The 46,944-nt window shown below is 71.8% G+C and carries 43 protein-coding genes and 1 pseudogene (1 of these 44 cut by a window edge); 23 read left to right on the top strand and 21 right to left on the bottom strand.

Features of this window, described 5'->3' with window-relative positions; all coding sequences use genetic code 11:
* Nucleotides 1-873: 873 nt before the first annotated feature.
* Nucleotides 874-1,836 carry a DeoR/GlpR family DNA-binding transcription regulator gene (locus tag ACWD0J_RS05985; protein WP_451494525.1) on the bottom strand — a complete coding sequence of 321 codons (963 nt, stop codon included), beginning with the start codon at nt 1,834-1,836 and terminating at the stop codon, nt 874-876.
* A gap of 188 nt (nt 1,837-2,024) precedes the next feature.
* Entirely contained in the window at nt 2,025-3,473 is a 1,449-nt protein-coding gene (locus tag ACWD0J_RS05980) for an NAD(P)H-quinone dehydrogenase (RefSeq protein WP_451494524.1), read from the bottom strand.
* 106 nt (nt 3,474-3,579) lie between these two features.
* Here ACWD0J_RS05980 and ACWD0J_RS05975 point away from each other — a divergent pair, with 106 nt between their 5' ends.
* The 3 genes from ACWD0J_RS05975 (at nt 3,580) to ACWD0J_RS05965 (ending at nt 7,352) form a co-directional block, all read left to right on the top strand.
* Complete coding sequence (locus ACWD0J_RS05975) at nt 3,580-4,017, top strand: gamma-glutamylcyclotransferase (RefSeq protein ID WP_451494523.1); 438 nt, start codon at nt 3,580-3,582, stop codon at nt 4,015-4,017.
* A 103-nt stretch (nt 4,018-4,120) separates the two neighbouring features.
* Entirely contained in the window at nt 4,121-4,945 is an 825-nt protein-coding gene (locus ACWD0J_RS05970) for a purine-nucleoside phosphorylase (RefSeq protein WP_451494522.1), read from the top strand.
* Between the two features lie 739 nt (nt 4,946-5,684).
* Complete coding sequence (locus tag ACWD0J_RS05965) at nt 5,685-7,352, top strand: phospho-sugar mutase (RefSeq protein ID WP_451494521.1); 1,668 nt, start codon at nt 5,685-5,687, stop codon at nt 7,350-7,352.
* Nucleotides 7,353-7,501: 149 nt separating this feature from the next.
* Here ACWD0J_RS05965 and ACWD0J_RS05960 read toward each other — a convergent pair whose 3' ends face one another.
* The gene (locus ACWD0J_RS05960; RefSeq protein ID WP_451494520.1) at nt 7,502-8,218 is read right to left on the bottom strand and encodes a PH domain-containing protein; all 717 of its coding nucleotides are present in this window, start codon (nt 8,216-8,218) and stop codon (nt 7,502-7,504) included.
* 134 nt (nt 8,219-8,352) lie between these two features.
* On the opposite strand from ACWD0J_RS05960, the gene deoC reads away from it, so the two are divergent.
* Genes deoC through ACWD0J_RS05945 form a run of 3 tightly spaced genes read left to right on the top strand, consistent with a single transcriptional unit; the run spans nt 8,353 to nt 11,694 of the window.
* Nucleotides 8,353-9,336, top strand: coding sequence for a deoxyribose-phosphate aldolase (deoC, locus tag ACWD0J_RS05955; RefSeq protein WP_451494534.1), 984 nt, complete (start codon nt 8,353-8,355; stop codon nt 9,334-9,336).
* A gap of 20 nt (nt 9,337-9,356) precedes the next feature.
* A complete protein-coding gene (locus ACWD0J_RS05950) occupies nt 9,357-10,805 on the top strand; it encodes an aldehyde dehydrogenase family protein (RefSeq protein ID WP_451494533.1) in 1,449 nt (482 codons plus the stop codon).
* Nucleotides 10,795-11,694 carry an aldehyde dehydrogenase family protein gene (locus ACWD0J_RS05945; protein WP_451494519.1) on the top strand — a complete coding sequence of 300 codons (900 nt, stop codon included), beginning with the start codon at nt 10,795-10,797 and terminating at the stop codon, nt 11,692-11,694. The genes ACWD0J_RS05950 and ACWD0J_RS05945 overlap by 11 nt, the downstream gene beginning before the upstream one ends.
* A gap of 75 nt (nt 11,695-11,769) precedes the next feature.
* Here ACWD0J_RS05945 and ACWD0J_RS05940 read toward each other — a convergent pair whose 3' ends face one another.
* Complete coding sequence (locus ACWD0J_RS05940) at nt 11,770-12,174, bottom strand: hypothetical protein (RefSeq protein ID WP_451494518.1); 405 nt, start codon at nt 12,172-12,174, stop codon at nt 11,770-11,772.
* A gap of 127 nt (nt 12,175-12,301) precedes the next feature.
* Here ACWD0J_RS05940 and ACWD0J_RS05935 point away from each other — a divergent pair, with 127 nt between their 5' ends.
* Both ACWD0J_RS05935 and ACWD0J_RS05930 read left to right on the top strand, forming a co-directional pair.
* Nucleotides 12,302-12,937, top strand: a complete 636-nt coding sequence (locus tag ACWD0J_RS05935) for a uridine kinase family protein (protein ID WP_451494517.1) — start codon at nt 12,302-12,304, stop codon at nt 12,935-12,937.
* Nucleotides 12,938-12,970: 33 nt separating this feature from the next.
* Nucleotides 12,971-13,144, top strand: a pseudogene (locus ACWD0J_RS05930) (DUF6281 family protein); the annotation flags it as partial.
* Between the two features lie 231 nt (nt 13,145-13,375).
* On the opposite strand, the gene ACWD0J_RS05925 reads toward ACWD0J_RS05930, so the two are convergent.
* On the bottom strand, nt 13,376-14,179 hold the full coding sequence (locus ACWD0J_RS05925) for a SigE family RNA polymerase sigma factor (RefSeq protein WP_451494516.1): 804 nt from the start codon (nt 14,177-14,179) through the stop codon (nt 13,376-13,378).
* A 254-nt stretch (nt 14,180-14,433) separates the two neighbouring features.
* Between ACWD0J_RS05925 and afsQ1 the strand changes: the two genes are divergently transcribed.
* The 5 genes from afsQ1 (at nt 14,434) to ACWD0J_RS05900 (ending at nt 18,203) form a co-directional block, all read left to right on the top strand.
* The gene (gene afsQ1 / locus ACWD0J_RS05920) at nt 14,434-15,111 is read left to right on the top strand and encodes a two-component system response regulator AfsQ1 (protein ID WP_055611283.1); all 678 of its coding nucleotides are present in this window, start codon (nt 14,434-14,436) and stop codon (nt 15,109-15,111) included.
* On the top strand, nt 15,108-16,670 hold the full coding sequence (locus ACWD0J_RS05915) for an ATP-binding protein (protein ID WP_451494515.1): 1,563 nt from the start codon (nt 15,108-15,110) through the stop codon (nt 16,668-16,670). Before afsQ1 ends, ACWD0J_RS05915 begins: the two co-directional genes overlap by 4 nt.
* Entirely contained in the window at nt 16,670-17,272 is a 603-nt protein-coding gene (locus ACWD0J_RS05910; RefSeq protein ID WP_451494514.1) for a hypothetical protein, read from the top strand. Before ACWD0J_RS05915 ends, ACWD0J_RS05910 begins: the two co-directional genes overlap by 1 nt.
* Nucleotides 17,273-17,354: 82 nt before the next feature.
* Nucleotides 17,355-17,906 carry a VanZ family protein gene (locus tag ACWD0J_RS05905; protein WP_451494513.1) on the top strand — a complete coding sequence of 184 codons (552 nt, stop codon included), beginning with the start codon at nt 17,355-17,357 and terminating at the stop codon, nt 17,904-17,906.
* 93 nt (nt 17,907-17,999) lie between these two features.
* Nucleotides 18,000-18,203, top strand: a complete 204-nt coding sequence (locus ACWD0J_RS05900) for a PspC domain-containing protein (protein WP_067438441.1) — start codon at nt 18,000-18,002, stop codon at nt 18,201-18,203.
* Nucleotides 18,204-18,281: 78 nt separating this feature from the next.
* Here ACWD0J_RS05900 and ACWD0J_RS05895 read toward each other — a convergent pair whose 3' ends face one another.
* Nucleotides 18,282-18,638, bottom strand: a complete 357-nt coding sequence (locus tag ACWD0J_RS05895) for an ATP-binding protein (protein WP_451494512.1) — start codon at nt 18,636-18,638, stop codon at nt 18,282-18,284.
* Nucleotides 18,639-18,777: 139 nt separating this feature from the next.
* Nucleotides 18,778-19,941 (bottom strand): adenosine deaminase, encoded by a 1,164-nt coding sequence (locus ACWD0J_RS05890; RefSeq protein ID WP_451494511.1) that lies wholly within the window; start codon nt 19,939-19,941, stop codon nt 18,778-18,780.
* 113 nt (nt 19,942-20,054) lie between these two features.
* Here ACWD0J_RS05890 and ACWD0J_RS05885 point away from each other — a divergent pair, with 113 nt between their 5' ends.
* Nucleotides 20,055-20,816, top strand: coding sequence for a prolyl oligopeptidase family serine peptidase (locus ACWD0J_RS05885; protein WP_451494510.1), 762 nt, complete (start codon nt 20,055-20,057; stop codon nt 20,814-20,816).
* 120 nt (nt 20,817-20,936) lie between these two features.
* On the opposite strand, the gene ACWD0J_RS05880 is transcribed toward ACWD0J_RS05885, so the two are convergent.
* A complete protein-coding gene (locus tag ACWD0J_RS05880) occupies nt 20,937-21,911 on the bottom strand; it encodes a LysR substrate-binding domain-containing protein (protein WP_451494509.1) in 975 nt (324 codons plus the stop codon).
* A 63-nt stretch (nt 21,912-21,974) separates the two neighbouring features.
* On the opposite strand from ACWD0J_RS05880, the gene ACWD0J_RS05875 reads away from it, so the two are divergent.
* Nucleotides 21,975-23,255 carry an MFS transporter gene (locus ACWD0J_RS05875; protein ID WP_451494508.1) on the top strand — a complete coding sequence of 427 codons (1,281 nt, stop codon included), beginning with the start codon at nt 21,975-21,977 and terminating at the stop codon, nt 23,253-23,255.
* 242 nt (nt 23,256-23,497) lie between these two features.
* Nucleotides 23,498-24,514 (top strand): sigma-70 family RNA polymerase sigma factor, encoded by a 1,017-nt coding sequence (locus ACWD0J_RS05870; RefSeq protein WP_451494507.1) that lies wholly within the window; start codon nt 23,498-23,500, stop codon nt 24,512-24,514.
* On the opposite strand, the gene ACWD0J_RS05865 is transcribed toward ACWD0J_RS05870, so the two are convergent.
* On the bottom strand, nt 24,398-24,784 hold the full coding sequence (locus ACWD0J_RS05865) for an STAS domain-containing protein (RefSeq protein WP_451494506.1): 387 nt from the start codon (nt 24,782-24,784) through the stop codon (nt 24,398-24,400). The two genes, ACWD0J_RS05870 and ACWD0J_RS05865, sit on opposite strands and share 117 nt — an antisense overlap.
* 162 nt (nt 24,785-24,946) lie before the next feature.
* Here ACWD0J_RS05865 and ACWD0J_RS05860 point away from each other — a divergent pair, with 162 nt between their 5' ends.
* On the top strand, nt 24,947-25,870 hold the full coding sequence (locus tag ACWD0J_RS05860; protein ID WP_451494505.1) for an AEC family transporter: 924 nt from the start codon (nt 24,947-24,949) through the stop codon (nt 25,868-25,870).
* Nucleotides 25,871-26,019: 149 nt separating this feature from the next.
* Here the strand turns inward: ACWD0J_RS05860 and ACWD0J_RS05855 are convergent, their stop codons facing one another.
* The 12 genes from ACWD0J_RS05855 to ACWD0J_RS05800 form a co-directional block, all read right to left on the bottom strand.
* Complete coding sequence (locus ACWD0J_RS05855) at nt 26,020-27,297, bottom strand: thymidine phosphorylase (protein WP_451494532.1); 1,278 nt, start codon at nt 27,295-27,297, stop codon at nt 26,020-26,022.
* Nucleotides 27,298-27,390: 93 nt separating this feature from the next.
* Nucleotides 27,391-27,798 carry a cytidine deaminase gene (locus tag ACWD0J_RS05850; protein ID WP_451494504.1) on the bottom strand — a complete coding sequence of 136 codons (408 nt, stop codon included), beginning with the start codon at nt 27,796-27,798 and terminating at the stop codon, nt 27,391-27,393.
* Nucleotides 27,795-29,060: an ABC transporter permease gene (locus ACWD0J_RS05845; protein WP_451494503.1), complete on the bottom strand. Its 1,266-nt coding sequence runs from the start codon at nt 29,058-29,060 to the stop codon at nt 27,795-27,797. Before ACWD0J_RS05845 ends, ACWD0J_RS05850 begins: the two co-directional genes overlap by 4 nt.
* A complete protein-coding gene (locus ACWD0J_RS05840) occupies nt 29,057-30,181 on the bottom strand; it encodes an ABC transporter permease (RefSeq protein ID WP_451494502.1) in 1,125 nt (374 codons plus the stop codon). The genes ACWD0J_RS05845 and ACWD0J_RS05840 overlap by 4 nt, the downstream gene beginning before the upstream one ends.
* Entirely contained in the window at nt 30,181-31,818 is a 1,638-nt protein-coding gene (locus ACWD0J_RS05835) for an ABC transporter ATP-binding protein (RefSeq protein ID WP_451494501.1), read from the bottom strand. Before ACWD0J_RS05835 ends, ACWD0J_RS05840 begins: the two co-directional genes overlap by 1 nt.
* 151 nt (nt 31,819-31,969) lie before the next feature.
* Nucleotides 31,970-33,016, bottom strand: a complete 1,047-nt coding sequence (locus ACWD0J_RS05830) for a BMP family lipoprotein (RefSeq protein ID WP_451494500.1) — start codon at nt 33,014-33,016, stop codon at nt 31,970-31,972.
* Between the two features lie 353 nt (nt 33,017-33,369).
* Nucleotides 33,370-34,422, bottom strand: coding sequence for a BMP family lipoprotein (locus tag ACWD0J_RS05825; RefSeq protein WP_451494499.1), 1,053 nt, complete (start codon nt 34,420-34,422; stop codon nt 33,370-33,372).
* 366 nt (nt 34,423-34,788) lie between these two features.
* Nucleotides 34,789-36,036 carry a M20 family metallopeptidase gene (locus tag ACWD0J_RS05820; RefSeq protein WP_451494498.1) on the bottom strand — a complete coding sequence of 416 codons (1,248 nt, stop codon included), beginning with the start codon at nt 36,034-36,036 and terminating at the stop codon, nt 34,789-34,791.
* 567 nt (nt 36,037-36,603) lie between these two features.
* Nucleotides 36,604-37,692 carry a hypothetical protein gene (locus ACWD0J_RS05815; RefSeq protein ID WP_451494497.1) on the bottom strand — a complete coding sequence of 363 codons (1,089 nt, stop codon included), beginning with the start codon at nt 37,690-37,692 and terminating at the stop codon, nt 36,604-36,606.
* Nucleotides 37,693-37,740: 48 nt separating this feature from the next.
* On the bottom strand, nt 37,741-38,679 hold the full coding sequence (locus tag ACWD0J_RS05810) for an N-acetylneuraminate synthase family protein (protein WP_451494496.1): 939 nt from the start codon (nt 38,677-38,679) through the stop codon (nt 37,741-37,743).
* Between the two features lie 14 nt (nt 38,680-38,693).
* Nucleotides 38,694-39,938 carry a cytidylyltransferase domain-containing protein gene (locus ACWD0J_RS05805; protein ID WP_451494495.1) on the bottom strand — a complete coding sequence of 415 codons (1,245 nt, stop codon included), beginning with the start codon at nt 39,936-39,938 and terminating at the stop codon, nt 38,694-38,696.
* 32 nt (nt 39,939-39,970) lie between these two features.
* Entirely contained in the window at nt 39,971-41,335 is a 1,365-nt protein-coding gene (locus ACWD0J_RS05800) for a DUF6716 putative glycosyltransferase (RefSeq protein WP_451494494.1), read from the bottom strand.
* Nucleotides 41,336-41,533: 198 nt separating this feature from the next.
* Between ACWD0J_RS05800 and ACWD0J_RS05795 the strand changes: the two genes are divergently transcribed.
* From ACWD0J_RS05795 to ACWD0J_RS05770, 6 genes are all read left to right on the top strand, one after another.
* Nucleotides 41,534-42,520, top strand: coding sequence for a glycosyltransferase family 2 protein (locus ACWD0J_RS05795; protein WP_451494493.1), 987 nt, complete (start codon nt 41,534-41,536; stop codon nt 42,518-42,520).
* On the top strand, nt 42,520-43,887 hold the full coding sequence (locus ACWD0J_RS05790) for an alpha-2,8-polysialyltransferase family protein (RefSeq protein WP_451494492.1): 1,368 nt from the start codon (nt 42,520-42,522) through the stop codon (nt 43,885-43,887). The genes ACWD0J_RS05795 and ACWD0J_RS05790 overlap by 1 nt, the downstream gene beginning before the upstream one ends.
* A 144-nt stretch (nt 43,888-44,031) precedes the next feature.
* Nucleotides 44,032-44,874: an FkbM family methyltransferase gene (locus tag ACWD0J_RS05785; protein WP_451494491.1), complete on the top strand. Its 843-nt coding sequence runs from the start codon at nt 44,032-44,034 to the stop codon at nt 44,872-44,874.
* A gap of 153 nt (nt 44,875-45,027) precedes the next feature.
* Nucleotides 45,028-46,071 (top strand): glycosyltransferase family 2 protein, encoded by a 1,044-nt coding sequence (locus ACWD0J_RS05780; RefSeq protein WP_451494490.1) that lies wholly within the window; start codon nt 45,028-45,030, stop codon nt 46,069-46,071.
* Entirely contained in the window at nt 46,061-46,474 is a 414-nt protein-coding gene (locus ACWD0J_RS05775; protein ID WP_451494489.1) for a GtrA family protein, read from the top strand. Before ACWD0J_RS05780 ends, ACWD0J_RS05775 begins: the two co-directional genes overlap by 11 nt.
* Nucleotides 46,471-46,944: the 5' portion of an NAD(P)/FAD-dependent oxidoreductase gene (locus ACWD0J_RS05770; protein ID WP_451494488.1), read on the top strand. 795 nt of this gene lie beyond the right edge of the window; only the first 474 of its 1,269 coding nucleotides appear in the window; its start codon is at nt 46,471-46,473; the stop codon falls past the right edge of the window. Before ACWD0J_RS05775 ends, ACWD0J_RS05770 begins: the two co-directional genes overlap by 4 nt.

Raw genomic sequence — 46,944 nt, 5'->3', positions numbered from 1 at the left:
AACGCCCACAAGTCCGGCACCATCAAGGGCCTCACCGCCGACGTCGGCGCCTCCCTCACCTCCGGCGCCCCCATCTGCGAAATCAAGGACTGAGCAGGGCCTTCCCCGGTACGGCATCCAGGTACGGCATCCCGAGGCGCCCGGCGGACTGAACCCCAGTCCGCCGGGCGCCGAACATGACGGCGGGCAGGGTCGTCGAGAGGGCAGCCGACAGGGCGAGCAGGACGCTCCCGACCCTGGCTCCGGGATGTCTTCCGGCCCCGGGACGCGGGGCTCCCTGTGCCAGTGCAGCGGTCCGGCCCGGGGGAGGCCATCCGTCAGTTCTGACGGGGCGCGACATGACGCGGTGCGTCCACCGGGGGAGGTCAGTCCACGAGAAGCCCGGGGTCGCGTCCCCGGCGGCGCGGCAGGGCCGCGGTGTGACCGCGTCCGGTTTGCGGTGCAGGGAGGCGATGTGGCCGCGCCCGGTCGCGAGCGAGAGCCCCATCCGGCGGACGGCCTCGGCGGACGTACGGCCTCGGGCAGCCTCGGCAGACGTACGACCGCAGGTGGCTCGGCAGGCATACGACCGCGGACGGCCTCGGCGGACGTACGGTCGTGCGGTCGCTGGGGAGCTGGCGGAGCGTGCGGTGTTCCTGGTCCGTCACGCCGGGCAGGCGGGCGACAGCGCGGGCGTGGGAGAGGTCGCGGAGCAGGAGCCTCCCGGGTCAGCCCCAGCACCCGCCGCGCGTCCGCGCCGCTGATCCCCGTCCGCCCTCCCCCGACGCCCCTGCGGAGACGGCACGGCGCCACTTTCGCGCGGGGCAGTCCCCCGACGGAGGGAACGGGGAGGCCGCCGGCGCACCGCCGGACACGCGGAGCGCAGCCGTCCCGTCAGCGCCGGCGGAGGTCCGCGACCCGGGTCCGTTCCGTACCGGGAGCCTGCTCACCGTGGACCGTGGCGGTGCGCAACCCCGGCCCTCCGCCGGGGACCTGGCCGCGGCGCGGGCTCGGCAGAGGCACGTCCCGGCGCTGTTGCCGGCGCGCCGGGACCTGATCACCCCCCGGGCTCTCCGACGCCCCGGCCACGGCGATCTGCACCCCCTGGTCGGCGAGGGCCTGCAGCTCGGTGGCGGCACGATCGTCGTGCACGGGCGGCTCGTCCGTCACCAGACGGGTGATCAGGTCGGTCGGCACGGTCTGGAACATGGTGTCGGTGCCGAGCTTGGTGTGGTCGGCGAGGACGACGACCTCGGCTGCGGCCTGCACCAGCGCCCGGTCCACGGACGCCGACAGCATGTTGGACGTGGACAGGCCGCGCTCCGCGGTCAGCCCGCTCCCGGACAGGAAGGCCCGGGAGACCCGCAGCCCTTGCAGGGACTGCTCGGCCCCGCTGCCGACGAGGGCGTAGTTGGAGCCGCGCAGGGTACCGCCGGTCATCACGACCTCCACCCGGTTGGCGTGGGCCAGCGCCTGGGCCACCAGCAGGGAGTTGGTGACGACGGTCAGCCCGGGAACCCGCGCGAGCCGGCGGGCCAGCTCCTGCGTGGTGGTCCCCGCCCCGACCACGATGGCCTCGCCCTCTTCGACGAAGCTCGCGGCGAGATCGGCGATGGCCGTCTTCTCGGCGGTCGCGAGATGGGATTTCTGCGGAAAACCGGACTCTCGCGTAAACCCGCCCGGCAATACCGCACCGCCATGCCGGCGGTCGAGGAGTCCTTCTGCCTCCAGTGCGCGCACGTCCCGCCGTACGGTCACTTCGGAGGTCTGGACGACGCGGGCGAGCTCACGGAGCGACACGGCCCCGTTCGCTCGCACCATTTCGAGGATCAATTGGCGACGTTCTGCAGCGAACACGAAACTGACAGTAACCCCAACGACCGTCTGGTTTCAGCAGTTTGCGCCGAATAACAGAAGATGTTCGCACAGTAGGTCGCGAAGTGGTATAGAGCCAATTCCCCCCGCCTATGCCGCACGCATGCTCGACAACTCCCTGTGACCAGCGGGGAATCGCTTTCGGCCGCCGCGCCGGTCCGCGGACGGCCTCAGCCCCCGTCCTCCGTCTTACGCGTGTGCAGCTGTCGCGCCACCTCGGCGATCGACCCCGAAAGAGAGGGGTAAACGGTGAAAGCGTTCGCGATCTGTTCGACCGTCAGATTGTTGTCGACCGCGATCGAGATGGGGTGGATCAGTTCCGAGGCCTTCGGGGCCACGACGACACCGCCCACCACGATCCCGGTGCCCGGCCGGCAGAAGATCTTGACGAAGCCGTCCCGGATGCCCTGCATCTTGGCGCGCGGATTGCGCAGCAGCGGCAGCTTCACCACCCGGGCGTCGATCTTGCCGCCGTCGACGTCGGACTGGCTGTAGCCGACGGTGGCGATCTCTGGGTCGGTGAAGACGTTGGAGGAGACGGTCTTCAGGTTCAGCGGAGCGACCGCGTCGCCCAGGAAGTGGTACATCGCGATACGTCCCTGCATGGCCGCCACCGAGGCGAGCGCGAAGACGCCGGTCACGTCACCGGCGGCGTACACACCGGGAGCGGTGGTCCGCGACACCTTGTCGGTCCAGATGTGCCCCGACTCCCGCAGCCTGACCCCGGCCTCCTCCAGCCCCATCCCGGCGCTGTTCGGGATGGCGCCGACGGCCATCAGACAGTGCGAGCCGGTGATGACCCGCCCGTCGGCCAGCGTCACCTCGACCCGGTCCCCGACCCGCTTGGCGGACTGGGCCCGGGAACGCGCCATGACGTTCATGCCGCGCCGCCGGAAGACCTCCTCCAGCACGGCGGCCGCGTCCGGGTCCTCACCCGGCAGCACCCGGTCCCGCGACGACACCAGCGTGACCTTCGACCCGAGCGCCTGGTAGGCGCCGGCGAACTCGGCCCCGGTGACACCGGACCCGACCACGATCAGCTCGTCCGGGAGCTCGGTCAGGTCGTACACCTGCGTCCAGTTCAGGATCCGCTCGCCGTCGGGCTGCGCGTCGGGCAGCTCACGGGGGTGCCCGCCGGTGGCGACGAGCACCGCGTCCGCGGTGAGGGTCTCCTCGGTGCCGTCGGCGGCCCGCACCACGACCTTGCGCGACCCGTCGAGCGCCTGCATGCCCTCCAGCCGCCCGCGCCCGCGCAGCACCCGGGCGCCGGCCCGCGTCACGGACGCCGTGATGTCGTGCGACTGCGCCAGCGCCAGCCGCTTCACCCGGCGGTTCACCTTGCCGAGGTCGACCCCCACCACCCGGGCGGCCTGCTCCATCGGCGGGGTGTCGTCGGCGACGATGATCCCCAGTTCCTCGTACGACGAGTCGAAGGTGGTCATCACCTCGGCCGTGGCGATCAGGGTCTTCGACGGCACGCAGTCGGTCAGGACCGACGCACCGCCCAGACCGTCGCAGTCGACGACGGTCACCTCCGCGCCGAGTTGGGCGGCCACCAGGGCCGCCTCGTATCCGCCGGGTCCGCCACCGATGATCACGATCCGAGTCACGTACTCCATTGTCCCGCACGCCTCACCGTGTCACCGCCCCGGGGCCCCACCCGGGCCGCCACGGGTACGTACGGGACCACGGAGGCACCGGGCCCGGCTGCCGTACCCTCGACGCATGTCGCTCTACGCCGCGTACGCCGGCAACCTCGACGCGCGGCTGATGAGCCGCCGCGCCCCGCACTCGCCGCTGCGTTCGACGGGCTGGCTGAGCGGCTGGCGGCTGACCTTCGGCGGCGAGCACATGGGCTGGGAGGGCGCCCTGGCGACGGTCGTGGAGGACCCCGGCGCCCAGGTCTTCGTCGCGCTGTACGACCTCGCGCCCCCGGACGAGGACGCGATGGACCGCTGGGAGGGCGTGGGCCTGGACATCTACCGCCGCACCCGCGTGCACATCCAGACCCTGGAGGGCCAGGAGACGGCCTGGACCTACGTGCTCAACGGGTACGAGGGCGGCCTCCCCTCGGCCCGCTACCTGGGCGAGGTCGCCGACGCGGCCGAGTCCGCGGGCGCGCCGCACGACTACGTCATGGAACTCCGCAAGCGCCCCTGCTGAGGTCCTCCTCCGCCGCCTTGGTCGGAAACGACAAGACAACGATCCCCATCCGGTCAGCTCTGCCATCTACGCGCGTAGGCACTGAGCGGCTACCCTCGTCCGCGTGAACGCATCTCTTCTTCCGGACGACATCCAGGGCGATCCCCACGCCGCCGCCGACGCCGCCGCCGCGCGCCTGCGCGAACTCACCGGCGCCGAGACCCACGACGTCGCGCTCGTGATGGGCTCCGGCTGGGCACCCGCCGTGGACGCCCTGGGCGCTCCCGACGCCGAGCTCCAGGTCACCGACCTGCCCGGTTTCCCGCCGCCGGCGGTGGAGGGCCACGGAGGCAAGATCCGCTCGTACACCATCGGCGACAAGCGCGCCCTGGTCTTCCTGGGCCGCACGCACTATTACGAGGGCCGGGGCGTGGCCGCCGTGGCCCACGGAGTACGCACCGCCGTGGCCGCCGGCTGCAAGACGATCATCCTCACCAACGGCTGCGGCGGCCTGCGCGAGGGCATGCGCCCCGGCCAGCCGGTCCTGATCAGCGACCACATCAACCTGACGGCGACCAGCCCCATCGTCGGGGCCAACTTCGTCGACCTCACCGACCTCTACTCGCCGCGCCTGCGCGCCCTGTGCAAGGAGGTCGACCCGACGATGGAGGAGGGCGTCTACGCCCAGTTCCCCGGCCCGCACTACGAGACGCCGGCCGAGGTCCGCATGGCCCGCGTCATCGGCGCGGATCTCGTGGGCATGTCGACGGTCCTGGAGGCCATCGCCGCACGCGAGGCGGGCGCCGAGGTCCTCGGCATCTCCCTGGTGACGAACCTGGCCGCGGGCATGACGGGCGAGCCCCTCAACCACGAGGAGGTCCTCCAGGCGGGCCGCGACAGCGCCACCCGCATGGGCTCCCTGCTGGCCCAGGTCCTGAACCGCCTGTAACCCCCGCGCCCGCCCCTTCCTGACCCGGTGGGACAAGGGCTGACCGCCACGACCTGACTGCGCCGACGCCGACGCCCGTCACCACCCGCCGACGGGAGAAGACGCCCCGCCGCCTTCCGAGCCGCTGGCAGGAATCGGCCGGCCACCGCCCGACCTGACGGACGCGGGGCTGTCACCCATCCGAGACGGCGGGCGGAAGGCCCCCTGCCACCACCCGCCACCACCCGACGCGGCGGGCAGGAAGTGCCCGTCATCTCGACTCCTGTCCCTCCCCGAAGGGACGGGCGGAAGGCCACCCGCCACCGTCCCGCCCGCCGGGCGAGGAGCGACCGCCACCACCCCAGGCGATGGACAGGAGTCGACCCGTCACCACCCGACCCGATCGGCGGAAGGCCACCCGCCACCTCCCGGCCCGCCGGGCGAGGCGGCGGGCGGAAGGGACCCGTCGCCCTCCGTCCGGTCGGCTGCGGGTCGGCTCTCGGCCTCGCTTCCCGGCCGACCGAGTCGGGTGGTGGGTGGGCGAAGGCCTGATGGGGTCTGGGGCTCGGCCCCAGCGGGGTCCGGGGCAGAGCCCCGCGAGGGGTGCGGGGCGCGCAGTCCCCGTCGGGGCCCGGGGGCAGCACCCCCCGGGGACGGGCAGGGTAGGGGCGGCGGGGGCGACGAACCGGCCCCGCACCCACGCCGCACGCCGCACGCCGCACGCCGACAACAACGAACCACAACGAGAGGTTGACCGAACGTGCACGACGATCTCATCGCACGGGCCAACGCATGGCTGGCCGAGGACCCCGACCCGGAAACCCGTGCCGAACTCGCCGGGCTCATCGACTCCGGGGACGTCACCGAGCTCACCGCACGCTTCAGCGGCACCCTCCAGTTCGGCACCGCCGGCCTCCGCGGCGAACTCGGCGCCGGCCCCCTGCGCATGAACCGCTCGGTCGTCATCCGAGCCGCCGCCGGCCTCGCCGCGTACCTCAACGCCAAGGGCCGGCACGACGGCCTCGTCGTCATCGGCTACGACGCCCGCCACAAGTCCGCCGACTTCGCCAGGGACACCGCCGCCGTCATGACCGGCGCCGGCCTCCGCGCGGCCCTGCTCCCGCGCCCCCTCCCCACCCCGGTCCTCGCCTTCGCCATAAGGCACCTCGGCGCGGTCGCCGGCGTGGAGGTCACCGCCAGCCACAACCCGCCCCGGGACAACGGCTACAAGGTGTACCTCGGCGACGGCTCCCAGATCGTGCCCCCGGCGGACGCCGAGATCGCGGCCGAGATCGACGCCGTCACGACCCTCGCCGGCGTCCCCCGCCCCACCACCGGCTGGGACGTCCTCGACGACTCCGTCCTCGACGCGTACCTGGCCCGCACGGACGCCGTACTCGCCGAGGGCTCCCCGCGTACGGCCCGGACCGTCTACACGGCGATGCACGGCGTCGGCAAGGACACCCTCCTCGCCGCCTTCGCCCGCGCCGGCTTCCCGGAGCCCGTCCTCGTCGCCGCGCAGGCCGAGCCCGACCCGGACTTCCCCACCGTCGCCTTCCCCAACCCGGAGGAGCCCGGCGCGATGGATCTCGCCTTCGCGACGGCCCGCGAGACGGACCCGGACCTGATCATCGCCAACGACCCGGACGCGGACCGCTGCGCGGTGGCGGTCAGGAATCCCCGGGGCGGCGGGGAAGGCGCAGAGGGCGGAGACGGCGGGGACTGGCGCATGCTCCGGGGCGACGAGGTCGGCGCCCTGCTCGCCACCCACCTGGTGAACCGCGGAGCCCAGGGCACCTTCGCCGAGTCCATCGTCTCCTCCTCCCTCCTCGGCCGTATCGCCGAGAAGGCGGGCCTCCCCCACGAGGAGACCCTCACCGGCTTCAAGTGGATCGCCCGCGTGGAGGGCCTGCGCTACGGCTACGAGGAGGCCCTCGGCTACTGCGTGGACCCCGACGGCGTACGCGACAAGGACGGCATCACGGCCGCCCTCCTGATCACCGAACTCGCCTCGGTCCTCAAGGCGGAGAACCGCACCCTGCTCGACCTGCTGGACGACCTCGCGGTCGAGCACGGCCTGCACGCCACCGACCAGCTCTCGGTCCGCGTCGAGGACCTCTCCGTGATCACCGACGCGATGCGGCGCCTGCGCGAGCACCCCCCGACCCGGCTCGCGGGCCTGCCCGTCACCCGCGCCGACGACCTCACCCGGGGCACCGACCGGCTCCCGCCCACCGACGGCCTGCGCTACACCCTCGACGGCGCCCGGGTCATCGTCCGCCCCAGCGGCACGGAGCCGAAGCTGAAGTGCTACCTGGAGGTGGTCGTCCCGGTCGCGACGCACGCCGGTCTTCCCGCGGCCCACGCGAAGGCGGCGGACCTGCTGACGACGATCAAGCGGGACCTGTCGACAGCGGCGGGCATCTGACCCGTACGGACCCGCGCGCGGACCCGATCACGACCCGCGCGCGGACCCGTCACTTCCCGCACCCGCACCCGCACCCGCACGACACGCCCGGCCCGGCCCCCGGCCACCCCGGGGGCCCGGAGCCGCCGCCGGGACCGCTCAGCGACCGCTCAGCCCACCACCAGCAGGATCCCCAGCAGCACCGCCCCGGCCACCGCCGGCGCCACGATCTCGTAGGCCCACCGCACCACGACCTCGCCCTGCGCCGACGGCGCCGCCCCCCGAGCCTCCAGCACCTCCCGCAGGTGGTCCATGACCTGGTCGCTCTCCGCCCGCACGGGCCCGTCCGGCAGCGCCCCGCGTCCGCCGGACAGTCCACCGAACCCTCCGCGCCCACCACCGGGCCCGCCACCGCCCCGGGACCCCGACAGCCCGCCGCCCGGGACGCCGCCCTGCGCCTTCCTCCGGGCCTCTCGCCGGGTGGCCTTGTTGCGCGCCCGCAGCGAGACCGGCAGGGCCCACAGCTGGAACTTCCCGCCGGCCCGGGTGACGGCCTCGTTCGAGTAGCCGGAGCGCAGGGCCGCGATCTGCCCCCAGGGCAGGACGATGTCGCGGAACGGGTTGCGGACCCGCAGCCGGTCCTCGCCCACGTACACCGCGGGCCGCAGCGTGAAGGCGGTCACCAGCGGGACCACGAGCAGCAGGACCGCCAGGGCCCGCCAGGGCGTCCTGCCCTCCCCGGCGACGATCGCGTCGATGCCGAGCCAGCCGGCGATGCCGAGCAGCAGCACGCCACCGGCGATGCCCGCGGCGGACCGGTGCGCCTGGTCCTTGGGCTCGGGGACCGACGGCTGCGGCGCGGGTGACTGGGGGTCCGGGGTCGTCATGGCCCCGATTCTGCCCGACGTCCGCCCGGCGCTCCCACCTGGTGCCGCCCCACCTGGCGGGCACGGGACGAGCACCGGATACGTACGCCGGGCTGTACAGCCGCTACGCGCGTAGATATGCTCGTCTGGTGACCATGCCCACTGCTGCTCCTCACTCCCCCAGCGCTGGACGCGCGAGCGGCGCCCCCATCGCCGACGTCACCGCGTCCGACAGCACGCTGCGCCGCTTCCTGCACGGGCTGCCCGGCGTCGACACGGTCGGCCTGGAAGCGCGCGCCGCCTCGCTCGGCACCCGTTCCATCAAGACGACCGCGAAGGCGTACGCGATCGACCTCGCCATCTCGATGGTCGATCTGACGACGCTGGAAGGCGCGGACACCCCGGGCAAGGTCCGGGCGCTCGGCGCGAAGGCGGTCCGCCCCGACCCGACGGACCGGACGGCCCCCGCGACCGCGGCCGTCTGCGTCTACCCCGACATGGTGGCCACCGCCAAGCAGGCCGTCGCCGGCTCCGCGGTGAAGGTCGCCTCGGTGGCCACCGCCTTCCCGGCCGGCCGGGCCGCGCTCGACGTGAAGCTGGCGGACGTCCGCGAGGCCGTCGCGGCCGGCGCCGACGAGATCGACATGGTCATCGACCGCGGGGCATTCCTCGCGGGCCACTACCTGAAGGTGTACGACGAGATCGCCGCCGTGAAGGAGACCTGCGGGGCGGACGCCCGCCTGAAGGTCATCTTCGAGACGGGCGAGCTGTCGACGTACGACAACATCCGCCGCGCGAGCTGGCTCGCCATGCTGGCCGGGGCGGACTTCATCAAGACGTCGACCGGCAAGGTGGCGGTGAACGCCACGCCCGCGAACACCCTGCTCATGCTGGAGGCCGTCCGCGACTTCCGCGCGCAGACCGGGGTTCAGGTCGGCGTGAAGCCGGCCGGCGGCATCCGTACGACGAAGGACGCGATCAAGTTCCTCGTCCTGGTCAACGAGACCGTGGGCGAGGACTGGCTGGACAACCACTGGTTCCGCTTCGGCGCCTCCTCGCTCCTGAACGACCTGCTGATGCAGCGCCAGAAGCTGGCCACCGGCCGCTACTCCGGCCCCGACTACGTGACGGTGGACTGATCACCATGACCACGGACCACATGAACAAGCGGTCATCCGCATTCGAGTACGCCCCGGCGCCGGAGTCCCGCTCGGTCGTCGACATCGCGCCCTCCTACGGCCTGTTCATCGACGGCGAGTTCACCGAGGCGGCCGACGGCAGGGTCTTCAAGACGGTCTCCCCCTCGACCGAGGAGGTCCTCTCCGAGGTCGCCCAGGCCGGCGCCGAGGACGTCGAACGCGCGGTCGCGGCGGCCCGCAGGGCCTTCGGGACGTGGTCGGCGCTGCCCGGCTCGGAGCGCGCGAAGTACCTGTTCCGCATCGCCCGGATCATCCAGGAGCGCAGCCGCGAGCTGGCCGTCCTGGAGACCCTCGACAACGGCAAGCCCATCCGGGAGACGCGCGACGCCGACCTTCCCCTGGTCGCCGCGCACTTCTTCTACTACGCGGGCTGGGCCGACAAGCTCGACCACGCGGGCTTCGGCGCGAACCCGCGGCCGCTGGGCGTGGCGGGCCAGGTCATCCCCTGGAACTTCCCCCTGCTGATGCTGGCGTGGAAGATCGCCCCGGCGCTGGCCACGGGCAACACGGTCGTCCTGAAGCCCGCCGAGACGACCCCCCTGTCCGCCCTGTTCTTCGCGGACATCTGCCGCCAGGCCGACCTGCCCAAGGGCGTCGTCAACATCCTTCCCGGCTACGGCGACACGGGCGCCGCGCTCGTCGCCCACCCGGACGTGAACAAGGTCGCCTTCACCGGCTCCACGGCCGTCGGCAAGGAGATCGCGCGCACGGTCGCGGGCTCCCGCAAGAAGCTCACCCTGGAGCTGGGCGGCAAGGGCGCCAACATCGTCTTCGACGACGCCCCGATCGACCAGGCCGTCGAGGGCATCGTGACCGGCATCTTCTTCAACCAGGGCCAGGTCTGCTGCGCGGGCAGCCGTCTGCTGGTCCAGGAGTCGATCCACGACGAGCTGCTGGACTCCCTGAAGCGCAGGCTGTCCACCCTCCGCCTGGGCGATCCGCTGGACAAGAACACGGACATCGGCGCGATCAACTCCGCCGAGCAGCTGTCCCGCATCACCACGCTGGTGGAGCAGGGCGAGGCGGAGGGCGCCGAACGCTGGTCCCCGGCGTGCGACCTGCCGTCCTCCGGCTACTGGTTCGCCCCGACGCTCTTCACGAACGTCACCCAGGCGCACACCGTCGCCCGCGACGAGATCTTCGGCCCGGTGCTGTCGGTCCTCACCTTCCGCACTCCGGACGAGGCGGTCGCGAAGGCCAACAACTCCCCGTACGGCCTCTCGGCGGGGATCTGGACGGAGAAGGGCTCCCGGATCCTGGCCGTCGCGAACAAGCTCCGCGCGGGCGTCGTCTGGTCCAACACGTTCAACAAGTTCGACCCCGCCTCGCCGTTCGGCGGGTACAAGGAGTCGGGCTTCGGCCGCGAGGGCGGCCGTCACGGCCTGGAGGCGTACCTCGATGTCCGATAAGTCCGAACCGCAGCGTCTCAGTGTCTTCAAGACCTACAAGCTGTACGTGGGCGGGAAGTTCCCGCGTTCCGAGAGCGGCCGGGTGTACGAGGTGACAGACCCCAAGGGCAACTGGCTGGCCAACGCGCCCCTGTCCTCCCGCAAGGACGCCCGTGACGCCGTGGTGGCGGCCCGCAAGGCGTTCGGCGGCTGGTCCGGCGCGACCGCCTACAACCGCGGCCAGATCCTCTACCGCGTCGCGGAGATGCTGGAGGGCCGCCGGGCGCAGTTCGTCCGCGAGGTCGCCGACGCCGAGGGCCTGTCGAAGTCCAGGGCCGCCGAGCAGGTGGACGCGGCGATCGACCGCTGGGTCTGGTACGCCGGGTGGACCGACAAGATCGCCCAGGTGGTCGGCGGCGGCAACCCGGTCGCGGGTCCGTTCTTCAACCTGTCCTCCCCCGAGCCGACGGGCGTCGTGACCGTGCTGGCCCCCCAGGAGTCGTCGCTCCTCGGCCTGGTCTCGGTCCTCGCCCCGGTGATCGCCACCGGCAACACGGCGGTCGTGGTCGCGAGCGAGCGGTTCCCGCTGCCGGCCCTGTCGCTGGGCGAGGTGCTGGCCACCTCCGACGTCCCCGGCGGGGTCGTCAACATCCTGACCGGCCGTACGGCGGAGATCGCGGCGCCCCTGGCCGCCCACCAGGACGTCAACGCGATCGACCTGACCGGCGCGGACGACGCGCTGGCGAAGGAACTGGAGATCGCGGCGGCCGACAACCTCAAGCGCGTCCTTCGTCCACAGCCTGTGGACTGGGCCCGGACGCCGGGCATCGACCGCATGACGGCGTTCCTGGAGACGAAGACGGTCTGGCACCCGACGGGTTCGCTGGGCGCGTCGGGCTCGTCGTACTGAGCCTGCCCCTCATACCGGAGAGCCGCGCCTCCCCTCCGTCCGGGGAAGACGCGGCTCTTCGCCGTTTCGCCGCGGTCAGCCGCCCAGCAGCCCCGCCGCCTCACCGATCACCGGCATGCTGCCGATCGACTGCGCCTGCGCGACCGGCTGGGTCAGCGCCGTCGAGGTGAGCGGCTTGAAGCCGGCCAGCTGGGTGCCGACGCCGTTGTCGAGCGGGTCGACGCCGGTGCCGGCCAGCGGGTTGGGCTTGAGGCCGGCGACCGGGCCGGTGACGTAGCCGACCATGCCGGTGAGGGCCTGGAGGCCCGCCTGCGGGTCGATGTTGCCGAACGAGGTGGGGCTGGTGCGCACCCCCGGGACGACCGGCTCGGCGTCCGCGGAGGCCGTCGCCGTACCCGCCCCCAGGGCCACACCGACGGTCGCGAGGGCGACCAGGGCGCGCTGGGCGGTCGGGTTGTGGGGGGACGCGTGTCGGGCCATCGTTTCTGCCACCTTCTCCAGCACAGGGTAATCAGGTCGACACGAAGGGTAGTTGAGATGTGACGCGTGCATCAAAGCCGACCCGCGGGGTCGGCAGGGCGTACGGGATGCGTCAAACTGGTGTCCCGTGAGCATCCTTCCCCCGCCATCCGCCCGTGTCGTGCTGCTCTGCGGCCCCTCCGGCTCCGGCAAGTCCCTCGTCGCCGCCCGCTCCGGGCTTCCCGTGCTGCGCCTCGACGACTTCTACAAGGAGGGCGACGACCCGACGCTGCCGCTGGTGGCCGGGAGCTCCGACATCGACTGGGACCACCCGCACTCGTGGGACGCGGACACCGCCGTCGCCGCGATCCTGGACCTGTGCCGCACGGGCCGTACGCGGGTGCCCGTCTACGACCTCTCGCTGAGCGCCCGTACCGGCGCGGAGTCGGTCGACGTGGGCCGGACCCCGCTGTTCATCGCGGAGGGGATCTTCGCCGCCGAGATCATCACGCGCTGCCGGGAGCTCGGCGTGCTGGCCGACGCGCTGTGCCTGAGCCGCGGCCCGGTCCGCACGTTCCGCCGCCGTTTCCTGCGGGATCTCAGGGAGGGCCGCAAGTCGGTGCCCTTCCTGCTGCGCCGCGGCTGGCGGCTGATGCGCCTGGAGCGCTCGATCGTCGCCCGCCAGAGCGCGCTGGGCGCCCACCGCTGCGACCGGGACGAGGCTTTGGGCCGGCTCGCCGCGGCAGCCGTGGGCCGCCGCCCGGCGGCGGCACCGACGGCCTGAACGAACGGGGCGCCCGCTCCGCCGGACCAACCGGTGTCCTGCGCGCACCCGATGACGTACGAGAACCGCAGCCGTCTGGCCACCGGGGACGGTGACTTCACCGCCGGCGGCCGGCTGGGCACCGCCACGGTCCCGGCGTGCGACGACACCCCGGGCGATGCGCAGGCCGCCGTACCGCAGGGCGGGACTCCCGCGTACGCGGTCGAGGGGTGGATCCCGCCGTCGCCGTCGCGGTCGGCGACACGCCCGCCGAAGCGACCCTCACGAAGGTCCGCTGACCGCACACGAAAGCGGGACTGGACGGACCCCCCGGCCCTCCAGTCCCGCTCCTGGTGCTCCCCCGTGCTTCCCCCGTGCCCCCGCGGGTCCCCCGTACCCCCGTTACCCCCGTGGGTCCCCCCTGTTACCGCTCCCCCGCTACTTGCTTCCCCCCAACCCTCAGGCGACGAGCTCCCCGAAGGCGTTCTCCTCGTCACGGCCGAAGCTGAGGACCTCGTCCTCACGCAGCCGGCGGAGCGACCGCCAGATGCTGGACTTCACCGTGCCGACACTGATGTCGAGGATCTCCGCGATCTCCGGGTCCGTGCGGCCCTCGTAGTAGCGCAGGACCAGCATGGTGCGCTGGAGTTCCGGCAGCCGGGCCAGCGCCTGCCACAGGACCGCGCGCAGTTCGGTGCCGCGCATCGCGTCCGTGTCGCCGGGCGTCTCCGGCAGTTCCTCGGTCGGGTACTCGTTCAGCTTGCGGCGGCGCCACGCGCTGATGTGCAGATTGGTCATGGTGCGGCGGAGGTATCCGCCGACGGCCGCCTTGTCACTGATCCGGTCCCACGCCCGGTACGTCGAGAACAGCGCGCTCTGCAGCAGGTCCTCGGCCTCGAAGCGGTCGCCGGTCAGGTGGTAGGCGGTCGCGTACAGGGAGGCGCGGCGCTCCTGGACGTAGGTGGTGAACTCCACCTCCGACAGCGAACGACGCTCCCCCGAGCCCTCCCCGTACGCGTCTCCCCCGACCGTGCCCATGACGGCCACCGCCGCGGGCTCCCCCGTGTGCGCGTCGACCACCGTCATGTACGCGGTGTGCTGACGCCCGGTGCCGCGAGCGCACCCCCGTCCTGCCCCACGCTCGGACACGCCCGCCCGGGAGGGCCCCCCGTCCGCACCGGACTTCTCGGCCCCCCGGCCCCCGTTCACGTCGTGCAGACGCGTGATCACTGCGCTGGTGCCGTTGCCGTGCAGCGTGTTCATCTCGCGCCCCCCGCCGTGGACTTCCGGTGTTCCGTCTTGCTTCCTTGCCTGTGCCGAGAAGCTTGCCGGGGCCACTTCATCGCCGTGTCCGCCGACTGTCACAGACCTGTCACAGGGCCCTTCCTCGGACGTCGCTGCCGGACGCGGCACAGCACCCCCACAGACAAGAGCGCTATCGGCCCGAAGAAATACAGGGGGAGGCCGTACAAGGACAGGTGTCGCAGCGCGACCCCGCCATGGGCCAGAATGAGCCCGTGCCTTCCCTGTTGCTGATCGAGGACGACGACGCCATCCGTACGGCCCTGGAGCTGTCTCTTACGCGCCAGGGACATCGGGTTGCCACTGCTGCCACCGGCGAGGACGGCCTGAAGCTGCTGCGTGAGCAGCGGCCGGATCTGATCGTGCTGGACGTGATGCTGCCCGGCATCGACGGGTTCGAGGTGTGCCGGCGCATCCGGCGCACCGACCAGCTGCCGATCATCCTGCTGACCGCGCGCAGCGACGACATCGACGTCGTCGTCGGGCTGGAGTCCGGTGCCGACGACTATGTGGTCAAGCCCGTGCAGGGGCGGGTGCTGGACGCCCGGATCCGGGCCGTGCTGCGGCGCGGCGAACGGGAGGCGAACGACGCGGCCACCTTCGGCTCGCTGGTCATCGACCGTGCGGCCATGACCGTGACCAAGAACGGCGAGGACCTCCAGCTCACCCCGACCGAGCTGCGGCTGCTGCTCGAACTGAGCCGGCGGCCGGGCCAGGCGCTGTCGCGGCAGCAGTTGCTGCGCCTGGTGTGGGAGCACGACTACCTGGGCGACTCGCGGCTGGTGGACGCCTGTGTGCAGCGCCTGCGCGCCAAGGTCGAGGACGTGCCGTCGTCCCCGACGCTGATCCGTACCGTGCGGGGTGTCGGTTACCGGCTGGACAGTCCTCAGTGACCCGAGCGGGGGGCGGGATCCGCGGCTGGGCCGCGGATCGTCGGGGAGTGTGGTCGAAGCTTCGGTTCACCAGTCTGCGGCTGCGGCTGGTCGTCGTGTTCGGGCTGGTGGCGCTGACCGCCGCGGTGTCCGCGTCCGGGATCGCCTACTGGCTCAACCGTGAGGCCGTGCTCACCCGTACCCAGGACGCGGTGCTGCGCGGCTTCGAGCAGGAGATGCAGAACCGGGCGGGCGCGCTGCCGGAGCACCCCTCGCAGGACGAACTGCAGCACACCGCGGGCCAGATGGCCAACAGCAGCCAGCGCTTCAGTGTGGTGCTGGTCGCCCAGGACGCGAGCGGCACGACCGTGTACGGCAACTCCGGCGCCCTGAACGGCTTCACGGTCCAGGACGTGCCGGCGTCGCTGCGCGAGGCGGTGAACAAGCGGCAGTCGGTGAACTCGGCCAACAAGTACCCGTACCACCTGTACTGGCAGCGGGTGGGGATCCACGGTTCCCCGTATCTGGTGGCCGGCACCAAGGTGATCGGTGGCGGGCCGACCGGCTACATGCTCAAGTCGCTGGAGCCGGAGGCGAAGGACCTCAACTCGCTGGCCTGGTCGCTGGGGATCGCCACGGCGCTGGCGCTGGTCGGCTCCGCGCTGCTGGCGCAGGCCGCCGCGACGACCGTGCTGAAGCCGATGCAACGCCTGGGCGTGGCCGCCCGGCGGCTCGGCGAGGGAAGGCTGGACACCCGGCTGCGGGTGTCGGGGACCGACGAACTGGCCGATCTGTCACGGACGTTCAACAACGCGGCCGCGGCGCTGGAGAAACGGGTGGCGGACATGGCGGCCCGGGACGACGCCTCCCGGCGCTTCGTGGCGGACATGTCCCACGAACTCCGGACGCCGCTGACCGCCATCACCGCCGTGACGGAGGTGCTGGAGGACGAGCTGGAGATGGGGTCCGGCAGCGTCGACCCGATGATCGAGCCCGCCGTACGGCTGGTGGTGAGCGAGACCCGGCGGCTGAACGACCTGGTCGAGAACCTCATGGAGGTCACCCGCTTCGACGCGGGCACCGCACGGCTGGTGCTGGACGACGTCGACGTGGTCGACCAGATCACCGCGTGCATCGACGCGCGGGCCTGGCTGGACGCGGTGGAGCTGGACGCCGAGCGCGGCATCCACGCCCGCCTCGACCCGCGCCGCCTGGACGTGATCATGGCCAACCTGATCGGCAACGCGCTCAAGCACGGAGGGTCGCCGGTGCGGGTGGGGGTACGGGAGGCCGACGACAAGGTCGTCATCGAGGTGCGGGACCACGGGCCCGGCATCCCCGAGGACGTCCTGCCGCACGTCTTCGACCGGTTCTACAAGGCCAGCGCCTCCCGGCCGCGTTCCGAGGGCAGCGGCCTGGGCCTGTCCATCGCCCTGGAGAACGCCCACATCCACGGCGGCGAGCTCACCGCCGCCAACTCCGCCGAGGGCGGCGCGGTGTTCACCCTGCGGCTGCCGCGGGACACGTCGGACCTCACGGAGGAGGCCGGCGACGGCGAGAAGGGCAAGGGGGACGCCTGATGAACGGACGACGCCTGCTGGCGCTCCCGGCGCTGGCCGCGCTGCTCACCGGGTGCGGGATCCGGGCCACCGAGGTGCCGACCGACTTCGGGCCCGCGCCTTCTCGGGTGCGCTGCTCGCTGTCCGAGCCGGACGTCTCCACCCGGGCCGCGCGCGGCCTGGCGGTGCAGGTGTTCCTGCTGTGCGGCTCGTCGCTGGTGGCCGTCGACCGGGCGCTGCGCGTGCCGGACGGTACGGCGGACTCCGAGCGGCGCGTGCTGGTGGCCCAGGGGCTGCTGGACGAGCTCGCCGCGACGCCGTCGCGCGCGGAGAAGGAGGCCGGCTACACCACCGACGTGCGCGGCGGCATGACGGTGAGCGCGCCGCGCCCCGCCGACCCGGCGGACGCGCTGCGGCTGAGCAGCCCGCCCGGCGACCTGACCTCCTACGCCCTCGCCCAGCTGGTGTGCACGTTCTCCGACTCGGCGGCGGCGGAGGGCGACGGCTCAGTGGTCCTCGGCGGCCCGGCCGGTGAGCGGCCGCGCCGCTACGAGTGCACGGACGAGGTCCGCACCCGCCCGGGCAGCACCGAGCCGCCGTCGAGCGAGGTGGCGGGCGGCTGACGTACCCCTGTGGCGCACGCCTCATGCACGTACCTGCGGGTGACCCGGAACCGATCGTGCCGGAGGCCGCGTCTAGGGGGGCGTGCAGCGTCAAGGCTCCATCGGCGGCAGCGCCGCGATCAGCGTCCGTGTGGCAGGGGGTGTCCTCCTTGTCGCACATCTCGCGTTCGCCGCCTGGTTGACGCTGCGTCCGCTGGACGTCCCGTGGGTGATGCCCGCCAACTGGCATCCGCTGGCCGGCATCCGGTCCGACCTGGCCCTGGGCCCGGTGGAGGCGAGCCGGCGCATCGCCGGGGGGCTCGCCCTGCTCGCCCCGCTGGGCGTGCTGTTCCCGCTGGCCCACGGCAGGCTCGCGGTCTCCCCGCTCGCCTCGCTCCTGCGGACGACCGCGGCCGGCGCCCTGATCTCGCTGGGCGTCGAACTGCTGCAGACCGGGGTGCCCGGACAGCGCGTCGACGTCGACTCGCTGATCCTGAACACGGTGGGCGTGGCCCTCGCGCACGCGGCGCTCGTCCCGGCGGCCCGCTCCCGCCTCCGCCGCCATAACGAGCGCGCCGACCTGCGCTCCGTCCGCCAGGAGGACCCGTCTCAGGGTCGTACCCCGACGATTCCCAGGGTCGGGATCGCACCGTAGAGCGATGCTTCGTCCCCTTCGTCTGCGTAGCTTTGACATCAGACGAGGCGGTCACTCGGACCGTCTCCGGCAGACGCTCACGAAGGAGCCGCAATGTCCCGCCTCGCCCGCCCCACCAACGGCCGCATGATCGGCGGAGTGTGTGCCGCGCTGGCACGGCGCTTCGGCACCTCCGCGACGACCATGCGCGTCATCTTCCTGGTCTCCTGCCTGCTTCCGGGCCCGCAGTTCCTGCTCTACATCGCGCTGTGGATCCTGTTCCCGTCGGAGGGCAAGGCCGCGCGCACAGCCTGGTGACCGCCTGGCACGTACGCCGGTGGGGCGCACCCCGTGTCCAGGGATGCGCCCCACCGGCGCGTTCCGGGGCGGCGCGGGTCAGCCGATCGGCAGACCGTTCACGGGCAGGCCGTGCGTGGGCAGGCCCTTGCCGATCGGCAGACCGCCGAGCAGACCGGCGACCGGGGCGGTCGGGCCCTCGGCGAGCAGGTTCTCGACGACCGGCTGCACGGCGGTCAGGCCCGAGCCGAGGGCCGGCTGGGCCTGGGAAAGGGCCTCGCCGCCACCCGGCAGCGCCTTGGTGACGTTCTCCGCCGGCAGCGTCTTGGTGACACCGCCCAGCGCCTGCGTGGCGTCCGGGACGGCGGGGGCGGCGTTCGCGGCGCCCGCACCAGAGGCGGCGAAGGCGGCACCGAGGGCGGCGACACCGAGGGTCTTGGCAGCAGACTGCTTCATGAAATGCGTCCTCGAAATGGGGTTACGGAGATGTGAGCGGTCCACGACCGTAATCACAGGAAGGCGCTCGCCGCAAACATCGAAATGCGGACGGGTGGTGAGGACCCGCCCGCATTCCGTACTCCCGCATTTCTGTGGCTCAGCCTTCCGAGGCCACGGAACCGCTGGTGGAAGCCGTTTGCCGGAACAGCCATTCGGACTTCAGCTCGGCATATCCGGGCTTGATGACGTCACTGATCATCCCGAGTCGTTCATCGAAAGGAATGAACGCTGATTTCATCGCATTGACGGAGAACCACTGCATGTCGTCGAGCGTGTAACCGAACGCCTCGACAAGGTGCTCGAATTCCCGGCTCATACTGGTGCCGGACATCAGGCGATTGTCCGTGTTCACGGTCGCCCGGAAGTGCAGGCGGCGCAGCAGCCCGATCGGGTGCTCGGCGTACGAGGATGCCGCCCCGGTCTGGAGATTGGAACTGGGGCACAGCTCCAGCGGGATCCGCTTGTCCCGCACGTAGGAGGCGAGCCGTCCGAGCTTCACCGTGCCGTCCTCGTGGACCTGGATGTCGTCGATGATGCGCACCCCGTGCCCGAGGCGGTCGGCGCCGCACCACTGGAGGGCCTGCCAGATGGACGGCAGTCCGAAGGCCTCGCCGGCGTGGATGGTGAAGTGGTTGTTCTCGCGCTTGAGGTACTCGAAGGCGTCGAGGTGCCGGGTGGGCGGGTAGCCCGCCTCCGCGCCCGCGATGTCGAAGCCGACGACGCCCAGGTCGCGGTAGCGGTTGGCGAGTTCGGCGATCTCCAGGGCGCGGGCCGCGTGCCGCATGGCGGTGAGCAGGGCGCCGACCCGGATCCGGTGACCGTTGGCGCGGGCGAGCCGCTCCCCTTCGCGGAAGCCCTCGTTGACGGCCTCGACGACCTCTTCCAGGCTGAGCCCGCCGCTCAGGTGCTGCTCGGGGGCGTAGCGCACCTCGGCGTACACGACGCCGTCCGCGGCGAGGTCCTCGGCGCACTCGGCGGCGATGCGCACGAGGGCGTCGCGGGTCTGCATCACGCCGACGGTGTGCGAGAAGGTCTCCAAGTACCGCTCCAGGGAACCGGAGTCGGCGGCCTCGCGGAACCAGACGCCGAGCTTGTCCGGATCGGTCTCGGGAAGGTGGGCGTACCCGGTCTCCCGGGCGAGGTCGACGATCGTGCCGGGACGCAGCCCGCCGTCGAGGTGGTCGTGCAGGAGAACCTTGGGCGCCCGGCGGATCTGGTCCGAGCTCGGGGTGTTCCCCATCCGGTCAGTCTGGCTCGTCATCTGCGCACTCTAACTCCTACGCGCGTAGATCGCCCGGTGTACGAATACGTCGATACGTAACGGTGACCGCACGGCCTGGTGGCGTACACCCGCGCTTCTGACACTGTTCTGTCATGGCACAGCAAGCGACGCCGGTTCGTACGGTCCGGCTGGGGCGGGCATTCGGTCCGGAGCCGACGGCGGTGAGCGCAGTGGTCCTGCTGCTCCCGAGCGGCGACGAGGTCTCCCGTCGCAGACCGTCCCCCCTGGTGGCGACCGCGTCCGTCCGGGCGCTGGGGCGCCGGTTCGCCCGCGCGGGCCGCGACGAGGGGCTCGCCACCCACGTCGTCCACTACCGCTACCGCGGCTGGAACGGCGAAGAGGCCCATCTGGCCCACGACGCGACCTGGGCCGTCGAGGAAGTCGTACGGCGTTACGGCGATGTCCCCGTCTGCCTCGCCGGTGTCGACATGGGCGCCCGCGCGGCGCTGCACGCGGGCGGGCACGAGGCCGTCAGCTCCGTGGTGGCGATCGCCCCCTGGCTGCCGGAGGAGGACGTGGCCGCGACCCCCGAACCGGTGAGACAGCTCGCCGGGCGGCGGGTGCTGATCGTGCACGGCACGAACGACGAGCGGACGGATCCGGAGTTGTCGTTCCGGCTGGCGTCCCGGGCGAAGAAGGCGAACCGGGAGGTGTGCCGGTTCGAAGTGCACTCCGACGGACACGGCTTGCACCAGCACCGGGACCAAGTGCACGCGCTGGCCGAGGACTTCGTGATGGGGGCGCTGTTCGGACGGTCCCTGGCACGGCCGGTGGAGGACGCGCTGGCGGCCCCGCCGCCGCTCGGGTTGCGGATGCCGTTGGCCGCGGGGTTCGGCAGGTCGTTGCGGCGGTAGCGCCCGGGGCCTGGGGTCAGGCGCGGGGTGCGGGTGCGGGGTGCGGGTGCGGGGTGCGGGTGCGGGGTGCGGGTGGTGCGCGGCGGGTCGCGCGGTCCTCGCGCACCTTCGGGTGTGCCCTCAGGTGGGCAGCAGGTTGCCGCGCCGGGAGAGCAGGAACTTCTTGAAGGCGGCCACCGGCGGGGTGTCCGGGTGGCCGTCGAGCCAGGCGACGCCGATCTCCCGTGCCGCCCGGGGAGCCGTGACCGTCAGTTCCACCACCCCCGGGCGGGGGACGGCGGGCGGCGGCAGGAGCGCCACGCCGAGCCCCGCCGCCACCAGACCCCGCAACGTCTCCGCCTCCTCGCCCTCGAAGGCGACCCGCGGCCGGAATCCGGCCTCCTGGCACAGGTCGTCGGTGATGCGGCGGAGCCCGTAGCCGGGTTCGAGGGTGACGAACAGTTCGTCGGCGGCCTCGGCGAGACGGATGCGGCGGCGGGCGGCCAGGCGGTGGTCGGCCGGGACGACGAGGCGGAGCTTCTGTTCGTCGAGACGGCGGGCGACCAGGTCGGGGGCGTCGGGGACGGGGGAGGTCAGACAGAGGTCCAGCTCCCCCGACCGCAGGCGTTCGATCATCGCCTCGCCGTAGTTCTGGACGAGGCTGAAGCGGACCCGCGGATGGTCGGCGCGGAAGGCGTGCAGGAGGCCCGGCACGGTCTCGGCGCCCATGGTGTGCAGGAACCCGAAGGCGACCTTGCCGGTGGCCGGGTCGGCGTCCGCGCGGACCTCGTCGGCGGCCCGCCCGATCTCGGCGAGGGCGCGTTCCACGGAGGCGAGGAAGGTGCGGCCGGCGGGAGTGAGGGACACCGTACGGCCGCGGCGGGCGAACAGGTCGACGCCCAGGTCCTGTTCGAGCCGGACCATGGCCCGGGACAGGGTCGACTGCGGGACCTGCATCTCCTGGGCGGCACGGGTGACGTGCTCGACACGGGCCACCCCGGCGAAGTACGCGAGGCGCGGGGCGAGCAGCCTCGGCATGTCCGCCCTGTCTTCTGTCCTGTCTTCTGTGTCACTGGACGGTGACAGACGAGCCTGTGACCTCTGCTGATGCACCATGGGAACGATTATGACGATTCCGTGCATTGGACGGATGATCGGGGGTGTCCGTAGTTTCGAGGCATGTCTCCCGCCAGTACCGGGGCGTCCACCGTCATGGGCGCCGCATCCTCCGCCCCCGTCGCCGACTCCCGTATGACCCCGGGCGGTCCCGGCTACCGCCGGATGAGCCTCGCCCTCTTCCTCGCCGGTGTCGCGACCTTCGCCCTCCTCTACTCCACCCAGGCCCTGCTGCCGCTGATCTCCGGCGACCTCGGCGTGACGGCCAGCGAGGCGAGCTGGACGGTGGCGGCGGCGACCGGCGGGCTGGCGGTCTTCGTCCTGCCGATGAGCGCCCTGTCCGAGCGGTTCGGACGCCGTACGGTCATGACGGCCTCGCTGGCGGTCGCGGTGACCGTCGGACTGCTGGTCCCCTTCGCCCCCTCGCTGACCGCCCTGGTCGCGCTGCGTGCGGTGCAGGGCGCGGCGCTGGCCGGGCTGCCGGCCTCGGCGGCCGCGTATCTCGCGGAGGAGGTCACGCCCAAGGCGCTGGTGACGGCCATCGGCCTGTTCGTCGCGGGCAACAGCGTCGGCGGGATGAGCGGCCGGGTCATCACCGGCTGGGTCGCGCAGGAGTGGGGCTGGCGGGTCGCGGTCGGGGTGATCGGCGCGGTCGCGGTGGCGTGCGCGGTGGCCTTCCGGGCCCTGCTGCCGACGCCGAAGCACTTCGTGGCGGGCTCGCTGCGGCCCCGGATCCTGGCCGGCACGGTCCGCGAGCACCTCGCCGACCCGCTGCTGCGCCGGCTGTACGCGATCGGCGCGCTGTTCATGACGGTGTTCGGCGGCGTGTACACGGTCATCGGGTACCGCCTGACCGAGGCTCCCTTCGGCCTTCCCCAGGGCATCGTCGGCTCGGTCTTCCTGGTCTACCTGGTGGGCACGGTGTCGGCGTCGTCGGCCGGCCGGCTGGTGGGCCGCCTGGGCCGGCGGGGCGCGCTGTACGCGGCGGGCGGTACGACGGCGGCGGGGCTGCTGCTGTCCCTGGCGGACTCGCTCCCGCTGGTCCTGCTGGGCCTGGTCCTGATCACCGGGGGCTTCTTCGCGGGGCACGCGGTCGCGTCGTCGGCGGTCGGCAAGACGGCGACGCGGGGGCGGGCGCAGGCGTCGGCGCTGTACCAGTCGGCGTACTACGTCGGCTCCAGTGCGGGGAGCACGGTCGGGGCGGTGGCGTTCCACGCGGGTGGCTGGGCCGGGACGGTCGGCGTCGGCCTGCTGGCGGTGCTCGGCGTCGTGACGATCACGGTGTTCGGGACGCGGGCGGCCAGGGTCGCGTCCCGGCGGGGGCCGGTGGCGGCGGCGCACTGAGGGTCCCTGAGGGCTGCCGCCCCTGGAATCAGCCCCTCCGGCGCTTGAGGAGCGGGGTCCGGGGCGGAGCCCCGAAGGTCGGGAACGGGAAGGGGCGGCGGGGGCGCGAACATACGGCCCACCCCCTCCCACCTGCCCCTTTCCCCGCTCCCCAGGCCATTGTCAGTGCCCTGCGATAGCTTCCGAAGTGCGAGGCGCGAAGAAGCGCACGACGGAAGGGCCACAGGGGCGGGTGGACGACGATGACCAACGGCACGGCGACGACAGCAGACCTCGACGTCAGACTGGAGAAGCACCGGACGGAGCTGACCGGCTACTGCTACCGCATGCTCGGCTCCTCCTTCGAGGCGGAGGACGCGGTCCAGGACACGATGGTCCGGGCCTGGCGCAGCTACGAGAAGTTCGAGGGCCGCTCCAGTCTCCGCTCCTGGCTCTACCGCATCGCGACGAACGTATGCCTGGACATGCTGAGCGCCGGCAACAAGCGCGCCCGCCCCATGGACCTCACCGAGGCCACTCCCCTCGCCCAGGCCGCCCTCTCCCCCCGCCCGGACCACACCTGGCTGGAGCCCATGCCGGACACCCGCGTGCTGCCGACGACCGAGGACCCGGCGGAGGCGGCCGTCGCCAAGGAGTCCGTACGGCTCGCCTTCATGGCCGCCCTGCAGCAGCTCCCGCCCAAGCAGCGCGCCGTGCTGATCCTGCGCGAGGTGCTGGCCTGGAGGGCGAGCGAGGTCGCCGAGCTGCTCGGCACGTCGGTCGCGTCGGTCAACAGCGCGCTCCAGCGGGCGCGGGCGACACTCGCCGAGCGGGAGGAGCACGGCGCCGACGCGGCCGTGTCCGACCCGCTGGACGAGGTGCAGCAAAAGCTCCTGGACCGCTATGTGGCCGCCTTCGAGGGCTACGACATGACGGCGCTGACGGCGCTGCTGCACGAGGACGCCGTCATGACGATGCCGCCGTTCGACCTGTGGCTGACCGGCCACGAGGACATCACCGGTTTCATGACGACCCTCGGCGCCCCCTGCGCCGGTTCGCGTCTGCTGCCGGTCCAGGTCAACGGCCTGCCCGGGTTCGCCCAGTACAAGCCGGACCCGGAGAAGGGCGGCTTCGTTCCGTGGGCGGTGCAGGTCCTGGAGATCTCACAGGGCCGGATCACCGGGTTCCACTGCTTCCTCGACACCCAGCGCTGGTTCCCGCTGTTCGGGCTGCCCCTCCACCTCGAAGCGGAGACCGACCAGGTCGAGGAGGGCGTGTAGCGCGGGGGCGGGGTCACGCAGCCGGATCCGGGCCCCGGCCCGCCGGGCGGTGAGCTCCAGCCGCGCCAGCAGGTCGACGGCTCCCAGGCCCGGCGGCCCGAGCCCCGCGACGTCGCACACCACGGTCCGGGCGCCGGTGGCCTCCAGCAGCGTCCGCGCGTCGTCGCACAGTCCGGTCACCTCGTCCCGGGTGACGGGACCGGTCAGTACGAGTACAGCGGGTGTCATGGCGTCCACGAGCGGTAGACCGGGCGGGCGGGCGCAACTCATCGCGGCCGGCGGGTTCCGCCTCCGCCCACGGGCCGTCACGGCGGTCCACCGACCGGGATCACATTGACCCGCGGCCCTCCTTCCCCGGAGGGTTGCCTGTATGTCCCAACCATCTGCACCGCCCTGGATACCGCACGCTCTCCTCACCCCTGAGGAGGTCCCGTGCAAGGCGTGCTGACGGGGTTCGCGGTCATCGCCGTCGTCATCGGCGTCGGCTATGTGCTCGGGCGCGGCGGCCACCTCGGTGAGCACGGCCGCGAGGTGCTGACGCGGCTCGCCTTCCACGTCGCCTCACCGGCCCTGCTGTTCACCACGCTGGCCCGGGCCGACCTGTCGGCACTCTTCTCCAGCCGCCTGCTCGTGACCGCGCTGAGCACGGCCGCGGCGGCGGGTGTCTTCATCGCGGTGGGCGTCGTACGCGGCTGGGGCGTGGGCCGTACGACGATCGGCGCGCTGTGCTCCAGCTACGTCAACTCGGGCAACCTCGGCATCCCCATCGCCGTGTACGTCCTGGGCGACGCCTCGCTGGTGGCGCCGGTGCTGCTGTTCCAGCTCCTGCTGCTCACGCCGGTCGCGCTGACGATCCTGGACCTGTCGGGAAGGGACGGCGAGCAGGGCCCGCTGTGGCAGCGTCTCCTCACCCCGTTGCGCAATCCGATCGCGCTCGGCTCGCTGGCCGGGGTCGCGGTCTCGGCGGCCGGGGTGCGCGTCCCGGCCCCCGTCATGGACCCCGTCACCCTGATCGGCAACATGTCCGTCCCGGCGGTCCTGCTCGCCTTCGGCATCTCGCTGTGCGGCAGCACGCTGCCGGGCCGCGGCCCGGACCGCCACCTCGTCCTGCTCTCGGTCGCGCTGAAGTCGGTGGGCCAGCCGGCGGTGGCGTGGGCGCTGGCGGCGGGGGTGTTCGGCCTGCGCGGAGCCCAGCTCCTCGACGTGGTGGTGACGTCGGCCCTCCCGGCGGCGCAGAACCTGTTCACGTACGCGTCGAGCTACGGGGTGGGCGAGCGGCTGGCCCGGGACTCGGTCCTGGTGTCGACGGTGCTGTCGGTGCCGGTGCTGGTGGTCGTCGCGACCCTGCTCGGCTGACTCGCGTCCCGGGGAACGTGCTGGTGCCGAGGACGAGGCCGGAGGGAGCGGGCCGGCGGTCCCTGTCGGCGCGTCACCGGTTCATGCACGCCGGACGGGACCGGTGGGGGTTCACCGGTCCCGTTCACCCGGAAGGGAGAAGCGCCAGGTCAGGCGATACGTTCCAGGACCACCGGCGACGCCGTGAACGCCGTTCCCGGTGCCGCGATGTCGTAGGAACCCTCGACCGCCTGGAGCGCGTACGCGAACCGCTCGGGCGTGTCCGTGTGCAGGGTCAGCAGCGGCTGGCCCTCGCTCACTGTGTCGCCGGGCTTGGCGTGCAGCTCCACGCCGGCGCCCGCCTGCACCGGGTCCTCCTTGCGGGCGCGGCCGGCGCCCAGCCGCCAGGCGGCGACGCCGACGCCGTAGGCGTCGAGGCGGGTCAGGACGCCGGTGGCCGGGGCCTTGACGACATGCTGCTCGCGGGCGGTGGGAAGCTCCGCGTCCGGGTCGCCGCCCTGGGCCGCGATCATGCGGCGCCAGACGTCCATCGCGGAGCCGTCGGCCAGGGCCTTCGCCGGGTCGGCGTCCTTGATGCCCGCCGCGTCCAGCATCTCCCGGGCCAGAGCCAGGGTCAGTTCCACGACGTCCGCCGGGCCGCCGCCCGCCAGGACCTCCACCGACTCGCGGACCTCCAGCGCGTTGCCCGCGGTCAGGCCCAGCGGCGTCGACATGTCCGTGAGGAGGGCGACCGTCCGCACGCCGTGGTCGGTGCCGAGGCCGACCATCGTGGACGCCAGTTCGCGGGCGTCCTCGATCGTCTTCATGAAGGCGCCGGTGCCCACCTTCACGTCCAGGACCAGCGAGCCGGTGCCCTCGGCGATCTTCTTCGACATGATCGAGGAGGCGATCAGCGGGATGGCCTCCACCGTGCCGGTCACGTCCCGCAGGGCGTACAGCTTCTTGTCGGCGGGGGCCAGGCCGTCGCCCGCCGCGCAGATCACCGCGCCGGTGCCGTCGAGCACGGAGAGCATCTCCTCGTTGGAGAGCAGCGCCCGCCAGCCGGGGATGGACTCCAGCTTGTCCAGCGTGCCGCCGGTGTGGCCGAGGCCGCGGCCCGACAGCTGCGGGACCGCCGCGCCGCAGGCCGCGACCAGCGGGGCCAGCGGGAGGGTGATCTTGTCGCCGACGCCGCCCGTGGAGTGCTTGTCGGCGGTCGGGCGGGACAGCGCCGAGAAGTCCATGCGCTCGCCGGAGGCGATCATCGCGGCCGTCCAGCGCGCGATCTCACGGCGGTTCATGCCGTTGAGCAGGATCGCCATGGCGAGCGCGGACATCTGCTCGTCGGCGACCTCCCCGCGGGTGTACGCGTCGATGACCCAGTCGATCTGCGCGTCGCTGAGCTCACCGCGGTCCCGCTTGGTGCGGATGACGGAGATGACGTCCATGGCCATGGCGTGGCCTTCCTTCCGAAAAGCATGCGGAAACCGCGCGGCCCCCTGAGTGACCGGAGCGAGCAGCTCAGAGGGACCGCGCGGGAATTACTTGGCGAGATGGCCCGGTCCGAAGGCCTGCGGCAGCATCTCGGACAGCGGCAGGATGCCCGCCGGGGTCTCCAGGAGCAGGTCGGGGCCGCCGAACTCGTACAGCAGCTGCCGGCAGCGGCCGCACGGGACGAGGATGTCGCCCTGGCCGTCCACGCACGTGAAGTGCGTGAGGCGACCGCCCCCGGTGTTCTGCAGCTCGGAGACCAGTCCGCACTCGGCGCACAGGCCGAGACCGTAACTGGCGTTCTCCACGTTGCAGCCGGTGACCGTACGGCCGTCGTCGACCTGGGCCGCCACGCCGACCGGGTAGCCGGAGTACGGGGCGTACGCCCGGGACATGGCGTCCCGGGCCGCCGCGCGCAGCTTCTCCCAGTCGACGCAGGCGGGCCCGCGCGGGGTCACTTGCCCTGTCCCTTCCGGTAGGGCATCCCGTCCGCCTTCGGCATCCGCAGGCGCTGCGCGGAGAGCCCGAGGACGACCAGCGTGATGACGTACGGCGTGGCGGAGACGACCTGGTTCGGCACCTCGTCGGTGCCGGCGTACCAGGCGAACACCAGCGCGCCGACGATCAGCGTGATCACCGCGTGTACGTACTTCTTCCGCACCGCCAGCCAGATCGCGCCGATGATCAGCAGCAGCGCGCCGAGCAGCAGCAGCGCGTGCACGTTCTCGGAGCCGCCGCGCAGGTTGAGGCTGTCGGTGTAGCCGAACAGGCCGGCGCCGATGGCGAGTCCGCCCGGCATCCAGTTGCCGAAGATCATCGCGGCGAGGCCGATGTAGCCGCGGCCGCTGGTCTGGCCCTCCAGGTAGAAGGGGTTGGCGACGATGGCGAGGAAGGCGCCGCCGAGGCCGGCCAGACCGCCGGAGATGATCACGGCGATGTACTTGTACTTGTAGACGTTCACGCCGAGGGACTCGGCCGCGACCGGGTTCTCGCCGCAGGAGCGCAGCCGCAGACCGAACGCCGTGCGCCACAGCACCCACCAGGTGCCGGGGATCAGCGCGACGGCGATCAGGGTCAGCCAGGAGACGTTGGTGACCAGTCCGCCGAGCAGGCCCGCGATGTCCGAGACCAGGAACCAGCCCTTCTCGTTCAGTTCCCTGAGTCCGTCGGAGAGTCCCGGCACCGTGAAGTGGCCGAGGGAGTCCACCGGCGGTGACTGCTTGGCGGTGCCGCCCTGGTGGCCCTCGAAGGCGAGCGGGGCGAGGTAGCGGGTGGCGCCGAGGGCGAGGATGTTGATGGCCACACCGGAGACGATGTGGTTGACGTTGAAGGTGACGGTGACCAGGGCGTGCAGCAGGCCGCCGATCGCGCCGCCGATGATGCCGACCAGGACGCCGGTCCACGGGCCCCACTGGAAGCCGGCCCAGGCGCCGAACCAGGTGCCGAGGATCATCATGCCTTCGAGGCCGATGTTGACGACGCCCGCGCGCTCGGCCCACAGACCGCCGAGACCGGCGAGGCCGATCGGGACGGCGAGCTGGAGCGCGGTGGACATCTGGCTGACGTTGGTGATGCCGTCGGCGCCGGTGATGATCCGGACGATCGAGGTCAGTGCCAGGGCGCCGGCGATGACCAGCAGCAGCACGGGCAGCGACATACGGCGGCCGGTCGGCGCCGCGGGCTGGAGCGTGGGCTGGTTGAGGTCGGTCACGGTGGTCATCGGCCGGCCACCTCCTTCTTGACGTTGTCGGTGGCGCCGAGGACGTGACCGGCGGCCAGTTCGGCGCCGACCCGGCGCTGCTGGCGGCGCAGACCCCACTCGCGCACGGCCTCGTACGAGACGACGACCGAGAGCACGATCAGGCCCTGCATGATGACCGCGATCTCCTTGTCGTAGTCGTGGAAGTCCAGCTCGGGCGAGGCCTTGTCGAGCCAGGCCCACAGCAGGGCGGCGAAGGCGATGCCGACCGGGCTGTTGCGGCCGAGCAGGGCGATGCCGATGCCGAGGAAGCCGATGCCGGTGGGGAAGTTCAGGCTGTAGGTGTGGGTGTCGCCGAGCAGGATCGGCAGGCCCGCGAGACCGGCGATGGCACCGGAGATCAGCATGGCGCTGAGCACCATCCGCTTGGGGTCGACACCGCTGGCCGCGGCGGCGGACTCGGAGGCGCCGGAGGCGCGCAGGTCGAAGCCGAAGCGGGTGCGGTTGAGGACGACCCAGTAGCCGATGCCGAGCACCGCGGCGAGGATCACCAGGCCGTAGATCTCGCCGGCGGCGCCCATGTCGATGCCGGGCACCCAGCCGGACTCGGCCATCTCGCCGGTGGTGCTGTTGTTGCCGATCTTGACGCCGAAGACGTTCGGCAGCCAGAGGTAGCCGATGACGGAGGTCGCGATGGCGTTCAGCATGATCGTCGCGACGACCTCGCTGACTCCGCGGGTGACCTTGAGGACACCGGCGATGCCGGCCCAGAAGGCGCCGGTGCAGATCGCGGTGAGCAGCAGCAGCGGGATCTGGAGGAACGCCGGCAGGTCGACGTGGGCGCCGACGATCGCCGCCATGATGGCGCCGAGCAGGTACTGGCCGTCCACGCCGATGTTGAACAGGTTCATCCGGAAGCCGATGGCCACCGCGAGGGCCGCGACGTAGTACAGCGAGGCCTGGTTGATGATCAGGACCTGGATGTCGGAGAACGTGGCCTGCTCGAACATGATCTGGAACGGCTCGAACGGGTTCTTGCCCGAGGCGATCAGGACGACCGCGGACAGGGCGAAGGCCACGGCGAGCGCGATGACCGGGCCGGCCACCGCGAGGAGCACGCGCTCCTTGTCGAACTTCTTCATCAGCGGGCCTCGTCTTGTGGAGTCTCCGGGGCGGCTGCCGGGGACTCAGGGGCGTCAGCGGCGTTGTCGTCGTGTTCGAGGTGTCCGGTCGCGGCACCCGTCATGGCCGAGCCGAGTTCCTCCGGGGTGACGGTGGCCGGGTCGGCGTCGGCGACCAGTCTGCCGTTGTAGATCACGCGCAGGGTGTCGGACAGGCCGATCAGCTCGTCGAGGTCGGCGGAGATCAGCAGCACGGCCAGCCCTTCGCGGCGGGCCTCGCGGATGTGGTCCCAGATGGCGGCCTGCGCGCCGACGTCCACGCCGCGGGTGGGGTGGGCGGCGATGAGGAAGCGCGGCTTGTGGGTCATCTCGCGGCCGACGATCAGCTTCTGCTGGTTGCCGCCGGACAGGGAGGCGGCGGTGACGTCGATGCCGGGGGTGCGGACGTCGTACGCCTCGACGATCCGGCGGGTGTCCTCCTGGGCGGCCTTCGGGTCCAGCCACACGCCCTTGGCGTTGGGTTTCTCCGTGACGTGCCCGAGGATGCGGTTCTCCCAGAGGGGGGCCTCCAGGAGCAGGCCGTGGCGATGGCGGTCCTCGGGGATGTAGCCGATGCCCTGCTCGCGGCGCTTGCGGGTGGGCCAGGCGGTGATCTCGTCCCCGGCGAGGGAGATGGTGCCGGAGTCGGCGGCCTTGAGGCCGATGAGCGCGTCCACCAGCTCGGTCTGGCCGTTGCCCTCGACGCCGGCGATGCCCAGGATCTCGCCCGCGTGGATGGTGAAGGTGATGTCGTCGAGGAGCGCCTTGCCGCCCGCTGTCTCCAGCCGCAGCTTCTCCACGGTGAGGACGGGGCGGTCGGTGACCGTGGACTCGGCGGTCTCCGGCGTGGGCAGCTCGCTGCCGACCATCATCTCGGCGAGCTGGCGCGGGGTGGTCTCGGCGGGCACCGCGGTGCCGACGGTGGTGCCGCGGCGGATGACCGTGATCTCGTCGGCGACGGAGAGGACCTCGCCCAGCTTGTGGGAGATGAAGATGACCGACAGTCCCTCGGACTTGAGCTCGCGGAGGTTGGCGAACAGCGCGTCCACCTCCTGCGGCACCAGGACCGCCGTCGGCTCGTCCAGGATCAGCGTGTCGGCGCCGCGGTAGAGGACCTTGAGGATCTCCACGCGCTGGCGGGCGGCCACGCCGAGCTCCTCGACCAGGAGGTCGGGCTCGACGTCGAGGCCGTAGCGCTCGGAGAGTTCCTTGATCTTGCGGCGGGCCCTGGCGCCGATGCCGTACAGCTTCTCGCTGCCCAGCACCACGTTCTCCAGCACCGTGAGGTTGTCGGCGAGCATGAAGTGCTGGTGGACCATGCCGATGCCGCGGACGATGGCGTCGGCCGGTGACGAGAAGGTGACCTTCTCGCCGTCGATCGCGATGGTCCCCTCGTCCGGCTTCTGCATGCCGTAGAGGATCTTCATCAGCGTCGACTTGCCGGCACCGTTCTCGCCGACCAGGGCGTGGACGGTGCCCTTGCGGACGGTGAGGTGGATGTCGTGGTTGGCCACGACGCCCGGGAAACGCTTGGTGATCCCGGCGAGTTCGACGGCGGTCGACTGACCGTTGACCGCCGCTCCGGCCGGAGGGCTGCTGGACGCTTTGATGGCGCACACTCCTGGGGACGGGGGTCGCCTACGCGCGTAGCGCCCCTACGGCATCGAAAGGGGGCGTCGCCGAGACAACGGGGTACGGGGAGCCAGCCTCCCCGTACCCCGTTGAGCGGACGTAACCCCGCGGTTACACGCTGCTCGAGGTGTTGCTGTGTCAGCTGCTCTTGACCTTGATCCCGCCGCTGATGATCTTCTCCTTGGCCGTCTCGATGGCTTCCTGGAGCTCGGCGTCGTCCGCGAACTTCGGGTTGGAGTCCGAGAGGCCGACCTCACCGGTCTTCAGATCGCCCCTGACGATACCGGTCTCGGGCTTGCCGTCCTCGACCGACTTCGCCAGGTTGTAGACCGCCTTGGCCACGTCCTTCATCGCCGAGGTGAGGATGGCGTCCTTGTACTCGGCGAGGGCTTCCTGGCGGTACTGGTCGGAGTCGACGCCGATCGCCCAGACCTTGTTCGCGGCGGCGGCCTGGATCACGCCCTGGCCGGAGAGACCGGCGGCCGCGTAGACGACGTCCGCCTTCTTCTCGATCTGGCCCTCGGCGGCCGTCTTGCCCTTGTCGGGGCTGGAGAAGCCGCCCTCCTCCGCGGTCTGCGTGAGGTACTGCGGGAGCACCTTGACCTTGGGGTCGGTGTCCTTGACGCCCTGCTCGAAGCCCGCCTGGAACTTGTGGATCAGCGGGATGTCGACACCGCCGACGAAGCCGACGACCTTGGTCTTGGTGGCCTTGGCGGCGGCGACACCGGCGAGGTAGGAGGCCTGCTCCTCGGAGAAGACCAGGTCGGCCACGTTCTTCGCCTGGATCGTGGAGTCGTCCACGATGCCGAAGGTGGTGTCCGGGTACTTCGCCGCGACCTCCTTGACGGCCGGCGCGTAGGCGTAGCCGACCCCGATCACCGGGTTGTAGCCCTGCTTGGCCAGCGAGGACAGCCGCTGGGCCTTGTCGGCGTCGGTCTCGCCCTCGGTGGGCTCCACGTCGTCCGTCTCGTAGCCGAACTCCTTCTTCGCCTGCTCCAGGCCCGCGAACGCCGCGTCGTTGAAGGACTGGTCGCCCTTGCCGCCGACGTCGTACGCGATGGCGAGACCCTTGTCGCCCTTCGACTCCGACGAGCTGGAGGTCGAGGTCCCGCCACAGGCGGAGAGCGCGAGGGCCAGAGAGGCGGTCGCTGCGCCTGCGACCGTGATCCGGGAAATCCGGCGCATGTGTGGTGCTCCTGTCGTATAGCGGGTCCGGGGAAGCGCGGGTGCGTTCCAGCGTCGTCGGGGGCGTGCTCACACTTGCCCGGGGTCGCTCAGCGCCGGACGGTTCGGCTTCGACGCTGGCTTCGCCGCAGATTAACGCGCGTAGACCTGCCTGAAAACCCCTTCTGTCCACCTTGTTATCGGCCCGTGGCCAAGCCGCCTTCGCCCGCCGCCGAAGGCTTGCCGACCGCGAAGGGAAGGTGGCGCAGGGTGACCCGCGCCGGGAACGCCGAAGCGGGCGGGCACCCTGGGCGCCCGCCCGCTTCGCACTGATTCGACCACGTTCGCCCGTTCAGGCGGTACGCGGGCCGGTGCTACTCGGTCTTCACCTTGATGGTGCCGTCGATGATCTCGCCCTTGGCCTTGGCCACGGCGGCGGTGAGACCCGCGATCTTCGCGAACTCGGGGTTGCTCTCGGACAGGCCGACACCGTTGACCTTCAGGTCGAAGGTCTGGATGCCGTTCAGCGGCTTGCCGTCCTGGACGGACTTCGCCAGGGAGTACACCGCGCCGCCGACGTCCTTGAGCGCGGACGTCAGGATGTAGTTCTTGTACGAGGCGAGGGCCGCCTGCTGGTACTGGTCGGAGTCGACGCCGATCGCCCAGACCTTCGCCTTGGCGGCGGCCTCGATCACACCCTGGCCGGAGAGACCGGCGGCCTGGTAGATGACGTCGGCCTTCTTCTCGATCTGGCCCTCGGCGGCGGCCTTGCCCTTGTCCGGGCTGGAGAAGCCGCCCTCCTGCGCGGTCTGCGTCAGGTACTGCGGGATGACCTTGACCTTGCCGCCGCTGGTGTCCTGGACGCCCTGCTTGTAGCCGGCCTCGAACTTGTGGATCAGGGGGACGTCGACGCCGCCCACGAAGCCGACGGTGTTGGTCTTGGTGGCCTTGGCGGCGGCGACACCGGCGAGGTAGGAGGCCTGCTCCTCGGCGAAGACGAGGGACGCCACGTTGTCGCCCTCGACCACGGAGTCGACGATGCCGAAGGTGGTCTTCGGGTACTTCTTGGACACGGCCTCCATCGCGGGGCCGTAGGCGAAGCCGACGCCGATGACGGGGTTGTAGCCCTGCTTGGCGAGGGAGCCCAGACGCTGTTCCTTGTCCGCGTCGGTCTCACCCTCGGTGGGCTCCACGTCGTCGGTCTTGTAACCGAACTCCTTCTGGGCCTTCTGCAGGCCGGCGTACGCGGCGTCGTTGAAGGACTGGTCGCCCTTGCCGCCGACGTCGTACGCGATGGCGAGACCCAGGTCGTCCTTGGCCTCCGTGTCACTGCCGCTGTCGCTGCTCGTCCCGCCGCAGGCGGTGGCGGCGAGTGCGAGCGACGCGACCCCCACCGCGACGCGGGTCAGTTTGGATATCTGACGCATCTCGAAGTTCCCCATTCTCCAAAGCCCCGCAGTGGGTGCTCAGTTCGGCGCAGAGTAACGCGCGTAGACACTCCTGGGAACGGGGCTTTGCGTGGCCGTTATCCATTCGTGCCGATGGCCGGTTACGTCCCTGTGAACCACCGGATCGAAAGGTGCCGTCGGGACATTGCACCCCTCGGGTTTCCACGACTGTCCGTACCCCTGGGCGCCCTCAGCGTGATGACGCACCTGTCCGAGCGCCACGCGCCCAGATTCCCCCGGCTCCGCCCCGGCCGCAACCGGAGCGGAGCCCTGGCGCGCCGCGGCCGGGGCGGCTTCGAGGTGCCAGGCGCTCCCAGGTGCTCCGCGGCCGGGGAGCAGCCGGTGCTACACGGCCGCCGCGGGGGACGGGCCCCGGAGCCCGCCGTCGAGCAGCGCGGCCGCCGTGAACAGTTCCACGCCCACCTGGATCGCGGACTCGTCGGCGTCGAAGTCGCCCTGGTGGAGGTCGCGCACGGTCCGCTCGCCGGGGGTGCGCACGCCGAGGCGGGCCATGGCGCCGGGCACGTGCTGGAGGTACCAGGAGAAGTCCTCGCCGCCGAGGCTCTGCACGGTGCTCTCCACGGAGTCGGCGCCCCGGCGTGCCGTCATGGCGTCCCGGAGCAGCTCGGTGACCTCGGGGTCGTTGACCACGGGCGGGACTCCGCGCACGTAGTTGATCTCCGACTTGGCGCGGTGCAGGTTGGCGACCTCGTCGATCGCGGCGACCACGATGTCGGGCGCGTCCCGCCAGGCGTCGATGTCCAGGCAGCGCACGGTCCCGGCGAGCTCGGCGTGCTGCGGGATCACGTTCGGGGCGTGGCCGGACTCGATCCGGCCCCAGGTCACGGCGAGTCCGGCGCGGGTGTCGATGCGGCGGGCGACGAGCGCGGGCACGTCGGTGACCACCCGGGCGGCGGCGGTGACCAGGTCGGTCGTCAGATGGGGGCGGGCGGTGTGTCCGCCGGGTCCGGCGAGGGAGATCTCCAGCCGGTCGCAGGCGGAGGTGATGGCGCCCGCGCGCAGTCCGATCCGTCCGGCGTCGACCCGGGGGTCGCAGTGCACGGCGATCATCTGCCCGACGCCTTCGAGCACCCCGCAGTCGATGGCGTCGGCGGCGCCGCCGGGCAGCACCTCCTCGGCGGGCTGGAAGATCAGCCGCACCGGCCGGGGCAGCAAGCCCTGCCGGTGCAGGTCCGCGAGCACCAGGCCGGCGCCGAGCACGACGGTGGTGTGGACGTCGTGGCCGCAGGCGTGGGCCCGGTCCGGCACGGTGGAGCGGTACGGGCACTCGGTCTTCATGTCCGGGATGGGCAGGCCGTCGATGTCGGCGCGGAGGGCGAGCATGGGCCGGCCCTCGTCCCACTCCCCGATGTCACACACGAGCCCGGTGCCGACGGGCAGGACGCGCGGCTTCAGGCCCGCCTTCTCCAGCCGCTCCTTGATCGCCGCCGTGGTGCGGAACTCCTGATTGCCCAGCTCGGGGTGCATGTGCAGGTCGCGGCGGAAGGCGACGAGCTCGGCACGGAGCGCCTCGGGCAGCGCTCCGGGAAGCAGGGCTTCCCCGGAAAGATCGGCCTCGGACTCTAGGGACATCAATTGCTTCACCCTCTGAAGGGTAGGACGTCCGACCGGTCGACTGACCCACGATCAACAAAAGATCAACCCGTGAGACGGAAATAATCTGACCGCCGAACGCATATGTACCGTTCAGGATGGGTACACTCGCCGATTTTCCGGCGAAGTGCCTGCCGTGCGACACCATCCCTCCTTCACGGATACCACGCCTGACCAAGAAGAAGCCGGTCTGTTCACCTGTCGGACGACCGGGGGTGGTGGTCGCGAAGGGCCGGCGCGACCCCCTGCGATGCGGTGAAAGGCCAGTTCAGCGCAGTGTTCGAGGGCGCTGCGGCCGTTCGTCGTGGTCCGGGCGGTGTGCACGAGACCACACTCCGCCTCCGCTGTGGTGTCCGTCCGGCGGCCGTCCGGCGGCCGTCCGGCACAGCGCGGGCGGGGCTCCCGTCGCGCCGCTGGGGTGCGGCAGCGTGAGTGCTCAGGATCCGGAGTTCATAGCGGCCACTCGGAGTGCGTACGACGCCATCGCCGGCGTGTACGGCGCACACCACCCCGACGGGCTGGGCGACAGACCGCTGGAGCGAGACCCTAGACCGCGGTGACCGCCGACAGCCGGTGTACGTCGCGGGCCGTGCCCGTCACTCCGGACAGGAAGCCCTGAGCCCGCGGGGAGGCCTTGTCGGTGAGCCAGTCGGGGTCGATGTCGCAGACCGCGACCCGTACCTCCGTGCCGGACAGGGCGAGCGGGAGGGTGTGGACGACGGTCGAGGGGAAGCTGAGGATCGTCCGGCCGACCGGGCCGCGGCGGGCTATCAGTTCGAGGGGGAGGTCGGGGCGGACGATCTCCAGTCCCGACTCCACGGCCAGCCGGTGCAGCTTCTCCGTGCTCTCGCGGCGATGGGCGAAGTACCGGGTCGCCCCGTGCGTCTTGGCCAGGGCCTGGACGGCCTCCAGATAGCGGTCGGTGTCGACGACGCCCGTCTCCACCAGCGAGGTGCCGACCAGGTCCGCGCCCTTGGTGATCCGGGGCGGGCCGAACCGGTCGCGGGTCCAGGCGAAGGTGTTCGCGGTGACCGTGACACCGGCCGGGGGCTCCTCCATGGGCATGGAGGAGAAGATCTCCACCCGGTGGTCCTCGCTCGGCGTCAGCCGTCTGCGGGCCACCGACGACACCGGCGCGAAGACGAGGTCCCGGGGACCGGGCCGGCCGCCCTTGCGGTGCCAGCGCACCAGGCGCTCACCGCTGGCCAGCTGGGCGACGAACTCCATGGTCGCCGTGCCGTCGTCGACCACGACCAGGTCGCGGGCCCGGGTGATGGTCAGCAGCAGCTGGACGTAGCGGGAGAAGGGGTCGCCGAGGACCACCCGGCCGGCCCGCCGGAGCATCCCGGTCAGGCCGCCGATGGTCTGGAACGGGGCCATGGCGCCGCCCCGTGCCTCCTCCCAGCGGACCTCGTGGCCCTCCTCGCGGGCGAGTTCGGCCATGCGGCGCAGCTGGCCGCGGGTCATGGGGTCGGTCGGGGACAGGACGACGAGGGTGAGCCCCGCGCCGGGCGCGTGCTCGTGCTCCCGCGTGCGGGCGTGCTCGTGCGCCCACTCCAGCACGTTCAGCAGCTGTACCGGACTCTCCACGAAGGCGAGGGTGCGGGGGCCGGCGGATCCGGCGCGGCGGCTCATCTGCGAAACGACCGTCCCGTCGTGAGTGATGCTCTGGTGGGGTGGGGGTCAGACCGAGACCGGCTCGCCCGCCGCCGCGGCGATCTCCGCCTCGGCGACGACACCGCTGACGCGGCGCAGCTTCTTCATCGGGCCGAGCTCGGACTCGTAGACCTTCTTGACGCCGTCGCCGAGCGACGCCTCGATGGTGCGGATGTCGCGCACCAGGCGCGTGAGGCCCTGGGGCTCGACGGAGGCGGCCTGGTCGGAGCCCCACATGGCGCGGTCCAGGGTGATGTGGCGCTCGACGAAGGTGGCGCCGAGGGCGACGGCGGCGAGGGTGGTCTGCAGGCCCGTCTCGTGGCCGGAGTAGCCGATCGGGACGTTCGGGTACTCGGCCTGGAGGCTGTTGATCACGCGGAGGTTGAGCTCCTCGGCCTTGGCCGGGTACGTCGAGGTGGCGTGGCAGAGCAGGATGTTGTCGCTGCCGAGGACCTCGACCGCGTGGCGGATCTGCTTCGGGGTCGACATGCCGGTGGAGAGGATGACGGTGCGGCCGGTGGCGCGCAGCTCGCGCAGCAGCTCGTCGTCGGTCAGGGAGGCGGACGCCACCTTGTGGGCGGGGACGTCGAACTTCTCCAGGAAGGCGACGGCCTCGGTGTCCCACGGGGAGGCGAACCAGTCGATGTTCCTGCTCTTGCAGTACTCGTCGATCTGCCGGTACTCGTCCTCGCCGAACTCCACCCGGTGGCGGTAGTCGATGTACGTCATCCGGCCCCAGGGGGTGTCGCGCTCGATGTCCCACTGGTCGCGCGGGGTGCAGATCTCGGGCGTGCGCTTCTGGAACTTGACGGCGTCGCAGCCGGCCTCGGCGGCCACGTCGATGAGCTTGAAGGCGTTCTCCAGCTCGCCGTTGTGGTTGATGCCGATCTCGCCGCAGATGTAGACGGGGTGACCGGGACCGGCGGTCTTCGAACCGAACTGGCGCAGACGGGAGTTGGTGCTCATGGCAGGAACTGTCCTTACTTGTTGAGGGAGTCGAGAGAAGGGCCGAGGATCCAGCTGGCGATCTCTCGGATCGCGCCGTCGCCACCGGACACGGTGGTGACCGCGCGTGCGGCGCCGCGCACGACGTCGTGGGCGCTCGCGACCGCCACGGGCCAGCCCACGAGGGCGAAGCACGGGAGGTCGTTGACGTCGTTGCCGACGTAGAGCACGCGCTCCGGCGCGATGCCCTGCTCCTCGCACCACTGCTTCAGCGCGAGGTCTTTGCGGTCGATGCCGTGCAGGACCGGGAGCCTGAGCTTCCGGGCGCGGGCGGCGACGACCGGGTTCTGCTCCGTGGAAAGGATCAGCATGTGCAGGCCGCTCTTGCGCAGCGCCGCGATGCCGAGGCCGTCCCCGCGGTGCACGGAGACGAACTCCTTTCCATCGGCGTCGATCAGCACCCGGTCGTCGGTCTGGGTGCCGTCGAAGTCCAGGACCACCGCGTCGACGTCGTCGGCGGTCGGGAGGGCGCCGGGCCGGTCCGCGTCGAACAGCGGGGCGAGGGCGCGGGCGCGGGCGAGGTCGTGCGGGTCGTCGATCTCCAGCACCCGGGCCGGGTCGGTGCGCACGAGTTCGGTGCGGCCGAAGAAGCGGTGCTGGTGCGTGCGGAAGCCCGCCGCCTCCATCGCGTAGGCGGCGCCGGTCTCCAGGAGGTCCTGGGGGCGGTCCTGGCGGCGGGGGCGGAAGGACTTGTCGTGGTTGACGCCGTAACCGCCGGTGGTCTCCTCGGAGGTGGCCTCGGTGTCCGCGTCCCGCCAGATGAAGCCGTGGAACGGTGCCACGGTCACCGCGGTGTCGGCGCCGTTCTCCACGACCGCCGAGGCCACCCCGTCGATGTCCTCGCGGGCGAGGAAGGGGCTGGTGCACTGCACCAGCAGGACGACGTCGACGGGCGACCCGTGCAGGGCCTCGTGCGCGTCCATGGCGTGCAGGACCGCGGCCTCCGAGGTCGCCGTGTCGCCGGCGATGGCGGCGGGCCGCAGCACGACCTCCGCGCCGGCCTGGCGGGCCGCGGCGGCGATGGCCTGGTCGTCGGTGGAGACCACGACGTCCGTCACCAGCCGGGTGGCCCGGCACTCGCGCACCGCCCGCGTCACCAGCGGGACACCGCCGACGGGGGCGAGGTTCTTCGCGGGCACGCCCTTGGAACCGCCGCGCGCGGGGATCACCGCGAGCACCCGGCGCACCGAAGGACGGTGGTCGGTCCGCGAGTTGGTCATGGGGTCTGCTCCTTGGCGTGGGGTCGGGCGGCTCACAGCTCGCCCATCCGCCGGATGACGGGGGCGACCCGCTGCACGCCGTGCCGGTAGGCGCCGCGCGCCGCCCGGCGCACGATCTGCCGCACCGGGCCCGGCTCCCTGTCGGCGGCGGGGGCGCCGGGCAGCGGGGTGCCGTCCGGGCCGAGGTGGTGGCGGGCGAGGATGCCGGGCAGGTAGCCGGGCGCGGTCGCGGGTGTGTAGTACGGGGTCAGCGGCGGCAGGCCGCCGGGCCGGTCGAGCAGCTTGGTGAGGCGCTCGCGGGCCGCGTCGAAGGCGTGGGCGTACGAGCCTTCCCCCGAGGCGGGATCCACGGCCGCGACGCCCTGCCGGGCCACCCACTCCTCGTCGGGCTCCGGGCGGTGGCCGTCGTCGAGCTGGTCCCAGGAGGCGAGGCAGCCGGAGCCGACGAAGTGGTGGTTGCCGAGCGTCTCGCGGATCCCGAGGTCGGTGAGGACGACGGTCGGGATCCGGCGGTGCAGGGATTCGAGGGCGGCCGTGGAGCTGACGGTCACCAGCAGGTCGGTCCGGTCCAGGACCTCGCCCATGTGGCCGTAGACCATGCGGAAGTTGGCCGGCGGATCGAGCCGCTGCACCAGCTTCTGGTAGGGCAGCTCCTCGATGTGCGTGGTGTGTTCGCCCGGCTTGGAGCGCAGCTTGAGCAGCACCTCGCGCTCCGGGTGCAGCCGCGCGTGCCGGACCAGCCGCTCCAGCAGGTACGTACGGTCCCTGCGGCTGTCCGGTACGGACGGCTGGGCGGCGAACACCACCGTGCAGGGGTCGTGCTCACCGGTGTAGGGGGCCCCGCCGAGGAACGGCAGCGCCACCTCGGTCACCGACGAGGCGTCGGCGCCCACCCCCTCGTACACCGCGCGGAAACGCTCCGCGTCCTGGCGGGAGTTGGCGAGGACGAGGTCGGCGCCGTGCCGCAGCAGCAGGCCGTCGGCGAGCTTCTCGTAGACGACGCCGACGTAGCCGGTGACGACGGCGGGCCGCTTCTCCCGGCCCTCCCACACCCGCTTGAGGCCGTGCAGCATCGCCTGCACGCCGCCGCCGACGAGGGCGAGCACGACGATGTCGTACGACTCCTCGGCCATGGCGCGCAGGAACTCGACGGCCGTCACCTCCCGCAGGGAGTCGGCGCGCACGCCCACCTCTTCCAGCTGGCGGGCGGTGGGCGTGGACCGGCCGCGCAGCAGGAATCCGCTCAGCGCGGGGCGGACTTGCGCACCCTCGCGCGATGCGGCTTCGATGGACGGGCCCGGAGCGATGCGGTCCGCGGTCAGCGCACCCCATTTCCAGCGGGTGTCCGAGTCCGCGAGGACGGCGATGCGCGGGGACTTCGTTGTACGTGACGGCACGCCTCAGACGCTAGAAAGCAATTTCTAGGTCCGGCCCAACCCTGACGCAACGAAAAGTTAACAACAGCCCACCGAGAGCCGAACTGGCCCGCCGGAAAGCGGAAAGTACACGGGATGCACCGTTCCGACACACGGAGTTCACCCCCTGTACGCGCACCGGAAAGTTCCGCAGCCGGGCGGCCTTCTAACGTTTCGCAGGTGCCAAAGCTTTCCGTGATCGTGCCGTTCTACAACGTGCAGCAATACGCCCCGGACACCCTCAGAAGCCTTCGACTGAACGCTCGGCGAGATTTCGAGTTCGTACTGGTCGACGACACATCCAAGGACGGGACCCCGGCCCTCCTCGAACGCGCGGCCGAGGAGTTGTCGGACGTCGCCCAGGTCCGCCTCGTCCGCCACGAGGAGAACGGGGGACTCGCCACCGCGCGCAACACCGGCCTGGACGCCGCGCGGGGCGAGTACCTGACGTTCCTGGACGGCGACGACTGGCTGGCTCCCGGATACCTCACCGAACTGGTGTCGGCCATCGAGGAGCTGGGCTGCGACTTCGTCCGCACCGACCATGTGCAGGCCACCGCCCGCGCCCGGACCGTGCACCGGGTCCCGGTCGGGCGCCGCCACGAGGTCATGGACCCGCGCGAGGCGATCCTGCCCGCCGACCGGACGACCTCCGTGGACTACGCCTACGCCTGGGCCGGCGCCTACCACCGCCGCCTCCTCGACAAGGGGCTGCTGCACTTCACCGACGGGCTGCGCACGGCCGAGGACCGGCCGTGGATCTGGAAGCTGCACCGCGAGGCGGAGTCGTTCGCCGTGGTGAGCCTGCTCGGCCTGTTCTACCGGCGCGGGGTCGCCTCCTCCCTCACCCAGATCGGCGACGCCCGCCAGCTCGACTTCATCCGCGCCTTCGACCAGGTGATCGAGGAGACGGCGTCGGACCCGGACGCCGACCGGCTGCTGCCGAAGGCGGTGCGCACCTACTGCGCGATCATCGCCCACCACCTGTCCGACGAGTCCAAGTGGGAACCGGCCGTGGCCAGGCAGCTGCGGACGATGAGCGCGGCGGCGATACGGCGCATGCCGCAGGACGCGCTCGGCGACGTACTCGAGACCATGGACATGCGCCGCTCCGCCAGGCTGCGGCGGCTGCGGCGCCGGGTCACCACAGCGAAGGCGGCCGCCTGATGCCCCGTACCAGCCCCCGCACCACTTCTCGCACCACTTCCCGGACCACTCAGATCTTCTGCGCCTCGACGCTGTACGGCGCCGCCACCCTGGCCGCCGCGATCGACTCCGACCTGTTCACCGAGCCGGACCGCCGGGTGCTGCTGGTCCTCAACAACGCCACCAACCCGGAGACCACCCCGGCGCTCGACCGGATGCCGGGCTTCGAGCCGCTGCGCAGCCACTTCGACGAGGTGCTGTCCTGGAACGAGGCCATCCGTCCCTTCCACCCGGGGGCCTGGGCCCCGCGCCCCGACGACATCCCGCTCTTCGAGCGCTATCTGCGCCTGCTGTGGGGCCTCGGCGACGACCGGGTGGAACTGGTCCTGGAGTCCATCCAGGTCACCCCGGCCCTCACGGTGGCCCAGCTGTTCACCGGCGCCCCCGTCGACGTCTACGCCGACGGCCTGATGAGCTACGGGCCCACCCGCAACAAGCTGGACCCGCTGGTCGGCACGCGCGTGCGGCGGCTGCTGCACCTGGACCTGGTGCCGGGTCTGACGCCGCTGCTGCTGACCGAGTTCGACGTGCCCGCGCACGTGGTGCCGACGGACGCCTTCCTGAAGGTGATGGGCGAGCTCACCGCCTCCCTGGCCCAGCCGCCGGTCCTGCCGGACAACGCGGCGCTGCTGCTCGGCCAGTACCTGTCCGCGCTGAACATCCTCTCCCCCGAGGCGGAGGAGGAGCTGCACGTGCGGATGATGCGGGGGGCGGTCGCCCGCGGGCACACGTCCGTCGTCTTCAAGCCGCACCCCACCGCGCCGGCCCGCTACAGCCGCGCCCTGGAGACCGAGGCCCGGAAACTGGGCGTGGACCTCACCGTCCTGGACACCCCCGTACTCGCCGAGGTGCTGTTCGAGCAGGCCCGGCCCGCACTGGTCGTCGGCTGCTTCTCGACCGCGCTGTTCACCGCCTCCGCGTTCTACGGCCTGCCGGTCGCCCGGATCGGCACCGAGCCGCTGCTGGACCGGCTGACGCCCTACCAGAACAGCAACCGGGTGCCGGCGGTGCTGGCGGACGCCGTGCTGCCGGACCTGGAGGGCCGCGAGGGGGAGGAGCCGATCCCGGCCGACGAGCTGAACGGCCTGGTCACCGCGGTCGGCTTCAGCATGCAGCCGCAGATCTACCCGTCCCTGCGCCCGGCGGCGGAACGCTATCTCTCCCGGCGTTTCGGCCCGCGCACCCACCGCTACTTCAAGCGCAAGCGGCTCACCTCGCTCGGACTGCCCGGTGGCATTCCGGAACGGCTGGCCTTTCTGCCCCGCAACGCCACGGCACGCCGGGTGGTGCGGCGGGCGCGGGCCCTGAAGAAGGCCGTGCGCCGCTGAGCGAACACGGGGTGAATTCCGGGCCGCTTGAGAATGTCACCCCGGAAAAGGACCGGCTTGCGCGCGCATGTGAGCCGGGCCTTTTCCGAATGTTCCGGAGCCGATGACAGGCCAAGGCCACGAAGGCGGCTTTACGATCGCGTGATGCGTATCCCCCAGCTCGAAGAAGCCAATGCCCGCATGCTGGCCCACGCACCATCCGTCCGGCCGGTCTCCACCGGCGACATCATCCGTGTCCACCGCAAGAAATTCCCGTACCGGGGCTTCGCGGAGATCGACTCCCCGTACTGTCCGCCGTTCGTCATGTTCTGCGTGAACGACGACGCGGTCGCTCTCGACACCCTGTGGAACGGGCACTTCGGCTATGAGCCGGGCACCCTCGCCACCTGGGCCCGGCTGGCCGCCGCCAGCACGACGATCGCCGACGTCGGCGCCCACGTCGGCTATTTCTCGGTGATCGCCGCGCTCGCCGGCCCGCGGGCGACGGTGCACGCGTTCGAGCCGGTGGACCAGGTCCACGCCCGCCTCTCGGTGAACATACGGTCGAACAACGTGCAGAACGTCCGGCTCCACCAGGCCGGGGTGTCCAGCGAGCCGGGCTGGGCCGACATCAGCGTCCGCTTCGCGGGCAACCTGCTCTCGACGGGCTCGACCCTGGAGCACGCCGCCGCCGACGCCCAGCTCAAGCGCGTCCGACTGCTCACGCTGGACGAGGTGTTCGCGGACACCAGGCTCGACCTCGTGAAGATCGACGTCGAGGGCCACGAGCTGCCGGTGCTGCGGGGAGCCCGGCAGGTCCTCAGGCGGGACCGGCCGGCCGTGCTGCTGGAGGCGCTGGCCGGCGCCCCCCTGGACCCGCTGCTCGCCGAGTTCGGCCCGCTCGGTTACGACGCCCACTGGGTCGCCGAACGCGACGGGGAACTCGTGCCGTCGTCCGCGCCCCGGCCGCCGAAGACGCGGAACCTGTTGTTCACGCCGCAGGAGTAAATCCTTGCGCACAGCCCCCGGAGCGAAGAGAAACAGGGAAGTCGGCTGCCGGACGGGGGCAGTTCGGCCGGGGTTCACAAAGGCTCCATAGCTTCCCCCAATGCGCCAGACAGCTTTCGGGTCCGTCCCGTTCGAATCCGCGGTCGGCCCGGTATGACCCAACAGGACATACGACCGCCCGTCTCCGCCCCCGCCCCGGCTCCCGTCGCGCTCGCGGCGGTGGAGCCGGGGCCCGCCCGGCGGCCGCTGATCTCGTACGTCCTCCCGGTCTACAACGAGCAGGACGGCATCGCCGCCTTCCACGCCGGGCTGACCGCCGCGCTGGCCGGCCGCCCGGACCTCGACGTGCGGCTGGTGTACGTCAACGACGGCTCCACCGACGGTTCGCTCGCCCTCCTCAGGGAGTTCGCGGAGCACGATCCGCGCGTCCAGGTCGTCGACTTCGCCCGCAACTTCGGGCATCAGATCGCCATCACCGCGGGCCTCGACCACGCCGGGGGCGACGCGGTGATCGTGATGGACACCGACCTCCAGGACCCGCCGCAGGTCAGCCTGGAGCTGGTCGACGCCTGGCGCGAGGGCGCCGACATCGTGCACGCGCGCCGGCGCAGCCGGCGGGACTCCGCGTTCAAACGGGCCACCGCGCACCTGTACTACCGCGTCCTGCGCGCCTGCACCGACGTGGACATCCCGCTGGACACCGGGGACTTCCGGCTGCTGGACCGCAAGGTCGCCGACGAACTGCGCAAGTACCGCGAGCGCAGCCGCTTCGTGCGCGGCATCGTCGCCTCGATGGGCTACCGGCAGACCGAGGTGGCGTTCGACCGCGACGAACGGTTCGCGGGCGAGACCAAGTACCCGCTGCGCAAGATGGCCCGCCTCGCGGTCGACGGCGTCACCAGCTTCTCCACCGCCCCCCTGAAGATGATCACCCGGCTCGGTTTCGCGGTGCTCGCGCTGTCGCTGGCCGGCATCCTCTACGCGCTGGCCATGAAGTTCTTCCGGCCCGAGATCACGGTCTCCGGCTGGACGATGCTGATGTGCGTGGTGCTGTTCCTGGGCGGCACGCAGATGCTGTCCCTCGGCGTCATCGGCGCGTACATCGGGCGCATCTACAGCGAGGCGCAGGGACGGCCGCTGTACCTGGTGCGCGAGGTGATCGGCGCCGACGGGCGGAGCGGTGACGGTGACCGCTGAGACGACCGTGGCCCCGCCCCCCGCCGAAACCCGCACCCTGCGCCAGCTCGTCCGCTACACCCTGATCGGCGGCAGCGGGGTCGCCCTCGACCTCGCCGCCTTCCTGCTGCTGCACAACCTCGCCGGGATGGACGAGCAGCTCGCCAACGTCCTCAGCACCACCCTCGGCATCGCCAACAACTTCGTCCTGAACGCGCTGTTCACCTTCGGGCGGCGGGACCGGATCGTACTGCGTCTCCTGCGTTTCTACGCCGTCGGCCTGACCGGTATCGCCCTGACGTACCTGCTCTTCTGCGTCTTCACCGACGCCCTGGGGATCGACGCCAACCTGGTCAAGGCGGGCTCGCTGCCGCTGGTCCTGGCGCTCCAGTTCGTGCTCAACAGGAAGTGGAGCTTCGCATGAACCTCGGCATCATCGGCGCGGGAGCCACCGGCCTGACCGCCGCCTGGGACGCCGTACGCGCGGGCCACCAGGTGACCCTCCTGGAGGCGGCATCCGAACTCGGCGGTCTGGCGGCCTCGCTGGAGGTGGGCGGAGTCCCGCTGGAGCGCTTCTACCACCACATCTTCCGCAGCGACCAGGCGATGATCGCCCTGATCGAGGAGCTGGGCCTCGGCGACGCGCTCCGCTTCCACCGGCCGGCCACGGGCATCTACCGGGGCGGGAGGCTGATCGACTTCACCACCCCGTTCGACATGCTGCGGTTCCCGGAGTTCTCCCCCCTCGACGCGGTCCGCTTCGCCGGTTCGTCGGCGGTGCTGAAGGCGGTCCGCAGCGGTGAGCGCTTCAACGACCTCACCGCGCTGGCCTGGCTGCGCCGCTGGGCCGGCAAGAAGGCCACCGCCTCCGTCTGGGAGCCGCTGCTGCGGGGC

The sequence above is a fragment of the Streptomyces sp. NPDC003011 genome, assembly GCF_053591515.1.
This window is presented reverse-complemented; position numbering and strand designations above follow the sequence as displayed.

Bases quoted from the DNA above. Each gene is read 5' to 3' on its own strand.
- ACWD0J_RS05980 (WP_451494524.1), bottom strand. From the start codon at position 3,473: ATGGAGTACGTGACTCGGATCGTGATCATCGGTGGCGGACCCGGCGGA.
- ACWD0J_RS05975 (WP_451494523.1), top strand. From the start codon at position 3,580: ATGTCGCTCTACGCCGCGTACGCCGGCAACCTCGACGCGCGGCTGATG.
- ACWD0J_RS05960 (WP_451494520.1), bottom strand. From the start codon at position 8,218: ATGACGACCCCGGACCCCCAGTCACCCGCGCCGCAGCCGTCGGTCCCC.
- deoC (WP_451494534.1), top strand. From the start codon at position 8,353: ATGCCCACTGCTGCTCCTCACTCCCCCAGCGCTGGACGCGCGAGCGGC.
- ACWD0J_RS05950 (WP_451494533.1), top strand. From the start codon at position 9,357: ATGAACAAGCGGTCATCCGCATTCGAGTACGCCCCGGCGCCGGAGTCC.
- ACWD0J_RS05945 (WP_451494519.1), top strand. From the start codon at position 10,795: ATGTCCGATAAGTCCGAACCGCAGCGTCTCAGTGTCTTCAAGACCTAC.
- ACWD0J_RS05940 (WP_451494518.1), bottom strand. From the start codon at position 12,174: ATGGCCCGACACGCGTCCCCCCACAACCCGACCGCCCAGCGCGCCCTG.
- ACWD0J_RS05925 (WP_451494516.1), bottom strand. From the start codon at position 14,179: ATGAACACGCTGCACGGCAACGGCACCAGCGCAGTGATCACGCGTCTG.
- ACWD0J_RS05910 (WP_451494514.1), top strand. From the start codon at position 16,670: ATGAACGGACGACGCCTGCTGGCGCTCCCGGCGCTGGCCGCGCTGCTC.
- ACWD0J_RS05900 (WP_067438441.1), top strand. From the start codon at position 18,000: ATGTCCCGCCTCGCCCGCCCCACCAACGGCCGCATGATCGGCGGAGTG.
- ACWD0J_RS05895 (WP_451494512.1), bottom strand. From the start codon at position 18,638: ATGAAGCAGTCTGCTGCCAAGACCCTCGGTGTCGCCGCCCTCGGTGCC.
- ACWD0J_RS05890 (WP_451494511.1), bottom strand. From the start codon at position 19,941: ATGACGAGCCAGACTGACCGGATGGGGAACACCCCGAGCTCGGACCAG.
- ACWD0J_RS05885 (WP_451494510.1), top strand. From the start codon at position 20,055: ATGGCACAGCAAGCGACGCCGGTTCGTACGGTCCGGCTGGGGCGGGCA.
- ACWD0J_RS05880 (WP_451494509.1), bottom strand. From the start codon at position 21,911: ATGGTGCATCAGCAGAGGTCACAGGCTCGTCTGTCACCGTCCAGTGAC.
- ACWD0J_RS05875 (WP_451494508.1), top strand. From the start codon at position 21,975: ATGTCTCCCGCCAGTACCGGGGCGTCCACCGTCATGGGCGCCGCATCC.
- ACWD0J_RS05870 (WP_451494507.1), top strand. From the start codon at position 23,498: ATGACCAACGGCACGGCGACGACAGCAGACCTCGACGTCAGACTGGAG.
- ACWD0J_RS05865 (WP_451494506.1), bottom strand. From the start codon at position 24,784: ATGAGTTGCGCCCGCCCGCCCGGTCTACCGCTCGTGGACGCCATGACA.
- ACWD0J_RS05855 (WP_451494532.1), bottom strand. From the start codon at position 27,297: ATGGACGTCATCTCCGTCATCCGCACCAAGCGGGACCGCGGTGAGCTC.
- ACWD0J_RS05845 (WP_451494503.1), bottom strand. From the start codon at position 29,060: ATGACCACCGTGACCGACCTCAACCAGCCCACGCTCCAGCCCGCGGCG.
- ACWD0J_RS05840 (WP_451494502.1), bottom strand. From the start codon at position 30,181: ATGAAGAAGTTCGACAAGGAGCGCGTGCTCCTCGCGGTGGCCGGCCCG.
- ACWD0J_RS05830 (WP_451494500.1), bottom strand. From the start codon at position 33,016: ATGCGCCGGATTTCCCGGATCACGGTCGCAGGCGCAGCGACCGCCTCT.
- ACWD0J_RS05825 (WP_451494499.1), bottom strand. From the start codon at position 34,422: ATGCGTCAGATATCCAAACTGACCCGCGTCGCGGTGGGGGTCGCGTCG.
- ACWD0J_RS05820 (WP_451494498.1), bottom strand. From the start codon at position 36,036: ATGTCCCTAGAGTCCGAGGCCGATCTTTCCGGGGAAGCCCTGCTTCCC.
- ACWD0J_RS05815 (WP_451494497.1), bottom strand. From the start codon at position 37,692: ATGAGCCGCCGCGCCGGATCCGCCGGCCCCCGCACCCTCGCCTTCGTG.
- ACWD0J_RS05810 (WP_451494496.1), bottom strand. From the start codon at position 38,679: ATGAGCACCAACTCCCGTCTGCGCCAGTTCGGTTCGAAGACCGCCGGT.
- ACWD0J_RS05805 (WP_451494495.1), bottom strand. From the start codon at position 39,938: ATGACCAACTCGCGGACCGACCACCGTCCTTCGGTGCGCCGGGTGCTC.
- ACWD0J_RS05790 (WP_451494492.1), top strand. From the start codon at position 42,520: ATGCCCCGTACCAGCCCCCGCACCACTTCTCGCACCACTTCCCGGACC.
- ACWD0J_RS05785 (WP_451494491.1), top strand. From the start codon at position 44,032: ATGCGTATCCCCCAGCTCGAAGAAGCCAATGCCCGCATGCTGGCCCAC.
- ACWD0J_RS05780 (WP_451494490.1), top strand. From the start codon at position 45,028: ATGACCCAACAGGACATACGACCGCCCGTCTCCGCCCCCGCCCCGGCT.